The organism is Streptomyces sp. NPDC058335, from assembly GCF_042723915.1.
In the GTDB taxonomy this organism is placed as follows: domain Bacteria; phylum Actinomycetota; class Actinomycetes; order Streptomycetales; family Streptomycetaceae; genus Streptomyces.
Window position 1 is genome coordinate 1 of record NZ_JBHXHX010000001.1, and the last position, 40,848, is coordinate 40,848.

37 protein-coding genes and 1 pseudogene are annotated in these 40,848 nt (G+C 72.7%); 14 read left to right on the plus strand and 24 right to left on the minus strand.

From position 1 onward, the window contains the following. Window positions 1-260: 260 nt before the first annotated feature. Together ACFWJX_RS00005 and ACFWJX_RS00010 are read right to left on the minus strand one after the other, a co-directional pair. Window positions 261-923, minus strand: coding sequence for a response regulator transcription factor (locus tag ACFWJX_RS00005; RefSeq protein WP_073493321.1), 663 nt, complete (start codon window positions 921-923; stop codon window positions 261-263). 437 nt (window positions 924-1,360) lie between these two features. Then, window positions 1,361-2,029, minus strand: a complete 669-nt coding sequence (locus tag ACFWJX_RS00010) for a DUF3000 domain-containing protein (protein WP_383234362.1) — start codon at window positions 2,027-2,029, stop codon at window positions 1,361-1,363. Between the two features lie 163 nt (window positions 2,030-2,192). Here ACFWJX_RS00010 and hemE point away from each other — a divergent pair, with 163 nt between their 5' ends. Next, window positions 2,193-3,260, plus strand: a complete 1,068-nt coding sequence (gene hemE / locus ACFWJX_RS00015) for a uroporphyrinogen decarboxylase (protein WP_383234365.1) — start codon at window positions 2,193-2,195, stop codon at window positions 3,258-3,260. On the opposite strand, the gene ACFWJX_RS00020 is transcribed toward hemE, so the two are convergent. After that, window positions 3,190-3,609 carry a hypothetical protein gene (locus tag ACFWJX_RS00020; RefSeq protein WP_383234368.1) on the minus strand — a complete coding sequence of 140 codons (420 nt, stop codon included), beginning with the start codon at window positions 3,607-3,609 and terminating at the stop codon, window positions 3,190-3,192. The two genes, hemE and ACFWJX_RS00020, sit on opposite strands and share 71 nt — an antisense overlap. 805 nt (window positions 3,610-4,414) lie before the next feature. Beyond that, window positions 4,415-6,499: an ATP-binding protein gene (locus tag ACFWJX_RS00025; protein ID WP_383234370.1), complete on the minus strand. Its 2,085-nt coding sequence runs from the start codon at window positions 6,497-6,499 to the stop codon at window positions 4,415-4,417. Window positions 6,500-6,988: 489 nt separating this feature from the next. Here ACFWJX_RS00025 and ACFWJX_RS00030 point away from each other — a divergent pair, with 489 nt between their 5' ends. Beyond that, window positions 6,989-7,162 (plus strand): hypothetical protein, encoded by a 174-nt coding sequence (locus ACFWJX_RS00030; RefSeq protein WP_383235855.1) that lies wholly within the window; start codon window positions 6,989-6,991, stop codon window positions 7,160-7,162. Further along, entirely contained in the window at window positions 7,093-7,446 is a 354-nt protein-coding gene (locus ACFWJX_RS00035; RefSeq protein WP_383235947.1) for a hypothetical protein, read from the plus strand. Before ACFWJX_RS00030 ends, ACFWJX_RS00035 begins: the two co-directional genes overlap by 70 nt. A 7-nt stretch (window positions 7,447-7,453) precedes the next feature. On the opposite strand, the gene ACFWJX_RS00040 is transcribed toward ACFWJX_RS00035, so the two are convergent. Further along, on the minus strand, window positions 7,454-8,260 hold the full coding sequence (locus ACFWJX_RS00040) for a rhomboid family intramembrane serine protease (protein ID WP_383234373.1): 807 nt from the start codon (window positions 8,258-8,260) through the stop codon (window positions 7,454-7,456). Window positions 8,261-8,394: 134 nt separating this feature from the next. On the opposite strand from ACFWJX_RS00040, the gene ACFWJX_RS00045 reads away from it, so the two are divergent. Continuing rightward, window positions 8,395-8,661 carry a hypothetical protein gene (locus ACFWJX_RS00045; RefSeq protein ID WP_383234376.1) on the plus strand — a complete coding sequence of 89 codons (267 nt, stop codon included), beginning with the start codon at window positions 8,395-8,397 and terminating at the stop codon, window positions 8,659-8,661. A 96-nt stretch (window positions 8,662-8,757) separates the two neighbouring features. Here ACFWJX_RS00045 and ACFWJX_RS00050 read toward each other — a convergent pair whose 3' ends face one another. Both ACFWJX_RS00050 and ACFWJX_RS00055 read right to left on the minus strand, forming a co-directional pair. Further along, complete coding sequence (locus tag ACFWJX_RS00050; protein ID WP_383235857.1) at window positions 8,758-10,164, minus strand: FAD-dependent oxidoreductase; 1,407 nt, start codon at window positions 10,162-10,164, stop codon at window positions 8,758-8,760. A gap of 101 nt (window positions 10,165-10,265) precedes the next feature. Further along, entirely contained in the window at window positions 10,266-11,270 is a 1,005-nt protein-coding gene (locus ACFWJX_RS00055; RefSeq protein WP_383234379.1) for a DUF4349 domain-containing protein, read from the minus strand. Between the two features lie 262 nt (window positions 11,271-11,532). Here ACFWJX_RS00055 and hemG point away from each other — a divergent pair, with 262 nt between their 5' ends. Further along, window positions 11,533-12,987 carry a protoporphyrinogen oxidase gene (hemG, locus tag ACFWJX_RS00060; RefSeq protein ID WP_383234382.1) on the plus strand — a complete coding sequence of 485 codons (1,455 nt, stop codon included), beginning with the start codon at window positions 11,533-11,535 and terminating at the stop codon, window positions 12,985-12,987. A gap of 5 nt (window positions 12,988-12,992) precedes the next feature. Next, a complete protein-coding gene (gene hemQ / locus ACFWJX_RS00065) occupies window positions 12,993-13,724 on the plus strand; it encodes a hydrogen peroxide-dependent heme synthase (RefSeq protein WP_383234385.1) in 732 nt (243 codons plus the stop codon). Here hemQ and ACFWJX_RS00070 read toward each other — a convergent pair whose 3' ends face one another. From ACFWJX_RS00070 to ACFWJX_RS00090, 5 genes are all read right to left on the minus strand, one after another. Beyond that, a complete protein-coding gene (locus ACFWJX_RS00070) occupies window positions 13,725-15,323 on the minus strand; it encodes an alpha/beta hydrolase (RefSeq protein ID WP_383234388.1) in 1,599 nt (532 codons plus the stop codon). Window positions 15,324-16,111: 788 nt separating this feature from the next. After that, window positions 16,112-16,879, minus strand: a complete 768-nt coding sequence (locus ACFWJX_RS00075) for a TIGR04222 domain-containing membrane protein (protein WP_383234391.1) — start codon at window positions 16,877-16,879, stop codon at window positions 16,112-16,114. 104 nt (window positions 16,880-16,983) lie between these two features. After that, entirely contained in the window at window positions 16,984-17,766 is a 783-nt protein-coding gene (locus ACFWJX_RS00080) for a DUF4142 domain-containing protein (protein ID WP_383234394.1), read from the minus strand. A 269-nt stretch (window positions 17,767-18,035) separates the two neighbouring features. After that, entirely contained in the window at window positions 18,036-19,379 is a 1,344-nt protein-coding gene (locus tag ACFWJX_RS00085) for a DUF692 domain-containing protein (protein WP_383234398.1), read from the minus strand. Between the two features lie 267 nt (window positions 19,380-19,646). Continuing rightward, the gene (locus tag ACFWJX_RS00090; protein WP_383235860.1) at window positions 19,647-20,687 is read right to left on the minus strand and encodes a fatty acid desaturase family protein; all 1,041 of its coding nucleotides are present in this window, start codon (window positions 20,685-20,687) and stop codon (window positions 19,647-19,649) included. Between the two features lie 883 nt (window positions 20,688-21,570). Between ACFWJX_RS00090 and ACFWJX_RS00095 the strand changes: the two genes are divergently transcribed. Beyond that, complete coding sequence (locus ACFWJX_RS00095) at window positions 21,571-21,858, plus strand: hypothetical protein (RefSeq protein ID WP_383234401.1); 288 nt, start codon at window positions 21,571-21,573, stop codon at window positions 21,856-21,858. A 56-nt stretch (window positions 21,859-21,914) separates the two neighbouring features. Continuing rightward, complete coding sequence (locus ACFWJX_RS00100) at window positions 21,915-23,108, plus strand: N(5)-(carboxyethyl)ornithine synthase (protein ID WP_383234404.1); 1,194 nt, start codon at window positions 21,915-21,917, stop codon at window positions 23,106-23,108. 48 nt (window positions 23,109-23,156) lie between these two features. On the opposite strand, the gene ACFWJX_RS00105 is transcribed toward ACFWJX_RS00100, so the two are convergent. The 9 genes from ACFWJX_RS00105 to zapE all read right to left on the minus strand — a co-directional run bounded on the left by ACFWJX_RS00105 (window position 23,157) and on the right by zapE (window position 31,712). Then, window positions 23,157-23,858 carry a peptidyl-tRNA hydrolase gene (locus tag ACFWJX_RS00105; protein ID WP_383234406.1) on the minus strand — a complete coding sequence of 234 codons (702 nt, stop codon included), beginning with the start codon at window positions 23,856-23,858 and terminating at the stop codon, window positions 23,157-23,159. Between the two features lie 96 nt (window positions 23,859-23,954). Then, a complete protein-coding gene (locus ACFWJX_RS00110) occupies window positions 23,955-24,143 on the minus strand; it encodes a hypothetical protein (RefSeq protein WP_383234409.1) in 189 nt (62 codons plus the stop codon). Between the two features lie 28 nt (window positions 24,144-24,171). Further along, window positions 24,172-25,044 carry a polysaccharide deacetylase family protein gene (locus tag ACFWJX_RS00115; protein ID WP_383234411.1) on the minus strand — a complete coding sequence of 291 codons (873 nt, stop codon included), beginning with the start codon at window positions 25,042-25,044 and terminating at the stop codon, window positions 24,172-24,174. A 96-nt stretch (window positions 25,045-25,140) separates the two neighbouring features. Next, window positions 25,141-26,511: a PhoX family protein gene (locus ACFWJX_RS00120; protein WP_383234414.1), complete on the minus strand. Its 1,371-nt coding sequence runs from the start codon at window positions 26,509-26,511 to the stop codon at window positions 25,141-25,143. 90 nt (window positions 26,512-26,601) lie between these two features. After that, window positions 26,602-27,513, minus strand: a complete 912-nt coding sequence (locus tag ACFWJX_RS00125) for a slipin family protein (protein ID WP_383234417.1) — start codon at window positions 27,511-27,513, stop codon at window positions 26,602-26,604. Window positions 27,514-27,890: 377 nt separating this feature from the next. Then, window positions 27,891-29,348, minus strand: a complete 1,458-nt coding sequence (locus tag ACFWJX_RS00130) for a SulP family inorganic anion transporter (RefSeq protein WP_383234420.1) — start codon at window positions 29,346-29,348, stop codon at window positions 27,891-27,893. Between the two features lie 8 nt (window positions 29,349-29,356). After that, complete coding sequence (locus ACFWJX_RS00135; RefSeq protein ID WP_383234423.1) at window positions 29,357-29,938, minus strand: carbonic anhydrase; 582 nt, start codon at window positions 29,936-29,938, stop codon at window positions 29,357-29,359. Between the two features lie 80 nt (window positions 29,939-30,018). Next, window positions 30,019-30,426, minus strand: a complete 408-nt coding sequence (locus ACFWJX_RS00140; protein ID WP_383234426.1) for a hypothetical protein — start codon at window positions 30,424-30,426, stop codon at window positions 30,019-30,021. Window positions 30,427-30,605: 179 nt separating this feature from the next. Further along, a complete protein-coding gene (gene zapE / locus ACFWJX_RS00145) occupies window positions 30,606-31,712 on the minus strand; it encodes a cell division protein ZapE (protein ID WP_383234429.1) in 1,107 nt (368 codons plus the stop codon). Window positions 31,713-31,749: 37 nt separating this feature from the next. Here zapE and ACFWJX_RS00150 point away from each other — a divergent pair, with 37 nt between their 5' ends. From ACFWJX_RS00150 to msrB, 4 genes are all read left to right on the plus strand, one after another. After that, window positions 31,750-32,604, plus strand: a complete 855-nt coding sequence (locus tag ACFWJX_RS00150; RefSeq protein WP_383234432.1) for a pyrimidine reductase family protein — start codon at window positions 31,750-31,752, stop codon at window positions 32,602-32,604. 222 nt (window positions 32,605-32,826) lie between these two features. Then, window positions 32,827-33,300: an indole-3-glycerol phosphate synthase gene (locus tag ACFWJX_RS00155; protein ID WP_383234436.1), complete on the plus strand. Its 474-nt coding sequence runs from the start codon at window positions 32,827-32,829 to the stop codon at window positions 33,298-33,300. Window positions 33,301-33,561: 261 nt separating this feature from the next. Then, window positions 33,562-34,950 carry a UDP-N-acetylmuramate--L-alanine ligase gene (gene murC, locus ACFWJX_RS00160; RefSeq protein WP_383234439.1) on the plus strand — a complete coding sequence of 463 codons (1,389 nt, stop codon included), beginning with the start codon at window positions 33,562-33,564 and terminating at the stop codon, window positions 34,948-34,950. Between the two features lie 14 nt (window positions 34,951-34,964). Beyond that, window positions 34,965-35,372 carry a peptide-methionine (R)-S-oxide reductase MsrB gene (msrB, locus tag ACFWJX_RS00165; protein WP_383234442.1) on the plus strand — a complete coding sequence of 136 codons (408 nt, stop codon included), beginning with the start codon at window positions 34,965-34,967 and terminating at the stop codon, window positions 35,370-35,372. Between the two features lie 110 nt (window positions 35,373-35,482). Here the strand turns inward: msrB and ACFWJX_RS00170 are convergent, their stop codons facing one another. The 3 genes from ACFWJX_RS00170 to ACFWJX_RS00180 form a co-directional block, all read right to left on the minus strand. Then, entirely contained in the window at window positions 35,483-36,508 is a 1,026-nt protein-coding gene (locus ACFWJX_RS00170) for a YbhN family protein (RefSeq protein ID WP_383234445.1), read from the minus strand. A 461-nt stretch (window positions 36,509-36,969) separates the two neighbouring features. Then, on the minus strand, window positions 36,970-38,406 hold the full coding sequence (locus ACFWJX_RS00175) for a sensor histidine kinase (RefSeq protein WP_383234448.1): 1,437 nt from the start codon (window positions 38,404-38,406) through the stop codon (window positions 36,970-36,972). Further along, a complete protein-coding gene (locus ACFWJX_RS00180) occupies window positions 38,403-39,092 on the minus strand; it encodes a response regulator transcription factor (protein WP_383234451.1) in 690 nt (229 codons plus the stop codon). Before ACFWJX_RS00180 ends, ACFWJX_RS00175 begins: the two co-directional genes overlap by 4 nt. 152 nt (window positions 39,093-39,244) lie before the next feature. On the opposite strand from ACFWJX_RS00180, the gene ACFWJX_RS00185 reads away from it, so the two are divergent. Beyond that, window positions 39,245-40,582 carry a ferric reductase-like transmembrane domain-containing protein gene (locus ACFWJX_RS00185; RefSeq protein ID WP_383234454.1) on the plus strand — a complete coding sequence of 446 codons (1,338 nt, stop codon included), beginning with the start codon at window positions 39,245-39,247 and terminating at the stop codon, window positions 40,580-40,582. 10 nt (window positions 40,583-40,592) lie between these two features. Beyond that, window positions 40,593-40,848: pseudogene (locus tag ACFWJX_RS00190) on the plus strand (FMN-binding protein); the annotation flags it as partial.

Sequence of the window (40,848 nt, forward strand, 5' to 3'; positions counted from 1 at the left end):
GCGCGCCACCCCTCTCATCACCCCCCCCCCTCCCCGCGGCCGCGTCTGGTGTTTATCCCCCACGGCCTGCCCGTACGGTCCCGGCGCCGGGCGCCGCAGGTCCCAAACCAGTCAGGTCGATGAAGGATCGGGGTGGATCGGGGTGGACCGGGGTGGAGCAAGGCGGGTCGGGGGGAGAGGGAACGAGGCGAGTCGGTGGAACTAGGCCAGTCGGAGGGGATCGAGGTGGACGGTGGGGGCGGGCCCTCGGCCCGGAGCCCTCAGTGGATGATGCCGGTGCGCAGCGCCACCGCGACCATCCCGGCGCGGTCGCCCGTGCCGAGCTTGCGGGCGATGCGGGCGAGGTGGCTCTTGACGGTCAGCGCGGACAGACCCATCGAGACGCCGATCGCCTTGTTGGACTGGCCTTCGGCGACGAGCCGCAGCACCTCCACCTCGCGGCCGGACAGCTCGCGGTAGCCGCCCGGGTGGCTCGGGGCACCCGGGGGGCGGCGGTGGAGGCGGGCGGCGGCGGAGCCGATGGGGGCGGCACCGGGCCGGGTGGGGAGCCCGACGTTGGTGCGGGTGCCGGTGACGACGTAGCCCTTGACGCCACCGGCGAGGGCGTTGCGTACGGCGCCGATGTCGTCGGCCGCGGAGAGGGCGAGCCCGTTGGGCCAGCCCGCGGCGCGGGTCTCCGACAGGAGGGTCAGGCCGGAGCCGTCGGGAAGGTGGACGTCGGCGACGCAGATGTCGCGGGGGTTGCCGATGCGGGGACGAGCCTCCGCGACGGACGAGGCCTCGATGACGTCGCGCACACCGAGCGCCCACAGATGGCGGGTGACGGTGGAGCGGACGCGCGGGTCGGCCACGACCACCATGGCGGTGGGCTTGTTCGGGCGGTAGGCGACCAGGCTTGCGGGCTGCTCGAGGAGAACGGACACCAGGCCTCCTGGGTGGGGGACGACGGGGCCGGCTCGTGGGGATGAAGCCGGGACGAACCGTGCTTTCAAGGTCACAGTCGTCTTCGGCACCGAAGCCTTGGTCCTTTAGAAAATGATCACGATCTAGTGAGTAACAATCCGTGCAATTCGGACGCGTGATCGATCATCCGAAGATCGAGTCGGTTTGAGCGGGTGCCGTATGAGATCGAAAGTGGCCGTATCGACAAAGAGATGGTCAATCGAGGCGGCCGTTCGAGGGAGTCGACGGTTGTCGGAGCCGAACACGGCGTGTGAGCGCGGCCGGGCGGCCGCGCTCACAGGTGCAGAGCGATCACAGAGACGGGAGAGGCCGAAGAGTTCGGCGAGATCGGCAGGTCGAAAAAAGGCCGGCGGGGCCCCGGAGACAGGGACCCCGCGGAATTGGTCGGTGCGCGCGGTCAGCGCGACTGCGGCCCCCGCCGTTGCGGCAGCGTCACGACGGACGCGTCCCCCGGGCCGGCCGGCGGCAGCCCCGCGACCTGGGCCAGCAGGTCGCACCAGGACGCCAGATGCGCCGCCGTGTCCGGCACCCCGCCCAGCCCCTCGCGGGGCGTCCAGGACGCCCGGATCTCGATCTGCGAGGACGCCGGTCGCTCCGACAGTCCGCCGAAGTAGTGGGAGCCGGCGCGGGTGACCGTGCCGCTCGGCTCGCCGTACATCAGGCCGCGTGTCTGGAGCGCCCCGGTGAGCCAGGACCAGCACACGTCCGGCAGCAGCGGGTCGACGGCCATCTCCTGCTCCAGCTCCGCCCGCACGAGGGTGACCAGCCGGAAGGTGCCGCGCCAGGCGTCGTGCCCGGCCGGGTCGTGCAACAGCACGAGGCGGCCGTCGGCCAGGTCCTGGTCGCCGTCCACGACGGTCGCCTCCAGGGCGTACGCGTACGGCGCGAGGCGCCGCGGGGCCGGTGTCGGCTCGATCTCGATCTGGGGCCGCAGCCGCGCGGCCCTCAGTGCGTCGACGGCGGCCCGGAAGGGCGGCGGAGCCGCCCTTCCCCCATCCAGGTCCTCCTCGTTCGCGTCATCCATCCCGCCCGTGCCGTCCGACAGTCGTCCCTGAGCCGCAGCCATGCGGGGAAGATTAAGGGGAACGGGAGCTTCGCGCAGGGCAAGACACCCGTGGGCGGACCTCGGACGGCTGCGCGCTGGGCGAACACGCGCACGGTCAGGGGCCGTCGGCGGGCGTCCCCCGCCGGTTTCCGCATGGTTTCCGCGTCATGGGAGACTTGCCGTCGTGAGCGCGAACGAGAGCCCAGAGGGCCGGCAGCCGGCAGCGACGTACGACAGCCCCTTCATGAAGGCGTGCCGGCGGGAGCCGGTGCCGCACACGCCCGTGTGGTTCATGCGCCAGGCCGGGCGCTCGCTGCCGGAGTACCGCAAGGTGCGCGAGGGCATCCCGATGCTCGAGTCCTGCATGCGGCCCGAGCTGGTCACCGAGATCACCCTCCAGCCGGTGCGCCGGCACGGCGTGGACGCGGCGATCTACTTCAGCGACATCGTCGTACCGCTCAAGGCGATCGGCCTCGACCTCGACATCAAGCCCGGCGTCGGCCCGGTCGTCGCGGAGCCGATCCGCACCCGCGCCGACCTCGCCCGGCTGCGCGACCTCACCCCCGAGGACGTCTCCTACGTCACCGAGGCGATCGGCCTGCTGACCCGCGAGCTGGGCACGACCCCCCTCATCGGTTTCGCGGGCGCGCCTTTCACCCTTGCGAGCTACCTCGTCGAGGGCGGTCCGTCGCGCACGTACGAGAACGCCAAGGCGATGATGTACGGCGACCCCGAGCTGTGGGCCGACCTGCTGGACCGCCTCGCGGACATCACGGCCGCCTTCCTGAAGGTGCAGATCGAGGCGGGCGCCTCGGCGGTGCAGCTGTTCGACTCGTGGGTGGGCGCCCTCGCCCCGGCCGACTACCGCCGCTCGGTGATGCCCGCCTCGGTGAAGGTCTTCGAGGCCGTCGCCGGGTACGGCGTCCCCCGCATCCACTTCGGCGTCGGTACCGGTGAGCTGCTCAAGCTGATGGGCGAGGCCGGCGCGGACGTCGTCGGCGTCGACTGGCGCGTGCCCCTCGACGAGGCCGCCCGCCGGGTCGGCCCCGGCAAGGCGCTCCAGGGCAACCTCGATCCGACCGTGCTGTTCGCCTCCACCGAGGCCGTCGAGACCAAGACCCGCGAGGTCCTCGACGCGGCGGCGGGCCTGGAGGGCCACGTCTTCAACCTCGGCCACGGCGTCATGCCGTCCACGGACCCGGACGCGCTGACCCGCCTCGTCGACTACGTCCACACCCGTACGGCCCGCTGAGCCGCCCCGAGGGCGCCGACACATCGGCGCCCTCGGCGTCGTACGGCCCGGTAAACGTTTGTGATGCGGGCCGGGCGTGGTCGTCGGGGTCCTGGAGGGTGTCGGTGGCCGTCAGGTCGGAGCCGTGCCGGTCCAGGAACTGGGGCCAGACCGTGGTGTCCTGGGCCGGGCGGCGCCGCGCGGCCGGCGGCGGCGGGTGCCGGACGTCGGGGGCCAGGGTCGAGAACGCGAGCAGGCCGCCCGGCCGCTGCCCGCGGCCGACGGCGGGCAGCAGGAGGTGCGGGTCGGCGAAGTCCAGCGCGCCGAAAACGCTGTGGACGACGTCGAACCCGCCCGGGTGCCCGCTCATGTGGACGGTCGCGTCCGCACGGACCGGGTTGCGGCGGCGGCAGGTGACCGTAGTCAGCGCGGGCCTGTGCGGTGCGGTGGACGTCGTGGTCGACCGCGACGATCCGCGCCGGATGCCCGGTCCGCGCGAGGTGGGCCGTCCGATGACCGGGACCCGAACCCGGCTCGGCGACGACCAGGTCGGTGAGGTCGCCGAGAAGCTCCGCGCCGGGCGGCGTACCGCGGTGCCGGTCCCGGGGGAAGCGGCCGCCACCGGGCCGACGGTCCGCGACGGAGGAGTGCCACGAGGGGGGTGTCACTGCCCCATCGGGCACAGCCTGGTGCGGAGGAGCGGGGATCGCCAGCGGTTCACCCGGACGGGCAGGCGCACGGCGGCGCACGGCATGATCCGGGCGGGAGGCCGCAGGGGTGCGTACGCCTGCGGCCTCTCGCCGTCTACGTGTACCGATCTTGGGCGGGTACGGATGCCGGGAGACGGCTGCACCGGGGATCCTCGGAGAGCCGTCGCCCGAGCGGGACGGCGCGGGAGGTGAACGGCTGCCCTGGCCGGCGGGGCGGGCGCGCACCGGTCCGGTAGCGATGCGGTACGTCGTGAGCAGGACCTGTCGGTGCGACCGTCCCCCCCACCGACGGGTGCGAACGGGCGGTAGAGGGGGGCGGGGTGTCCGAGGGACGCCCCGCCCCCTCCGTGCTGCCCGCCTGGTGGATGTGCGTGCCGGCCGGCGGAGGCGGGTGCGGTTCCGGGCCCCGGGCGGGGTGTCCGGGAAGACGCCCATCCGTCGCGCCGTCGGGCCGTGCCTTCGCCGCTAGCGCGTGACCGGTCGGCGGGCTCCCGTGGGTGCCGGGCGGCGCGGGCCGGTGTACAGGAGTGTCTGCGGCAGGTGCGGGCGGGCCTTGGTGCCGGACTCGATGTCGGCGGCCAGGGCGCGCAGTGCCACGCCCACGTGGGAGGCGGGCAGGGTGCCGTCCAGCGTGGCGAGGGCGCGGCGGGCGCGGTTGCGGGCGCCGGCGCTGCGGCCCTGGTGGTGGTCGACGAAGGCCTTGGCGTAGCGGGCGACCAGAGCGGCCCAGGCGTCGTCGCGGACCCCGCTCCGGGTCAGCGCGCGGCGCGCGGTGCGCCGCGCGGCCGCGGGGGCGAAGGCGGCCTGGGCCACCGCGCGGGCGGCCAGGCTGACGGCCGGTGGGGGACCGCCGAAGGCATGGTCCGGGGTCGTGCGGGCGGCCTCCTCGAAGTGGTCGGCGGCGGCCCGGTGATCCCCTTCGTGCAGGGCGATCAGCCCCTGGACGTGGGCGATGTGGCCGACGGTGGCGTCGTCGCCCGCCATCACGGCCGCCGGCCAGGCCCGGCCCAGCAGCGCACGTGCGCCCTGCGGATCGCACCCGGCGCCGAGCCAGGCCGCCAGCAGGCGGCCGCGCATCCCCGTGTCGCTGCCCGCGGGGCACAGCGGAAGCAGCTGGAGCAGGTAGCCGCGCCCCTCCTCGCCGTGGTCGAAGACGGCCCACCAGAACCACAGGCTCACGACCGTCTCCAGTGCCGTCTCGGCCTGGTCGGGACGGCACAGCGCCTGGCGCAGCATCGACGTCAGTTCGGCCTGTTCCTCCTGGACGAGCCGCGCGGCCTGGTCCTGGCAGCCCGAGGCCCACAGGTTCTCCGCGACGGCGGCGATCTGCCGGCAGTGCGCGGCCCGGCGCTCCAGGGCCACCTCGCACTCGCCGGCCTCCCGCAGCCGTTCCGCGCCGAACTCCCGTGCGGCCCGGGTCATCCGGTAGCGGGGCTGGCCCAGGCCGCCCGGGTCGCGCACCGGCTCGAGTACGTTGACGGCTGTCAACTGCACGAGCAGCGAAGGCACCTGGTGCGGCTCCACGCCTCCACCGGCGCACAGGAACACGGCCGTCGACTCGTTGAAGGGCCCGGTGAATGCGCTGGCCCTGCCCCACACGATCCTGGCCTCGCGCTCACACAGCGCGTAGGTCGCCCCGACGGTGTCGCGCAGCGAGCGGTGCCGCAGCAGCGGGGGGCGGTCGCTGGACAGCCAGCACTGGTGATTCTCCAGCAGATCCGCCAGCTCCTCCACCGGCTGCCGCGCCACCTGCTCGGCGGCCAGCTCGATGGCGTGCGGGACGCCCTCCAGGGTGTGGCAGATCGCCTCCACGGCGCGCAGATCGGCGAGGTGCGGCCGGGACTCGGAGGGGCGCGCGTGCGGGGCGGCTGTGTCCGTCGGCGGCTCCGCTGCCTCCGGAGGCGCCTTCGCCGCGGCCGTCCGCGGATCACCCGCTGTCGTGGCCGTCGGCAGGGTGTCCAGTACCGTCCGGGCCCGGCGGAGGAACAGTTCGACGGCGGGGGACCGGTCCGGTGCCGCGTCCTGGGCGCTGGTGGCCAGCGGCGGCAGGGGCAGGACCTGTTCCTCACCGAGGCCCAGCACCCGGCGCGAGGTCACCAGGACCCGTAGCCCCGGTACGGCCACCAGCAGGCGCTGCACCAGTCCCATGCACTCCCGGTGGACCGGGTCGACGTCGTCGAGAAACAACAGGACACCGGTTGCCGGAAGTTGCCGCACCAGGGCCGCGATGTCCGTTTCCCGGCGGTGCGGCCGCCTGCCGGTCAGGGCCTGGCTCACAGCCGCGGTCAGCGCGCCCGGCCCGCCGGGGCCCGTGCCCTGCCAGCGGACATGGACCACCCGGCGCCACGGTCCGCCCGTCCTCGCCGCCGCCTCAGCGGCCAGTCGGCTCTTGCCCACGCCCGGCCGACCGGTCACCGTCACCAGGTGGTGCTCCGACAGAAGTACCCCGAGAGCGGCGGATTCCCGCTCCCGGCCGATCAGGGCGTCGGCCGGCCCGTCGTCGTCCACAGGTGGCACCGCAGGGCTGCCGACACACGTCCACACGTTCATGACCTTCCGCACTCTTCGGATGCTGCGAGGGGTGACACCGCGGCCAGGGGGTCGGCAGCCCCGGGCGCAGAACCGTCACTTCACCGGTGCCACGGCAGACCCAACGCGGCACGTCGGGCCAGGTGGCGACACCGCGGCCGGGATCACACGTGACGACGACACGTCGAACGGCCGTGCCTGTTCCAGTGCCGCGCTGGGGCCGAGGTGTACGACGCGGTCGCTGCGGGGCGCCCGCCGTGGCCGAGAGGCCGGCCGGCTCACCCTGGGCGCCGTGTCGTCCACCGGCTGCGGCATCTGGACCAGGCACTTCGTCGGCGTGATCGGCTTCAGCGTCCAGGGCGCGCCGGTCACTCACGACCGGCCAGGACCCTGCTCAGCCTGGCGGTGACCATCGTTGTCGTCGCCGTCGGTGTCTTCCTCGTCGGCTACCGGGTGCCGCACCCCTGAACCGGGCGTGGCGGGCGCGATCACCGGGCTGGCGTGGCGGCCATGCACCACCTCGGCAGTGCGGCCACGCACACGCACGGCACCCCGCACCACTCCGAGCCGGCGGTGGCGCTGTCGGTGCCGATCGTCGTCGCCACCGCTGCCCTGTGGCGGCGGTCTCCGTGCACGGACTGTGGTCGAGCCTGGGGGCGGGCCTCGTCATGGGCGTGGCCGTGACCGGCATGCACTGCACCGGCACGGCCGCCGTGTCCGTGAACCTCGACGGCGCCGCAGCGACCGGCCAGTCGGCCGTCGGGCCGCTGTCGCTCCTCCTGTTCATGCTGGCCGGCCCGCTCACGGTCCTGCTGATCGCCGCCGTGATCGTCATGTTCGACCCCGACGTGATGCTCGCGACGACGAGCGGAGCGGCCGGTGCACAGGTCGAGCGGAGCCCACCGGGCCATGACCGAACCGGTCGAACGGGCGGGCGGAAGCCGGAGTCGTTCCCCCGGTCCAGGTGACGGCACATCACCAGCCGGGCCGGGCTCTCCTGCCGAACAGCAGGCCGCGCGGCTCGGGTGGCGGCGGCGTGCCCCGTTTCAGAGGCCAGGCGAGCAGCATGCCCGCGAGGAAGCCGACGACATGCGCGGCGTACGCCACCGTGCCCGCGTCGGAGACGCCCTCGCCGGAGGAGTACACCGCCTGGAGCCCGAACCAGAAGCCCAGCACCATCCAGGCCGGCAGCCGCAGCGGCAGGAAGATCAGGAACGGGACGAGCACCCACACCCTGGCCTTCGGATACAGCACGAGATAGGCGCCCAGGACCCCCGCGATGGCTCCCGACGCGCCGATCAGCGGCTCGGTCGAGTCGGCGTTGACGAGCGCGAAGCCGTACGACGCCGCATAGCCGCAGGCGACGTAGAACAGCGCGAAGCGGACGTGGCCCATGCGGTCCTCGATGTTGTTGCCGAAGATCAGCAGGAACAGCATGTTGCCCAGCAGATGCAGCCAGCCGCCGTGCAGGAACATCGCGGTCAGGACGCTCAGCGCCGGGGACTTGTCGTAGTCCGGCGGGCCCAGCAGACAGCCGCCGCCGCGGACGTCCCCGGTGGGCACGAGCTGCGGCAGCTGATGGTGGATCAGCTCGCGCGGGACGGCGGCGTACTGCTCCAGGAACGCGTGCAGATGGCAGGTCTGCGCCAGCGTGCTGTCACCGGCCACCGAGCCGGACAGGCCCGGCATGAACAGGAACACGAAGACGTTCACGCCGATCAGCGCATACGTCACCACGGGGGTGCTGCGCGTGGGGTTCACGTCATGGACGGGGATGACCACAAGGAAGTACTGCCCCCGATCCGTTCGGTGAATCGGTGCACGCGCTGAACGCGGTTACCCGCGGCTGCGTATGAACCGGCAACCGCCCGCGGCACTGGGAAGGCGGGTCGCGGGAACGACGTGAGGAACAGGCGATGAACGACCGGGTTACTCCTCCGATGCATGCCACGCCCGACGGCGAGGCGGAGATCGCGCTCGTGATCCGACTCCCCTGGGAGGACGTGGCACGGCTCGGCCAGGAGGCGGGGCGGCTGGCCGCGCAGATGCAGCGGGCGGTGACGCTCGACGAGGCCGTCAGCCACCGGCTGCGGTCGCGGCCGGCGCCGGCGGCGCACGCGAAGCCGGCGGAGCAGCAGCCCGCGGCGGTTTCCGCGTTGCCGAGGTTGTCCGGGACCGCGTAGGCAGGTCGCGGGGAGCGGGAGCGTGGAGCCGGGAGCCGGGAGCGGGTTGCGGGCTGTGGGTTCGTGGTGGCCGGTCGTGCGGTTCCGCGCTGTTTCCTATGTGTTCCGCACCTTTGCCGCTGCTTTCCGTGCCGCCACCAGTACCGGGTCCCACACCGGGCTGAACGGTGGTGCGTAGCCCAGGTCCAGGGTGGTCATCTGTTCGGCCGTCATGCCTGCCGTGAGGGCCACCGCCGCGATGTCGACCCGCTTGCCCGCGCCCTCCCCGCCGACGATCTGTACGCCGAGAAGGCGGCCCGTGCGGCGTTCGGCGAGCATCTTGACCGTCATGGGGGAGGCGCCGGGGTAGTAGCCGGCCCGGCTGGTCGACTCGACGGTGACCGTCTCGAACTGGAGGCCCGCTCTGCGCGCGTCCTTCTCGCGCAGGCCGGTGCGGGCGATCTCCAGGTCGCAGACCTTGCTGACGGCGGTGCCGACGACACCGGGAAAGGTGGCGTAACCGCCGCCGGCGTTGGTGCCGATGATCTGCCCGTGCTTGTTGGCGTGGGTGCCGAGCGGAACGTGGCGTTCCTGGCCGGAGACCAGGTCGAGGACCTCGACGCAGTCGCCGCCGGCCCAGACGTTCTCGTGGCCGCGTACCCGCATGGCCAGGTCGGTGAGGAGACCGCCGTGGGCGCCCAGGGGCAGCCCGGCGGCCTTGGCGAGGGTCGTCTCCGGGCGGACGCCGATGCCGAGGACCACCACGTCAGCCGGGTACTCGGCGTCCCCTGTGACGACCGCCCGCACCTGGCCGTCGTCGTGCGTGAGCAGCTCGGTGACCTCGGCGTCGTTCACCATGGTGATGCCGAGGCCCTCCATCGCCCGGTGCACCAGGCGGCCCATGTCCGCGTCGAGCGTCGACATCGGCTCGCTGCCCCGGTTGACGACCGTCACCAGATAGCCGCGGTTGATGAGCGCCTCGGCCATCTCCACGCCGATGTAGCCCGCCCCGACGACCACGGCGTGCCGTCCCCGCGCGCGGGTACGCGTCAGCGTGTCGAGCAGCTCCTGCCCGTCGTCGAGCGTCTGCACCCCGTGCACGCCCTCGGCGTCGGCCCCGGGCATGTCCGGCCGGATCGGCCGGGCCCCGGTGGCGATGACGAGTTTGTCGTACGACGTCCAGGACTCGGCCCCGGAATCGACGTCACGCGCGTGGACGCCCTGCCGGTCCAGGTCGATCGCCGTGACCTCGGTGCGCAGGCGCAGATCGATACCGCGCGCGCGGTGCTCCTCCGGTGTGCGGGCGATCAGGTCGTCCCGCTCGGTGACGTCACCGCCGACCCAGTACGGGATGCCGCAGGCCGAGTAGGACGTGAAGTGGCCGCGTTCGAAGGCCACGATGCTCAGTTCCCCGGGCCCTTTCAGCCGGCGGGCCTGGGACGCCGCGGACATGCCCGCGGCGTCCGCGCCGATCACGACCAGCCGCTCCCGCCCGGACGCCCCGTGGCGCGCGCTCTCGCTCATGCTCATGCGAACACGCTACGGGGCGACGGCAATTCGCTCCTGCCCGGCCCGCTCCCGCCCGGCCCGGCTCGGTGGTTCGGGCCGGTTCTCCCCCGGCCCGCTCAGTCCCGCTCGGCTTCTGCCCGCTCGGTTCCTTCCCGCTCGGACTCGCCCGGCACGACCGGCCGGACCGGCCGACCCGCCCGGCGGGGCCGCAGCAGCCGCAGCCACACGAGAAGGATCAGCGCGAGCACCGCGGCGAACGGCAGCACCGCGCCGAAGGCGACCGCGATCCAGCGCAGCATCGTCACGAACGCGTCCCAGCCGCCGGCCAGCGCGTCCACGAACCCGGGGTCGTCGTCCTCCTTCTCGGCCACCACCGGCTTCTCGGACAGGGTCAGCGTGATCGTGGCCATGCTGGTGCGGTCCTTCAGGGACGCCTGCTGGGCGAGCAGGGCCTCCAGGTCGGACTCGCGGCGGCTCAGCTCGCCCTCCAGGGTGACCACGTCGCTCAGCTTGGTGGCCCGGTCCATCAGCTCACGGACGCGGACCACGCTGGCGCGCTGCGAGGTGATGCGGCTCTCCACGTCGACGACCTGGTCGGTGACGTCCTGGGCCTTCGCGGTGCGCTCCAGGAGCTTGCCCGCGCCCTGGAGGCCGGCGAGGACGTCGTCGTACCTGTCCACCGGCACTCGCAGGACGACGCGGGTCTGTTCGGCACTGTCCTCGTCGCGGACGGTCGTCTCGTCGCTGAGGTAACCGCCCGCGTTCTCGGTGGCCGCGCGAGCCTGTTCGAGGGCCTTCGGCACGTTCTTGACCTGCACGGTCAGGGTGGCGGTGCGGATGATGCGGTTCACGGACGGCTTCGGCGCCGTGGTCGCCTTCGAGCCGCTCGCGCCCGCGCCGGCCTTGCCGTCCTCGGCCGGCTGTGCGACGCCGGCCTTGGCGTCCTCGGCCGGCTGTGCGACGCCGGCCTCCGGGCCGGCCGCCTTGTCGGCGCTGCTGCTGTCTCCCGTGTCGTTCGCGCCGCATCCGGTGAGGGCGACGGCGGCGGCGAGCAGGACGCCCGCCAGGGCGTGGAGCGGTCGTACGGAACGTCGTGCCGGGCGTCGTGCCGGGCGTCGCACCGGACGTCGTGTCGGACGTGTCGGGCGTCGTAGGGCATGTCGTGTGCGCATCTGGGCGTACCCCCGAGGGTTCGGCGACGGCTGATGGTCCTTCGACGCCGGGGCGGGGCGGGACGTTGGCCTCCGACGGTTCCGAACAGGTCACGGTCGGGACGCGGGCAGGACACCGGAGTCGGATACCGGAGGGAGATCACCGGAGGCAGGACGCCGGGGAGAGCGGGGGCGAGTTCGGTGTGTCAGTGGGGTTTGAGAGAGTTGGGGCATGAGCGCAACGGGTACGGGCACGAGGCATGTCGTCGTGGTGGGAGCCGGTGTCGCGGGCCTGGCGGCCGCCCACCGGCTGCTGGACCGCGGCGCGCGCGTGACCGTGCTCGAGGCCTCCGACCGGGTGGGCGGCAAGCTGCTGCCCGGCGAGATCGCGGGCGTCCGGGTCGACCTGGGCGCCGAGTCGATGCTGGCCCGCCGTCCCGAGGCGGTCGCCCTCGCGCGCGAGGTGGGCCTCGCCGGCCGGCTCCGGCCGCCGGCCACCGCCACCGCCTCGATCTGGACCCGCGGCGCCCTGCGCCCCATGCCCAAGGGCCATGTCATGGGCGTCCCCGGCACCGCCTCCGCGCTGGCCGGCGTCCTCTCCGACGAGGGCCTCGCCCGGATCGCCCGCGACGCCGACCTGCCCCGCACGGAGGTCGGCGAGGACGTGGCGGTCGGCGAGTTCGTCGCCGCCCGCCTGGGCCGCGAGGTCGTCGACCGCCTGGTGGAGCCCCTGCTCGGCGGGGTCTACGCCGGTGACGCCTACCGCATCTCGATGCGTTCGGCCGTCCCGCAGCTGTTCCAGGCCGCGCGCACGCACCGCTCCCTCACGGAGGCCGTCCGCGACATCCAGGCGAAGGCCGCCGCGAACCAGCAGTCCGGGCCGGTCTTCATGGGCATCGAAGGCGGCGTCGGCTCGCTGCCGCTCGCGGTGGCCGCGTCCGTCGAGGCGCGCGGCGGCGAGATCCGCACGCGCGCGTCCGTGAGCGGACTGCGCCGCGAGCCGGCCGGCGGCTGGCGCGTCACCGTCGGCGACCGGGTGCTGCACGCCGACGGAGTCGTCGTCGCCGTCCCCGCGCCCGTCGCCGCCGCCCTGCTCGCCGCCGAGTCCCCCGAGGCCGCCGCCGAGCTGCGCACCGTCGAGTACGCCTCCATGGCCCTGGTCACCCTCGCCTACCGCCGCTCCCGGACCGCCCTGCCCGACGGCAGCGGCTTCCTCGTCCCGCCCGTCGACGGCCGCACCATCAAGGCCTCCACCTTCGCCTCGCAGAAGTGGGGCTGGATCGCCGACGAGGACCCGGACGTGGCCGTGCTGCGCACCTCCGTCGGGCGGCACGGCGAGACGGCGATCCTGGAGCGCTCCGACGCCGAACTCGTCGACGTCTCCCGGCACGACCTGAAGGCCGCCACCGGCCTGGACGCCACGCCCCTCGAAACCCGCGTCACCCGGTGGACGGACGGCCTGCCCCAGTACCCGGTCGGCCACCACGCGCGCGTGGCCCGCATCCGCGAGCACGTCGGGAAGCTCCCCGGCCTCGCGGTGTGCGGCGCGCCCTACGACGGCGTCGGCATCCCCGCCTGCATCGCCGGCGCGTACGCGGCGGTCGACCAGATCGGCGGCGACACGAGCGCCGCGCGCGAGCTGACGGCCAACCCCGTGCAAAGTCTGCACGGCGGAGCGGGAGAATGAGAACCATGAGTGACGACGCCCCCACCACCGAGTCCGGCAGGATCCCGAACAAGGGCAAGCTGGCCAAGGACCTCAACGAGGTCATCCGCTACACGCTGTGGTCCGTCTTCAAGCTGAAGGACAACCTCCCCGAGGACCGCGCCGGTTACGCCGACGAGGTCCAGGAGCTGTTCGACCAGCTCGCCGCCAAGGACGTGACGGTCCGCGGCACCTACGACGTGTCCGGTCTGCGCGCCGACGCCGACCTCATGATCTGGTGGCACGCCGAGACCAGCGACCAGCTCCAGGAGGCGTACAACCTCTTCCGCCGCACCGAGCTGGGCCGGGCACTGGAGCCGGTCTGGTCGAACATGGCGCTGCACCGCCCCGCCGAGTTCAACCGCTCGCACGTCCCGGCGTTCCTCGCCGACGAGACGCCGCGCGACTACATCAGCGTCTACCCCTTCGTGCGCAGCTACGACTGGTACCTGCTGCCCGACGAGGACCGCCGCCGCATGCTCGCCGACCACGGCAAGATGGCCCGCGGCTACCCGGACGTCCGCGCCAACACGGTCGCCTCGTTCTCCCTCGGCGACTACGAGTGGATCCTCGCCTTCGAGGCCGACGAGCTGTACCGCATCGTCGACCTCATGCGCCACCTGCGTGCCTCCGAGGCCCGTATGCACGTCCGCGAGGAGGTCCCGTTCTACACGGGCCGTCGCAAGGACATCGCCGAACTGGTCGCGGGCCTCGCCTGATCAGCGCGCCTGCCGGGCGACCGCCGTCTTCTCGGCGCGGTCGGCCGGCCGGGGTTCCGGGTGCGGCGCGCAGGCCGCGCGCCGCACCGGCAGCCGGCCCTCCAGCAGGTACGCCTCCAGGTGGCCGTTGACGCACGGGTTGGGCCCGCCCGCGATGCCGTGGGTGCCGGCGTCCCGCTCCGTCACCAGCACCGAGCCCGTCAGCCGCCGGTGCATCTCCAGGGCGCCGTCGTAGGGTGCGGCGGCGTCCCGTTCGGCCGCCAGGATCAGCGTCGGCGGCAGCTCACCCGGCCCGGTCCGCACGTCCAGGGGCTGCTGCCGGGGTGCCTGCCAGTAGGCGCACGGCAGGTTCGCCCACACGTTGTCCCAGGTCTCGAACGGTGCCACGCGCGCGAGCCGCGTGTTGTCCCGGTCCCACACCCGGAAGTCCGTCGGCCACGGCCCGTCGTTGCACTCCACGGCCGTGTAGACGGCGTTCGCGTTCTCCGCCTCCGCCGCGGCCTCCCGGGGCGGCGCGGCCAGCGCGATCAGCGGCTTCGGATCGCCCCTCAGATACGCCGACAGCGCCTCGGCGCGGGACGGCCAGTAGTCGTCGTAGTACCCGGCCTGGAGGAAGGTGCCCTGCAACTGCGCGGGCCCCACCTTCCCGCCGGCCGGCTCCGCGGCCAGCTTCGCCTGCGCCCGCTCGTAGCTGCGCAGTACCGCCTGCGAGGTCCTGCCCAGCCGGTACACCCGGTCGTGCTTGGCGACCCACTCCCGGAAGTCCTCCCAGCGGCTCTCGAACGCCGCCGACTGGTCGAGGTTGTTGCGGTACCAGATCTGCGCCGGGTCCGGGTTCACCGCCGCGTCGAACACCATCCGCCGTACGTGCGAGGGGAACAGCGTGGCGTACAGCGCCCCGAAGTAGGTGCCGTACGACGCCCCCATGAACGTCAGCCCGTCCTCGCCGAGCGCGGCCCGCAGGACGTCCAGGTCGCGGGCGTTGTTCAGCGAGTTGTAGTGCCGCAGCGCGTCGCCCGCCCGCTGCGCGCAGCCACGCGCGTACGCCTTCGCCCGCGCGACGCGCTCCCGCTTGTACGTCTCCGAGGGGTGCGTCGGGGCCGGGGCGGGCCCCTTGAAGAAGGTCCTCGGGTCCTCGCAGGACAGCGGGGCCGAGCGGCCGACCCCGCGCGGGTCGTAGCCCACCAGGTCGTAGGCGGCGCCGATGCGCTTCCACTCGGGGACCATGCCGATCAGCGGGAAGTACAGGCCCGAGGCGCCCGGCCCGCCCGGGTTGAAGACCAGCGAGCCCTGCCGGGGCACCCGGCGCTTGCTGTTGTGCGGGTCGCGGTGGGTGGCCCGGACCCGGCTGACGGCCAGCTCGATCTGCTTGCCGTTCGGCCGCGCGTAGTCCAGTGGCACGCCGACCTTGCCGCACTCCATGCTGCCCGGCAGATCCGGTACGTCGGTGCAGGTCCCGAAGTCGATCCCCTCCGCCGCGGCCCGCTCGGCGGCGATCACGACACCGGGCACGCCGTTCGGGGTCCCGCCCGCGGGGACGGCGGAGAGGGTGGTCAGGAGCAGGGCTCCCGTGGCCGAGTAGAGGACGGCAGCTCTCATCGCGTGTCCCTTCGAAGCGCGGCAGCGACAGAAGGGATGGTTCGTCCGCCTGTTGACGAAGGCAAGCACCACCGAGGGGTGTCGGCGCCAATGCCCCTTGTGCGCCCCCGGGAAACCCGGACGCGCCGGGGGCGGGCGGGGTGCGGCGTGGGCGGGGCGTGGGTCTTGGTGCGTCTCGGGGACAGCCGGAGTCGGCTGCGCGTCGATCGTGGGCTTACGGCGTCTCGACGGTGCGTCGGCTCGGCGCGATGCCGTGGGTTGACCGGGCGTGGGCCGGTGCCACGCCGGTCGGGGTCGGTCCTGGGCCGCTCGCTCGCCCGCCGGGGCCGGAGATCCGGCACGCCGGCCCGAGTCGGCCGGGGGCGGTCTAGCGGCGGCCGGGAGCAGCCATGGGTGGGCCGTGGCCGCCGTGCGGTGGTCGGTGTCGGCTGCGGGCGCGCGGTGTGTTCGAAGGTGCGTCAGTCGTCTGTTGGCTGAGGGGACCTGTTGTGTGCCGACGGTGCGTCGGTCTGTGTCGGTGGAGTGCTCGTCCGTGCTGTTCCGGCCTCGGTCGTGGGTGGGCCGTGCGGTGGTCGGTGTCGGCCGAGGCACGCCGTGCGTTCGAAGGTGCGTCAGCTGCCCGTTGGCTGAGGGCCCGCCGTCCGCCGACGCTGCGTCAGGCTGCGTCGGACGAGCCTTGTCCCGCGTCGCTGCGGGCGCTTCGGGCGGGGCCCTCCGGTCCGTCCGTGTCGGAGCCGGCTCAGCCGGGCCCGTCGAAAGCCCGCCGCGCCGCCCGCCTCAGTCGCCCCCTACGCCCTGTCCCGATGGGCGAAGGCCGCGCGGAGTTCCGGTTCGGCTGCCGCGTGGATGCCGCGGACGGCTATGGAGGTCAGGTAGGTGCGGTCGTCGGCCGTGGCCGAGGTGTGCCGGGCCAGGGCTGCCAGCAGGCGTTGTCCCGCAGGGGAGGCCCACCGTGAGTACGGGTGCGCCTCGATGCGGGCGAGGGCCAGGCAGCTCAGGGTGAGGGCGAGCGGAAGCCCGAACCAGGCGGCCATGAGGACGCGCGGCATGTCCGAGGGGGTCGGCATCAGCAGCGCCGCCGCACCCAGTACGAGGACGGCCAGCGCGGCTCCGCGCACCTGCCGGACGCCCGCCGCCACCGTCGTACGGGCGCCGTCGGGCACCGCGAGGCCGGCGCCGACCAGGCGGTCGGCGAGTCCGCGGACCGCGTCGGCGGCAGCCGCGGCGGTCCGCACCGGAGCGATCCTGTTCTGTCCCTCCGGGCCGATGGCTCCTATGACGGACCGTTCCATCTCGTCACGCCCGCGCGGGTCCACGACCGTCGCCCAGCCGGTGTGGGCGAGCAGCAGCCGCCGCTGCCGGGCCATGGAGACCAGGGTCAGTTCGGCGACCCGGCCGGGGCCGCCGGACAGGAACGCCGCCTCGTACAGCGTCAGGTCGTGACCCTGACCCGCCTCCGTGTCGACGGATGCCGAACGGACGGCGGCCAGGCACAGGCGGGTGCACGCGACACCGGCGACGGCCCAGGCCAGCAGCAGGAGAAGGACCCAGAACATGCCGTGTTTCTATGTCAGAAACGCAGGAAAACGCCATGCCTTGTTCACTATCCGGACCCGGTGTTGTGGGTATGTGACGTTCCGCTTGCCTTCGTCCGGCCGGGTCAGGAACCACCGGCCGGGGGCGGACCGGTCGCGGCCGGCGGGAGCGTGTAACTCGGGTCCGGCGACGGCGTGAGCGGCACGACCGCGCCGGGGTCGGCGACAGGACCCGGCGGGGCGGGGGAGCGGGTGACCGGCGCGGTGCCGCCGGCCGCCAGGTCCCGGGCCAGGCCGGCGAAGTCGACGTAACCGGTTGCCTCCAGGACCTTGATGTGGTCCAGGACGGTGGTGTTGGCGTCGTCGGCGAGGTCACGGACCAGCGCGTTCTGGGTGCCGGCCCGCACCTGGGCGACGAGGGAGAACACCCGGCCGTGCGCCAGTCGCAGGATGTTGGCGAACTCGCGGTCGAAGTCCTCGCCCTGCACCGAGTCCAGTGTCTTCAGCCAGTCCCGCTGCTGGTCGGTGGGCTCGTTCGGCAGCGCGAGCCCTAGCTGCGCCGCGACCGTGCGCACCCGCTCGTCCAGGAAGGCGTGCCCCTCGACGAGGTGCTGCCCCGCCGTCCGTACGGCCTCGGTGGTGCCCTTGGCCTGCGCCTGCCGGCCGGCCGGAAGTTCCCACAGCCCGGCCAGCCGCACCTTCGTGACGAAGTCGCGGTCGGGCCCGGACAGCGGCCCGTACTGCGTCGCCACGGTCTCCGCGTTCAGTACGTCGACGCCGGTTCCCGACCGGTCCTCGTACGACCAGACCGGGAAGATCAGCGCGACGAGCGTCGCCGCCAGGCCGACGACGATGAGCCCGGTGCCATTGAAGATGCCTCTGCCCTGGATCGGGGGTCGGGGTCGCATGGTGCCTCCTGCTCACGGCACCGCACGCTCGTGCTTCGGGTGCGGAGTTGGCATATTACTGCGACGGCGGAGCCAACTTCCGTACGGGTGCGAAACGTTGCATCTCGGGTATCTCTGGGTGAATGGGTGAGCCGGGGTGGGCGGCAAAGGGGTGGAAACCGTCGGGAAATCGGTTGCCGGGGAGGGGCTGCCGACCCCGGTGTTAACCCCGGCACACTCGAGCGCCGGGGCGAAGACTCGACGGCTTCGCCGTACGGATCACCGCCCGGTCACCGCCCGATCAGCGACCGACCCACCTGTCCCACCCGTCCCAGCCGGGACAGCGGCCTCGGCGCCGGGCCCGAGCGGTCCAGCCACCAGCGCCGCAGCTCGCGCCGGGCCCGCCCCTCCGCCAACTGCCCGCCGAGCAGCAGTCGCTCGGCGAAGTCCAGGGCGTCCTGCCGGTAACCGCCGCGCATCGGGTGACCCTGGGCGTACGCGACGAACGAGGCCCGGTAGCCGGTGCCGAGGATCAGCGGCAGCTCCGGGGCCAGCTTCGCCACCACGTCCGCCCGCTTCGCGGCCAGCGCGCGGGCCTGCACGCCGAGCCGCACCCGGTCGAAGCCCTCCGGGACGGGCGTCCCGGCGACCAGCGAGGACAGCAGGGCGGCCTGGGCGAGCCCGAGCCGCTGCCGCGTGGCGTCGGCGACGGCCGACGGCTCGCTCTCCCCGGCGGCATCCGCGCCCGCCGCCTCCTGGGCGGCCGCACCCTGCTGTTCGGTCCCTCGCTGCTCCGTCCCCAGCTGCCGCGCCCCCAGCTGCACCGCCTCCCGGATCGCGTCCAACTCCCGCTCCAGCTCGGCCGGTTCGGGGAAGTTCTCGTCGCGCTCCAGCAGCACGCCGGGCGGGGCGACACGGGAGGTGAGGTCGGTCAGGATGTCGAGGACGGGGCGCGGCACCGGATGCGCGTGGCTGTCGTGCCAGACGCCGTCCCGTGCGCAGCCGCCCGCGACATGGACGTACGCGATGGCCTCCAGGGGCAGCTCCGCGAGCGCCTTGGCGGGATCCTCGCCGCGGTTGACGTGGTTGGTGTGCAGGTTGGCCACGTCGATGAGCAGCCGGACGCCCGTGCGGTCGGCCAGCTCGTACAGGAACTGCCCCTCCGTCATCTCCTCGCCGGGCCAGGCGATGAGCGCCGCGATGTTCTCCACGGCGAGCGGCACGGGCAGCGACTCCTGCGCGATGCGCACGTTCTCGCACAGCACGTCCAGCGCGTCCCGGGTGCGCGGCACGGGCAGCAGGTGACCGGCCTCCAGCCGTGGGGTGGCGGTCAGCGGGCCGCCCGCCCGGACGAACGCGATGTGCTCGGTGACCAGCGGCGAGCCCAGCGCCTCGGCCCGCTCGGCGAGCGCGGTCAGCCGCTCCTCGTCGGGCCGGTCGGCGCCGCCGAGGCCCAGCGAGACGCCGTGCGGGACGACGGTGACCCCGCGTTCGCGCAGCCGCAGCAGGGACTCGGGGAGGTGACCGGGACAGACGTTCTCCGCCACGGCCTCGACCCAGTCGATGCCCGGCATGCGTTCCACGGCGTCCGCGATCTCCGGCCGCCAGCCGATTCCCGTACCCAGCCGCGTCATGGTCCCCTCCTTCATCGCCGACCCCCCTGCGTGGTGACGGGGATATGACCCCGCCGACCGGGCCTGAACCGCCGACGGCTCTCCTTCAGAGCAACATTTGAGGTTCCGGCCGCGCACACGGCACGGCCCGCCCTGCCCCTGGAGGTACGCGCGGCGGGCCCGCCCGGTTCAAAGAAACGGCACAGAAAAGGAAGGAAACAGAGGGATCACAGGAAACGGCGAATCAAGGGAAACACAGGGAACAGGGGCCCGGGGTCGGACCGGCGATCAGTACTCCAGCTCGGGGCGCAGCGGGCCGCCGACCGCGTGGAGGTGCCGCAGGACCTGGGCGTAGGAGTCGACGAGCCCGGTCTCGTGGTAGGCGACGCCGTGCCGGGCGCAGAACGTGCGCACGAGTTCCTGGGCATGGCGCAGGCTGGGCCGCGGCATCGAGGGGAACAGGTGGTGTTCGATCTGGTAGTTCAGCCCGCCGAGCGCGAAGTCGGTGACCCGGCCGCCACGGATGTTGCGTGAGGTCAGTACCTGCCGGCGCAGGAAGTCGATCTTGGCGTCCTTGCCGAAGATGGGCATGCCCTTGTGGTTGGGGGCGAAGGAGCATCCCATGTACAGCCCGAACAGTCCCTGGTGCACCAGGAGGAAGCACACGGCCTGGACGGGGGACAGGACGAGGAACAGGGCGGCGAGATAGCCGCCGATATGCGCCGTCAGCAGTGTTGCCCCGACCAGCCTGGTCCTCCCCGAGGTCGCGGTGCCGCCGCGCTCGAACAGGGCCCGTACGCCGGCCACGTGCAGGGCGAGTCCTTCCAGGAGCAGCATCGGGAAGAACAGCCATGCCTGCTGACGGGCCAGCCAGGCGTACGCTCCGCGGCGGACGCGGGCCTGGTCCTGGGTGAAGGCGATCGCGCCGTCGGCGATGTCGGGGTCGCGGTCGACGTGGTTGGGGTGGGAGTGGTGCCGGTTGTGCTTGGCGATCCACCAGCCGTAGCTGAGGCCGATCAAGAGGTCGGCGTGCAGGTGGCCGAGCAGGCTGTTGACGCGCTTGGAGGCGGCGATCTGGTGGTGTCCGGCGTCGTGCCCGATGAACCCGGTCTGGGTGAACATCACCGCGAGGAAGGCGGCGGTCACCAGTTGCCACCAGGACTGCCCGATCAGGGCGAACGCGGTCCAGCCGACGGCCAGCAGGAGCAGGTTCGCCCCCACCTTGACGGAGTAGTAGCCGGGCCGCCGCTTCAGGAGCCCGCTCTGTTTCACCTCGCGGGACAGCGAGGCGTAGTCGCTGCCCCGGCCGGCGGGCGGGGGTTTGGTCATCTCGGCGTGACCCGCCGGACCGCCCGGATGACTGATGCCGGTGTTCACAGCGGTCACAGAGGTCACAGACGTCGAAGCAGTCACGGCGGTCACGGCGGTCACGGCGGTCACGGCGGTCACGGCTGTCGTGGAGTTCGCGGAGTTCACGGTGTTTCCTTTCGCGTGTACGAGCGCTGCCTCCGGGGTGCGGGTGGGGCGCCGGGAACGGCGCCGTCCGCAGGCAGCGAGAGGCGGGCCCGCGGCGCGGGCCGGTCTCGAGAACGGGGAGTCCTCAGAGGGCGCTGACCTGGTCGGCCCGCGGCCGCTCGGGGCCTTGGCCGGAGGTGGCGAGGAAGCCCGAACCCCTGTCGGGGATGAACCACCGCACGGTTCGTCGAGCCATGTGAGGTCTCCTTCGATGGCGAGTTGCTGGGAGAACACGCACTCGCGCGATCCCGGGCTGCTGGTCGCCAGCCGTCGAAGAAAACCCTCGAAACGGCGAAGCGCCCGCTGTCAGAACTCCGCGGGCGCTGCCACGTCGCACACTTCAACTACAACCACTTCCTCCAACGGCCGGTGGGCGGGGAACGTTCCCGGCCGTCGGGCAAGGGCGGTCGCACGGGTCGGCCCGAGGCCCGGAGGGGAGTACGGTTGCGGCACCGAGCGCACTTCGCGTGCCGTCATCCATGGCGGCGTCGCCCTCGGGGAACGGCAAGGCCGGAGCACTTCGCGTCCGGCCGGAAAGAGCCGCACGATGCCCCCTGGCCTGTTCTGACGCGCTGTCTTCCGAATGCCCTTTCCGCGCCCCGCGGTAACGGATTTCCTTAGTTTCCGGGGCGTCCGAGAGGCATTCCGGCGCCGCGCCTCCTGCACGTCCCGAACCGATCAAGAGGATGTAGGGAGCATGTATTCACAGGAATCGATCTCCGGTCGCCGGCGCGGCCGTCCCGAACCGACCGCCGAGACGCTCTCCGGCCTGGCCTGCCTCATCTGCGCCACCGACTACCGCAGCGCGTCGGCCCCGGAGGCGGTGGTGGTGTCACACCGCGACGACCGGCAGCTGCTCGCCTGCCGGGGGACGTGCGCACGCATGGCGGGTGGATCCGTCGACGGTCTCGACGAGACGCCCCTCCCGCTGGACGAGCGCGTACGCAGGCACCAGGGCGCCCCTCACCAGCATGACCCTTCCTGACCCGGAAACCCGGCAGCCGTGACCCGCACGACAAGAACCACATGATGAGGAAGCGCATGAGCCTGTTGAGCCTCGGAGTACTCGGCTCCTCCCGCAAGGAGAACGAGTTCCGGCTGCCCTTGCACCCCGCTCACCTCGACCGGATCGCGCCCGACGTACGCGAGAGACTTTTCCTCGAACGGGGGTACGGCGAACGGTTCGGCGTCGCCGACGACGCCCTGCTGCCGCTCGTGGCCGGACTGCGCTCCCGCGAGCAACTCGTCGCCGAGTGCGACGTACTGCTGCTGCCCAAGCCCATGCACGAGGACGTCGCGGAGCTGCGCGAGGGCCAGGTGCTGTGGGGATGGCCGCACTGCGTGCAGGACGAGAAGATGACCCAGCTCGCCATCGACCGACGGCTGACGCTGATCGCCTGGGAGGCCATGAACCACTGGACCTCCACGGGCGCCTTCAGCGTCCATGTGTTCCACAAGAACAACGAGCTGGCCGGTTACTGCTCGGTGCTGCACGCCCTGCAGCTCGGCGGGGTGACCGGCAGCTATGGGCGCCGCCTGCGGGCCGTGGTCATCAGCTTCGGCGCCACGGCGCGCGGAGCGGTCACGGGCCTGGGTGCCATGGGCGTCTCGGACGTCACGGTCCTCACCCAGCGCGCCGCGGCGGCGGTGGCGTCGCCGATGCCGTCGGTCGTGATGGGCCACTTCGCGGAGGATGAAGGCGATCCGTCGCGGCTGCGGGCGTTCACCGCGGCCGGTTCCGTGCCGCTGGCGGAGTACCTGGCCGGGTTCGACATCATCGTCAACTGTGTCCTCCAGGACACCGACGCGCCGCTGACGTTCGTCACCGAGGAGGAACTGGCCCTGTTCCGGCCGGGCACCTTCTTCGTCGACGTCGCCTGCGACGAGGGCATGGGCTTCGAGTGGGCCCGGCCGACGACCTTCGGCGACCCGATGCCCACGGTCGGGCAGGACTGCCACTACTACGCGGTGGACCACAGCCCGTCCCACCTGTGGAACTCGGCCACGTGGGAGATCAGCGAGGCGCTCCTGCCCTACCTCCGCAAGGTCATGAGCGGCCCCGCGGCGTGGGAGGCCGACGCCACGGTCAGCAAGGCCATCGAGATCCGCGACGGCGTCGTCATGAACCCGAAGATCCTGTCCTTCCAGAACCGGACGGCCGCCTACCCGCACGCCGCCGAGCCCCCGGCCCCGCTCGCCACCCCGGCGGAGAATGCCTCCGTCCAGCCGGACTGACGGTCCTCCGGAGGTGACCGGACGCCCCGGGCACCTCCCCGAGGGTCCTCACCGAGAGCGCAGCGCCGGGTGCTCCGCGACCACCGTGCAGCTGCCCGGCGCGATCTCGGTGAACCCCGCGTCCCGCACCAGCGGCAGCCCGCTCGCGGTCAGCTCACGCCAGCGCTCGGGCTCCGCGGTGCGCACGGCCAGCGGGAAGCCCGCCCCGCGCCACGCCGACCGCTCCCCGTCGGACAGTTCCCACCAGGCGAGCTGCGCGCCGTGCCCGGCCTGCGCCATCGCCTTGCCCGCCGACATCTCCACCTCGGGGCTCATCCACAGCACCGGTACGCCCGGATCGGCCGCCGGCGGCTCCTGCGGGTCGTCGAGATCGGTCCCCGACACCTGGAGCTTCGCCAGCTCCTTCGGCCACCCGTCCAACGGCACCGGCGGAAACACCCGCACCTCCGCCGCCTTTCCGGTCACGGTGATCCCGGGCAGCTCCCCGGCCCGCCGCCACTCGGCCCCGCGGGCCCGCCGTACGACCTTGCGGATCCGGGCGTCCTGCCAGTCCCGCACGGTCCGCGCCCACTCGCCGTCCCCGAGGGCCCGCTCGTCGCTCAGCAGCACGAGCACGGCCCGAGCGGCGGTCTCGAGCGCGTCGGTACGGCCGGGAGGGTCGGCCTTCTCCAACCGGACGACGAGGGGAAGGACGAACTGCGGCGCCTCATCACGCGGATTCGGCTCGGTCTGAAACGGGCTCTCACTCACTCGGCGCAGGGTACTGGACCGCCGACCGGACCGGCCGATCCGACCGAGGCCCCACGGTCCCCGGCGGCCACCGAGTACGCGCCGACCTTCCGCGGATCAACCTGAGCAGGCCGTCCGCTGGGCCTCCTGCCACTCGCACACGGGGCACATCGTGATCCCCTTGTACGACTCCGGGTACTCCGTCGGCTTCCGGCACAGCACGCACTCCGCGTACGGCGGCCCCTCGGCCCTGGGCGGCCTGGTCGCGTCGATCAGACAGTAGGCGTCGTCGCTGTCGTCGCTCATGACTCCAGCGTACGAGAGCGCGCGGGTCTCAGCGGCGGCCGCCCGTGGCGCCGATCAGCTCGGACACCTTGACGAACCGGTAACCCCGGCGGCGCAGCTCGGGCACGATCGCGCGTACCGCCCGCTCGGTGACCGGGGCGGCGCTGAGCGTGCAGTGCATGACCACCACCGACCCCGGCTTCACACCCTCCAGCACCTGCCGGGCCACCGCGTCCGCGTCGGTGGCGAAGGCGTCGCCGCTCACCACGTCCCACTGCACGGCCGTGACACCGGTACCGCGCACCGCGCGCAGCGCCTGTCCGTCGTAACAGCCCCCGGGGAAACGGAAGTACGGCATCGCATCCGGCACACCGGCCTTGCGGAAGGCCGCGTACGCCCGCTCCACGTCCGACCGCATCGACGTCCGCTCCACGGTCGGCAGGCCGTAGCAGTCGTCGGTGAAGGCGTAGTGGCTGTAGGAGTGGTTGGCGACCTCGAAGAGCGGGTCCCGGCCGATGGTGCGGGCCTGGACCGGGTACTCCTCGGCCCACCGACCCGTCATGAACACCGTCGCCGGCACCTTCAACGCACGCAGCGCGGCGATCAGTTCCGGATTGTCGAAGCGCTCACCCGCCGCCGCCCGTCCTCCCTGGCCGGCGGTCATGTCGGCGTCGAAGGTGAGGGCGACGGCCTTGTCGCGGGTGCGGGGGGCGTGCGCGAAGACGGGGGCCTGGCCGGCCGGGCCCGGCGCGAGCGTGGGCGGCCCGGACACGGCGGGCGAGTCCTGGGCGGGCGAGGGCCGGGAGGGTGAGGGCTGGGCGGAGGCCGGGCGGGCGGCACGGGGCGCCCCGGCCGTGCCGCAGGCGGCGAGCACGGCACCGAGGACACAGACGGCGGCGAGACGGCGTACGGGAGGGATCACCGTATGAAGCTATGAGCGGCGAACGCCTCTAATGTGTAGATATGTGCGCGCCTCGCGCCGTGTCACCCGCCCGGATCACCCGACCCGGTCACCTGCCTACCGGCGCCAGGGGCCCGTCACCGCGAACGTCGTTCCCGGTGTGTAGCAGTTGACGTACATCGTCCGGCCGTCGGGGGAGAAGGCGACGCCGGCGAACTCGCCCCACTCCGGCTCCTCGGGCGTACCGATGTTCTGCCGCCCGCGCGCCATCGCGTACACCTCGCCGCCCCGCGTCACGCCGTAGACGTGCTGGGCGCCGTTGCCGTCCTCGCAGACCATCAGGCCGCCGCTGGGCGCGAGGCAGATGTTGTCCGGGGACTCGCCCGGCAACTGTACGTCCGTGTCCGGGCCGAAGACGATCACCAGGGTCAACCGGCGGCGGGCCGGGTCGTAGCGCCAGATCTGGCCGAAGTGGTCGGCCGCCGAGCCTTCCGCGCCGCGCGCGAACGACGACACGAAGTACACGCACCGCCCGCCCCAGTAACAGCCCTCCAGCTTCTGGGCGTGCGTGACGCCCTTCGGACCGAAGTCCTGGAGCCTGATCGGCGTTCCGGCGGCCAGCGGGTCCGGTACGTCGACCCACTCGACGCCGTCGAAGCTCGCGCCCGTCTCCTGGACCGACGACAGGTCCGGTACGCCCGGCACGCGCATCGCCTGGAGCCGGCCGCCCGCGCGCAGCGAACCCACGCCGCCCAGCGGCTTCTCCGGGAGGAAGCGGTAGAACAGGCCGAAGGGCTTGAGGAAGGCGTCCTCCGTCTCGTAGACGATCCCCAGGTGCGGGTCGACGGCGATCGCCTCGTGCTGGAAGCGGCCCATCGCGGTCAGCGGGACCGCCCCGGTGCGGCGCGGGTCGGACGGGTCGACCTCGAAGATGAAACCGTGGTCCTTGGTGTAGCCGTTCGTGCCGGCCTTGTCCTCGTTCTCCTCGCAGGTCAGCCAGGTGTGCCACGGGGTGGGCCCGCCCGCGCAGTTGACGGCCGTACCGGCGATCGCGACCCGCTCGGCGAGCACCCGGTTGCCCGAGTCCAGGGTCAGGGCCGTACAGCCGCCCTTGCCGGCCGGGTCGTAGGTCAGGCCCTCGACGGTGGGGACGGGGAGCGCGGCGTTGTGCCGGTTCTCGTGGTTGCGGACCAGGTGGACGCGGCCGCGGCGGCCGGGCAGGGCCGTCATGCCGTCGTGGTTGGAGGGGACGGGGCCCTCTCCGGAGCGCAGCGGGTCGCCCTCGCGGGACAGGACCCGGTAGCGGAAACCTTTCGGCAGGTCGAGCAGGCCGTGCGGGTCGGGGACGAGAGGGCCGTAGCCGCTGTGGCCGAGGTCCTGGGCGGCGGTAGCCGTGCCAGGGAAGAGTTCGGACAGGGCCCCGGAGAAGGCGATGCCCGCTCCCAGGGCACCGGTGCGGGCGAGGATCTGACGACGGGTCGCGGACATGGGGTGACCTTCCTGCTGGCGGACAGGGACGGTGACCCCGCCGTGTCTATCACCCGGCGCCCGCCTCGGGAACCACGCGCGTAGCTCGTGTCACTGCTTCGTCGGTGGGGGAGGCGGGGGCGGAGGGGATGGTGGAGGCGGTGCGGAGGACTGCTGTTGTGGTGGCGGTTGCTGTGGCGGTTGCTGTGGTGATTGCGCTTGCGGTTGTTGCTGAAACAGCGGTTGTTGCTGGAGCAGTGGTTGTTGTTGGGCTCGTTCCAGGAAGCGCAGCAGTTCCACCGGGAAGGGCAGCACCAGGGTGGAGTTCTTCTCGGCGGCCACCGCCACCACCGTCTGCAGCAGCCGCAGTTGGAGCGCGGAGGGTGTGTCCTCCATCTGCTGGGCCGCCTCGGCGAGCTTCTTCGACGCCTGGAGCTCCGCGTCCGCGTTGATGATCCGCGCCCGCCGCTCACGGTCGGCCTCCGCCTGACGGGCCATCGAACGCTTCATCGTGTCGGGCAGCGACACGTCCTTGATCTCCACCCGGTCGATCTGCACGCCCCAGCCCACCGCGGGGCTGTCGATCATCAGCTCCAGACCCTGGTTGAGCTTCTCCCGGTCGGACAGCAGGTCGTCCAGCTCGCTCTTGCCGATGATCGACCGCAGCGAGGTCTGCGCCATCTGCGAGACGGCGAAACGGTAGTCCTCGACGTTGACGATCGCCGCCGCCGGGTCCACGACCCGGAAGTAGACCACCGCGTCGACCCGCACGGTCACGTTGTCACGGGTGATGCCCTCCTGCGCGGGCACGGGCATCGTCACGATCTGGAGATTGACCTTGCGCATCCGGTCGATGCCGGGGACCACCATGGTGAAGCCGGGCCTGCGCACCTCGCCGACGACCCGGCCGAGCCGGAACACGACCCCGCGCTCGTACTGCTTGACCACCCGCGCGCCCGCCGCCACATACGCGCATCCTGCGGCGCCGACCGCCGCGGCCGCCGACAGCAGCTCCTCGACCATGACGACCTCCTCCACGAGAGGTCCGAAACGCCTTTTCTGCAAAGATATGCCCGCCGTCGGGTCCGGGCCACGTGTTGTACGCGGCTGTGTGCGGCTCTGTGCCGGACTCGACGACGGGCAGGGGACCATTCGAAAGCGCTTCGGCGGCCTTTTCCGGCGGCCTCAGGGTCGGCCTTTCCGGAAGCGTTTCCCGAGGCGGTTCCCGAGGTGTTGCTGGAACCGTTTGCCGAGGTGTTTCACGAGGTGTTGCTGGAAGCGGTTTCCCGCGACCTTCCGCAAGCCTTGCTGGAAGCGGTTTCCGGAGGCCGGGCCTCGCCGGAGGGGGGCCTTGCCGGAAAGCCATGCCGGAAGCGTTTCCGGCAAGGCCCTCCTCCGTCCTACGCGGCCATGGTGAGCCGTACCGGTTCCGTGCCGGCGTCGCTGTGCCGTTCGGCCCAGCTCTCCAGCGCGGTCCGGCAGGCGTGGTCGAGGTGGTGCAGGCCGGAGAGGTCAAGTTCGACCGGGCGGTCCTGCGGCAGGGACTCGAGGCTGTCCAGGATCTTCGGCAGCCGCAGGAAGGTCGCGTTGCCCGACAGGTAGGCCTGGACGGGTCCGGCGCCCTTGTCGACGATCTCCATCTTGATGTGCGAGGCCTCCCAGGCCGTCTTGACGATCGCCAGCGCGAGGCCGATCAGGACGCCCTCGAACATGCTGACCGCGACGATCGACACGGCCGTGACGACCAGGATCAGCGCCTCGCCGCGGTGCTCGCGCCACAGCGACACGATCGAGCGGACGGGGACGAGCTTGGCTCCCGCGTGCACGAGGATGCCCGCGAGGGCCGGGATGGGTATGTAGGCGAGCACGTTCGGCAGCAGCGCCGCGAAGAGCAGCAGCCAGACGCCGTGCAGCACCCGGGACGCCTTGGTGCGGGCGCCCGCCTGGACGTTGGCCGCGCTGCGCACGATCACCGCGGTCATCGGCAGTGCGCCGAGCACACCGCAGACGGTGTTGCCCGCACCCTGCGCCAGCAGTTCCTTGTCGTACTCGGTGCGTGGTCCGTCGTGCAGCCGGTCCACCGCCGCCGCGCTGAACAGCGACTCGGCGGACGCGATCAGCGTGAAGGCGACGATGGTGCCGAGCAGGCCGACGCTCGCCAGTTCGCCGAAGGCGTCCAGGGACGGTGGCTGGATGGAGCCGAGCAGACCGTGCACCTCGACGGTGGCCACGGGCAGGTCCAGCACCAGCGCGGCGAGCGTGGCGAGACCGACCGCGGCGAGCGGGCCGGGCACCGTGCGCACCTTCGCCGGCAACCGCTTCCACAGCACCAGGACGGCGATGGTGCCGATGCCGACGGCGAGCGAGGCGAGCGCGCCGGTGCTGTCGAAGGCGTCCACGAGAGCCTCCGGCAGCCCGGCGATCTTCTCCAGGCCGGATTCGGGCGCCTTGGTGCCGATCAACGAGTAGAGCTGTCCGGCGATCAGCACCAGGCCGATCCCGGCCAGCATGCCCTCGACGACGGAGACGGAGATGGCCCGGAAGTAGCGCCCCAGTTTCAGGGCGCCCATCGCGATCTGGAGCACGCCGGTGGCGAGCACGATCACGCCGAGCGCGGGCAGCCCGAACTCCCGCACCGCTTCGAAGACCAGCACGGTCATACCGGCCGCCGGGCCGGACACCTGGAGGCTGCTGCCCCGCATCAGGCCGGTGACGATGCCGCCGACTATGCCGGTCACCAGTCCCAGCTCGGCCGGCACACCGGAGGCCACGGCCACGCCGACGCACAGCGGCAGCGCGACCAGGAAGACGACGAGGGAAGCGGCGAAGTCCTGCTTGAGATGAGGGAACTTGGTCATCGGGTTCCTCACAGGGCCTCGAAGGAGTCGGTGTCGACGCGGTGTTCGCGCACGGCACCGGTGTGGACCTCGTAGTACCAGCCGCGCACCCGCAGCCGGCCGTCCGCCAGCCGCTTCTCCACGCAGGGGTAGGAGCGCAGCCGCAGCAGCTGGGCGAGGACGTGGTGCTGCACGGCCTGCGCGACGGTCGGGTCGCCGGTGTCGGTGGCGGTGGGTTCGTCGGCGGCGTGCGCGAGCCAGGCGCGCACGGCGGGGACGGAGTCGAGGTCGTCGCCGCGCACGAGCGCGCCGACGGCACCGCAGTGCGAGTGGCCGCAGACGACGATGTCCTGGACGCCGAGGACTTCCACCGCGTACTCGATGGTGGCGGCCTCGCCGGTCGGGGATGGGGAGACGTACGGGGGAACGATGTTGCCCGCGGTGCGCAGCTCGAACAGCTGGCCGGGGCGGGCGCCTGTGATCAGGGCGGGGACCACCCGCGAGTCGGAGCAGGTGATGAACAGGACCTCGGGGGACTGGCCGTCTGCGAGCTTGGCGAACTCCTCAGGGCGCTGTCCGAACGTACGGGCGTTGTCGATGAGGGGCTGCATACGTGGTGATTCCTCCTGGCGCGCCGTGGGGGCGCGTCGGACGGGCAGGACAGGTGGGGGACTGTTGTTCTGCGCCGCTCTCAGCAGCGGAAGACCTGAAGTGCCGCCGGAGAGTGGGCCGTCGAGGATCTCGACCAGTGCCGGTGGTGGTCGCCCCGGTGGGCGGGGTGGTGCCCGGCCGCCTGGCTCTGGACGGACCGGTCGCGCTCGGGCTGCTGGGGCGCCGTGTCGGCCGTGACGGTGGTGCGGTGCCGGTCGCGGGTGCCCAGGGGGCCGAAGGGCTCCTCGGACCGGCCGCAGGGGCGGGCGGTGAGGATCTCGTCGCGCGCGGGTTTGGCGGAGGGCTTGATCCCGGGCTGGGCCTTGGCCTCGACATGACGGGCCGTGTGCGCTTGTGCGAAGGAAGACGTGAGTGCGAAGAACGGGAGCGCGAGCAGGGCGGCGGCGAGGACCGACACCACGGTCCGGGTCGTAGTACCTCGGAACATGCGCCCCCTCCCGGCATCTCGCACCTCTAGTCCAGACCAACGGTTGGTCAACCACTGGTCAAGAAACACGTTAACCCTGCGAAGTTGTTTGCAGGGTTAACGCGGCGTTTCGAAAGAAAGTGCGCCTCAAAAGCGAGGGTCGAGTGGCGTGAACCGACCCCCCACCAGGGGGATGACGCTCAGACGGGCTCGACGAGCCCCTTGGCGTCGCGGGCCAGCGCCGTGAGGCGGGAGATTGCCCGGAAGTACTTCTTGCGGTAACCGCCGTTCAGCATCTCGTCGCTGAACAGGCGGTCGAACGGCAGCCCGGAGGCCAGCACCGGGACCTCACGGTCGTAGAGCCGGTCGGCGAGGACGACCAGACGCAGGGCCGTCGACTGATCCGGAATCGGCCGTACGTCGGTGAGGCAGACCGCTTTCAGACCATCGGTCAGCGCGCCGTAGCGGCTGGGGTGGACCCGGGCGAGGTGGTCGAGGAGGCGCGGGAAGTCGTCGAGCGAGGATCCAGCGGTGGCGTACGCCGCCTTCGTGACCTGTTCCTCGGAGTACGGCGCCGGCGCCTCGGGCAGGCCGCGGTGGCGGTAGTCCTCGCCGTCGATGCGCAGGGCGCGGAAGTGCGCGGACAGGCCCTGGATCTCGCGCAGGAAGTCGGCCGACGCGAACCGGCCCTCGCCGAGCTTGCCCGGCAGGGTGTTGGAGGTGGCCGCGAGCGCGACGCCCGCCTCGACCAGCTTGCCCAGCAGCGTCGAGACCAGGACGGTGTCGCCGGGGTCGTCCAGCTCGAACTCGTCGATGCACAGCAGCCGGTGCCCGGAAAGGGTCCGCACCGTCTGCTGGAAGCCGAGGGCGCCCACCAGGTTCGTCAGCTCGACGAAGGTGCCGAACGCCTTGAGCGCGGGCTCCGCCGGGGTGGCGTGCCACAGGGAGGCCAGCAGGTGGGTCTTGCCGACGCCGTACCCGCCGTCCAGGTAGACGCCGCGCGGGCCGGCCGGGATCTTCGGCGCCTTCGCCCGGCCGAGGCCGAGGAACCCCCGTTTGGCGGTACCGACGGCATGCGCCCCGCCGAGCCCCGCGGCGAAGTCCTCCAGGACCCCCACCGCCTGGACCTGGCTGGGCTGGTTCGGATCCGGGAGGTACGTGCTGAAGCGCACCGAGTCGAACCGGGGCGGCGGCACCATCTCCGCGACCAGCCGGTCCGCGGGGACACGCGGCTCACGGGCGCAGAGGGACACGGGGGCCGCGTCGGCTATCGGTTCGAGGCCGGGGGCGCGATGGGAGGACGACACGGTTCCCCATGGTAAGCGCCGTGCCAGACTGCCAGGCATGCGACGGCTGTTCCCTGTGACCGACCAGACAGCGACCGACCAGACAGCGACCGACCAGACGGTGGCCGGCACTCCGGGGGAGGGGGGTGCGGTGACCGGGGCCCATGAGCGGAGCCCCGACGGGCATGAGTGGAGCCTCGACGAGATCGCCGACGCCTACGCCTATCCGGAGGCCGGACCGGGCGAGCACGTGCCCTGGCTGCGCGCCAACATGGTCTCCACCCTCGACGGGGCCGCCCAGCACGACGGACGCTCCCAGCCCATCTCCAACGCGACCGACATGCGGGTCTTCGGCACGCTGCGGGCGCTCGCCGATGTGGTGATCGTCGGTGCCGAAACGGTACGCCAGGAGCAGTACCGTCCGGCACGCGCGCGTGCGGAGTTCGCGGAGCGGCGGGAGGCGGCCGGGCAGGGCGTCGCCCCGGCGATCGCGATCGTCAGCGCCGGCCTGGACCTGGACTTCTCGCTCCCCCTCTTCACCTCCCCGCTCGTCCCCACGCTGATCCTGACCGGCGCGGCGGCCGCCCCGGACCGGGTCGCGGCGGCCGAGAAGTCGGGCGCCCGCGTGGTGACCGCCGGTGACGGCATGGGCGTCGAGCCCGCACGGGCCGTCCGCGCCCTCGCCGACCTCGGGCACACCCGGCTGCTCACCGAGGGCGGACCCCGGCTGCTCGGGCAGCTGGTGGCCGCCGGGGTGCTCGACGAGCTGTGTCTGACCGTCTCCCCGATGCTCACGGCGGGCGGCGCGCAGCGCATCGCGGGGGGACCGGCGGTCGCGGTTCCGCAAAGGTTCGCACTGGTGTCTCTTCTGGAGGAGGACGGGTTCCTCTACAGCCGGTACCGGCGGGCCTGATGTGCCAGGTGGAAAGGGGTGTGACCGGGCGCGGCCGGGGAAGGCGGGGGCGACACCCCAAGAAGCCGAATTCGGTGGAATCTGCCGTTCCGGTTAGCTTCGGGTGGGCAGACTAGGACACGCAGACCCCGTGCGAGCACGGGGAAGGATGGTTTCCGCAGGCCTTGACGGCCCACGGAGGACTGAGGGCCACGGGGGTCCTCGAAGGAGAATGAGGCGCTGGTGTTCACAAGCGTTTTGATGATCGAGAAGGCCTTGACGTCCGCCGACGTGGAGTTCGTCACCACTTTGCACGGGGACGAGCCGGTCTCCTTCCACGTACTGCTCCAGCCTCGCGGCGATCAGGCGGACCGCTTGCTGCGGGCCATCGACGACGTCGCGCTCGGCGAGCTGGACGAGGCGGCGAAGGAGCGCGAGACGCCCGAGGGCGCCGAGGCCAAGGGGTTCGGGGTCCGGGCCCTGGACGTGTCCCTTCAGGCGCTGCACGCCGCCGGAAGCGAGGCGGTGGGACGGCTGGTGGAGGACCATCCGCTGGACGCGCTCAAGGCACTCGTCGAGGAGACCGGCGCGGACGAGGTGATCGTCCTGACCGATCCGCACTACGTGGAGGAGTTCTTCCACCGCGACTGGGCGTCGCGGGCCCGGCACAAGGTGGGAGTGCCGGTGCTGAAGCTGTTCTCGCACAGCAAGGTGTAACTGCCGTCGGCTGTGCGGGGGGTGATGCGTCGTGGGGGTGCGGGTGGCTGGGCGGCCGGCGGCGGTTCGTGGCTGGTCGCGCAGTTCCCCGCGCCCCTGGGTGGGCTGTGGTGGCCCTTGCGGGAGGGCTGCTGTCGGCTGGGTTCGTGGCCGGTCGTGCGGGTTCGCCGTGGGCCTGGGGTGTGCCCCTCGGTCGGTCCGGGGTGCTGTGCGGATTAGGGTGGGGGCGTCACCGTCGTACCGCATCTGGGAGAGACACGCATGGCACCCGGCCTTCCTTCCGCCATGGACCGACCGCACTTCATCGGCATCGGCGGGGCCGGGATGTCCGGGATCGCCAAGATCCTGGCCCAGCGCGGGGCCAAGGTGGCCGGCAGCGACGCCAAGGAGTCGGCGACCGCCGAGGCGCTGCGGGCGCTGGGGGCGACCGTGCACATCGGGCACGCCGGTGAGCACCTGGCCGACGACGCGAGCTGTGTGGTCGTGTCGTCGGCGATCCGCGCGGACAACCCGGAGCTGGCCCGCGCCGCGGAGCTGGGCATTCCGGTGGTGCACCGCTCGGACGCCCTCGCCCGGCTGATGGACGGCCTGCGGCCGATCGCCGTCGCCGGCACGCACGGCAAGACCACCACCACCTCCATGCTGGCGGTCTCCCTGTCCGAGCTGGGCCTGAACCCCTCGTACGCCATCGGCGGCGACCTGGACGAGCCCGGTTCCAACGCGCTGCACGGCGACGGCGAGATCTTCGTCGCCGAGGCCGACGAGTCGGACCGCAGCTTCCACAAGTACGCCCCCGAGGTCGCGATCGTCCTCAACGTGGAGCTGGACCACCACGCCAACTACGCGTCGATGGACGAGATCTACGAGTCCTTCGAGACGTTCGCCGAGAAGATCGTCCCCGGCGGCACGCTGGTGATCTCCGCCGACCAGAAGGGCGCGCGGGAGCTGACCCGGCGGGTCGAGGGCGTGCGGGTGGTGACGTACGGCGAGGCCGAGGACGCCGACGTACGTGTGCTGTCGGTCGTGGCGCAGGGGCTGAAGAGCGAGGTCAGCGTCCTGCTGGACGGGCAGCAGCTGACCTTCGCGGTCTCCGTGCCCGGACGCCACTACGCGCACAACGCCGTCGCCGCGCTGGTGGCCGGCGTCTCCCTCGGGGTGCCCGCCGCCGAGCTGGCGCCCGCGCTCGCCGCCTACACCGGCGTCAAGCGCCGCCTCCAGCTCAAGGGCGAGGCGGCCGGCGTGCAGGTCATCGACTCCTACGCGCACCACCCGACGGAGATGACGGCCGACCTGGAGGCGATGCGCGCCGCCGCGGGCGACGCCCGCATCCTCGTCGTCTTCCAGCCGCACCTGTTCTCCCGGACCCAGGAACTGGGCAAGGAGATGGGGCGGTCGCTGGCCCTCGCGGACGGCTCCGTCGTCCTCGACATCTACCCGGCCCGCGAGGACCCGATCCCGGGCGTGACCAGCGAGCTGATCATCGACGCCGGGCGGGCCGCGGGCGCCGCGGTGACCCCGGTGCACGACAAGGACGAGGTGCCGTCGGTGATCGCGGGAATGGCCGGCCCCGGTGATCTGGTTCTCACCATGGGCGCGGGTGACGTGACGGACCTGGGCCCGCGCATCCTGGACCGTCTCGCACAGAAGTAGAGGGGTTGGCCACCATGTCGTACGACGTCGAGAAGCCCGACGAGCAGTGGCGGGCGGAGCTGACCGCGGCCGAGTACGCCGTACTGCGCCAGGCCGGGACCGAGCCCGCGTTCGTCGGGGAGTACACCGACACCAAGACGACCGGCGTCTACTCCTGCCGGGCCTGCGGCGCCGAACTCTTCACCTCCGACACCAAGTTCGAGTCCCACTGCGGGTGGCCGTCCTTCTTCGACCCGAAGGACACCGACGCGGTGGAGCTGATCGACGACCGCTCGCACGGCATGGTGCGGACCGAGGTGCGCTGCGCGCGCTGCGGCTCGCACCTCGGCCATGTCTTCGAGGGGGAGGGCTATGCCACCCCCACCGACCAGCGGTACTGCATCAACAGCATCTCGCTGCGGCTGACGCCGACGGAAGGCTGACACCGGCCGAAGGCCGACGCCGACGGAAGGCTGACACCGGCCGAAGGCCGACACCGGCCGAAGGCCGACACCGGCCGAAGGCCGACGCTCCCTCATAGAGCCCCCGCTCCTCACAGCACCTTCCGCTGCACCAGCGCCGACAGCACCAGCATCCCCGGCAGCAGGGGGAGCCAGACCGTCAGGACGCGGTAGCCGATGACGGTGGCCGTGGCGAGGGCGAGAGGGGTGCCGTAGCCGGCCAGGGTGAGGACCAGCGCCGCGTCGATCGGGCCGATGCCGCCGGGGGCCGGGACCGCGCCCGCGGCGGTGCTGGCGGCCAGGAACGCGAAGACCAGCTGCGGCCAGGACAGCGGGACGCCCAGCGCGGTCCCCACCGAGGCGACCACGCAGGCCTGGAGCAGCGGTGCCGCCATCGCCCCTCCCCACAGCGGGAGGAAGCGGCCGGGCCGGGTGTGCAGATGCCGGGCGTCGGTGAGGGCCGTACGGACGAAGTCCAGCGCCGGGCGGCGCAGGGGCCGTACCAGCGTCAGGACGACCGCGGCCGCCGCGGGCACGAGGAGGATGCCCCCGACGGCCAGCATCAGGGTCCGCCCGTCGGGGAGGACCGTGACGGGCGGTACGGCCGTGGGGGCGGCCAGCACGAAGACCAGCAGCAGCGGGGTCTTCGCCAGGGCTCTGACCAGGGAGTACAGGGCGATCGAGGTGGTCGCGCGGGGAAGCGGGACGCCCTGGCGCAGCAGGAAGCGGACGGTGACCGCGTGTGCGCCGATGCTCGCCGGCAGCAGGTGGTTCGCGGCGCCGGCGGCGATCTGGGAGGCGAGCAGCAGGCCCTTGGGCAGCCGGTCGGGAACCGCGCCCTGGCGGACACAGGCGGCGGCGACCCAGCCCAGGCAGGTGAAGACGAGCCCGGCCAGCAGCCACCAGGGGTCGGCGGCGGTGAGGCGGGCGGCACCGTCGCGGACGGCGTTCCAGTCGATCGCCGCCCAGATCCCGAGCAGCAGGAGCGGCAGCAGGCTCAGGGCGCGGCGGGCGGTGGCCGAGCCGAGGGCGCGGCGGGCGGGCGAGGCGGGCGGCGGGGGGCGGTCGTCCGCGCGGGGGAGCGGGGAGGCGGGACCGTCGAGCGGCATCAGGGACACGGCGCACGGCGTCCTTCCGCGTCACGTCCGCGCGCGGCGGCGTGACGGATCGGGGCGGGCCCGCCCGGCGGGTCCCCGCCGCCCGCCCGGGGGCGGGCCGCACGGCACCGCACCACGGCGGGCACGGCCGGGCCGGGCGGCGGCGCACGGCCGGCGGGAACTCGTCGGGCGGACCCTGGACGGGGGAGGCGAGGGGACGGGAGGGACGGGGGGAAACCTTCCCCTCCGGTGTGACCGTGCGGTGTCCGGTGACCGACGGGGTGCGGGCGGAGGGGCGACCGCGGTGCTGTGAGATGTCTGCCCTGCGCTCGGGCCGCTCATCCGTGAGTGCGCGGAGGTGGAGCGTCGAGGCGCGGAGACGGAGTGTCGTGGGGCCGATGCGACCGTCGCGGGTCGGAACGCGGCCCGGGTCCGTCCCGCGGGCCTCGTGCCGTCCGCGCCCCCGGCGCGTCCCCGGCGTGTCACCGGGCCGGCCGCAGGGGCAGCGTGACGGTGAAGACCGTGTGGGCCGGGTCGTCGCCCAGGTCGAGGCTCCCGCCGTGGGCCTCGACCAGGGAGCGGGCCACCGCCAGGCCGAGTCCGCTGCCGCCGCGGTCGCGGCTGCGGGCCTTGTCGACGCGGTAGAAGCGGTCGAAGACGCGGTCGCGGTCGCCGGGCGGGATGCCGGGGCCCTTGTCGGCGACGTGCACCTGTGCCGTGTGCGGGCTCACCGCCACCCGGACGGACACCGGGGTGCCGGCCGGGGTGTGCACGGCCGCGTTGGTGAGGAGGTTGTCCAGGACCTGCCGGACGCGCTGCGGGTCGAGCCGCAGCCGGACCGCAGCCGGGCCCGGCGCCACCGTCAGCGGATGACCGGGGTGGCTCGCGCGGAACGCGTCGGCCGCCTCCTCGACCAGGTCCACCAGGTCGGCGTCCTCCGTCCGCAGCGGGGTCTCCACCTCGGCCGCGTCCAGCCGTGCCAGCAGCAGGAGGTCGTCGAGGAGCACGCCCATGCGGGCGGCCTCGGCGCGCAGCCGGGCCAGGTGCCTGTCGCGTTCCGCGGGCGCGTTGGCGGGCGCGTACTGGAAGAGGTCGGCGTAACCGCGTACGGACATCAGCGGGGTGCGCAGCTCGTGCGAGGCGTCCGCGACGAAACGGCGCAGGCGCTGCTCGGCCTCGGCACGCACCGCGAGGGAGTCGTCGATGTGCTCCAGCATGGTGTTGAACGCCGTGCGCAGCTCCTCCACCTCCGGCCCGCCGCCGAGGGCGTCCGCGCGTACGTGCAGCCGGGACGCCGACTCGGTCAGGTTGTGCGAGGCGATGCCGTGCGCGGTGTGCGCCATGTCGCTCAACGGCTTCAGCCCGCGTCGCAGCAGCGCCCGCCCGGCCACCACCAGCCCCAGCAGCGCCAGGCCGAAGGCGATGACCTGCACGGTGACCAACTGCTCGATCGTGTCGTCGATGTCCTTCATGGGCGCCGCGCTGACCAGCACCACGCCGGGCTCGACCTCGCAGGCACGCAGCCGGTAGACGCCCTCACCGTCGAGTTTCACGGTGCGCAGCAGCTCGGTGTCCGAGTGCGCCATGTCCTCGGCCAACCGGGTGAGGGGCCGGGTGTCGTGCGGGATGTCGGCGGGCTGCCGCAGCACGGCCGAGCCGCCCGACACGTCGTACACCGCGGAGAACCAGCCCCAGTACGGCTTCTGCGTCACCGTGCCGTGCGCCGCGGCGTCCTTGGACTGCACGGTCTGGACGACCTTCATCTGGTAGCCCAGCTGGTGCTGCAGATAGTCACGCATGTACGCCGTCAGCGCGGTGCCCACCACCGCGAACACCACCAGCGACAGCGCGCCCAGCCCCAGTGCGAGCCGGGTGCCGAGCCGCAGCCTGCGGTACGACCGCCAGGCGCGGCGGATCACTCGGCGGCCTGCCGGACGACGTACCCGAACCCGCGCACCGTCTGGATCAGCGGGTCGCCCGTCGCGTCGAGCTTGCGGCGCAGCCGGCTGACGACCAGTTCCACCACGTTGGAGCGGCCGCCGAAGCCGTACTCCCACACGTGGTCGAGGATCTGCGCCTTGGTGAGGACCGTCGGCGACTTGCGCATCAGATAGCGCAGCACCTCGTACTCGGTCGGGGTGAGCGTCAGCATGCTGTCGCCGCGCCGGACCTCACGGGTGTCCTCGTCCATCGACAGGTCCCCGACCCGCAGCACCGACCGCTGGAACGCCGGGCCCGCGCTGCGCCGCAGCACGGTTCGCAGCCGCGCCATCAGCTCCTCCACCGCGAACGGCTTGACCAGGTAGTCGTCACCCCCGCGGGTCAGCCCCGCGACCCGGTCGGCGACCCCGTCCCGGGCGGTGAGGAACACCACCGGCACCATCGTCCCGGAGCGGCGCAGCCGGTCCAGGACGCCGAACCCGTCGAGATCGGGCAGCATGAGATCGAGCACCACGATGTCCGGGCGGAACTCGGCGGCGCGCCGCAGCGCCTCCTCGCCCGTGTTCGCGGTGACCGCGTCCCAGCCCTCGTAGCGGGCGACCGTCGCGACGAGATCGGCGATCGGCGGGTCGTCGTCCACCACCAGGAGTCGTACTTTTTCCACTCGCTCATAGTGCGCCACGCGGCGCCCGGCGCCAGACCCCGGTGGCCCGCGGACCCGGATCGATATCCTCTTGAAAGTTGTACGACAGGGTATCGACAGCAAAGGGCGGCGAAGCTCTATGTCCTGAGGACCCGATCAAGGAGTTTCCGTCCGTGACGACCGTCCAGTCGCCCCCCGTACCCCCCACGGCGATACGTCCCAAGGTCGTGGCCCGCACCGGCCTGTACGCCGTGCTGGCCGCGAACGCGGCCGTCGTGACCCTCTTCGCCGTCCAGGCCGGCTTCGCCTCCAACGCCCTGGTCGTGCTCGGCCGCTTCGCCGGCCTCTACGCCGCTCTGCTGATGGCGTTCCAGCTGCTGCTGGTCGCCCGGCTGCCCTGGCTGGACCGTCGCATCGGCATGGACCGGCTCACCAACTGGCACCGCTGGACCGGCTTCGGCCTGCTGTGGACGCTGCTCGGACACGTCGTGTTCATCACCTTCGGCTACGCGCAGTCCTCGTCCATGGACCCGGTCAGCCAGCTCGTCGACCTCGCCGAGACCGTCGAGGGCGTGTTCCGCGCGGTCGTCGCGCTCGGGCTGATCCTCGTCATCGGCGGCGTCTCGGCCCGCTGGGCCCGCCGCCGGCTGGCGTACGAGACCTGGCACTTCGTCCACCTCTACGCGTACGTCGCCGTGGTGCTCGCCTTCACCCACCAGGTCGCCGCCGGTACGACCTTCACCGCGACGTCCGCCGCCACGACGTACTGGTACACCCTGTGGACCGTCGCCCTCGGCTCGGTCTGCGTGGGCCGGCTCGTGCTGCCGCTGTGGCGGAACCGGCGCCACCAGCTGCGCGTCGAGGCCGTCGTCGCCGAGTCCGACAACGTGGTCTCCGTGTACATCACCGGCCGGGACCTGGACCGGCTGCCGGCCCGCGCCGGCCAGTTCTTCCTGTGGCGGTTCCTCACCAAGGACCGCTGGTGGCAGGCCAACCCGTTCTCCCTGTCCGCCGCGCCCGACGGCCGCACCCTGCGCCTGACCGCCAAGGCCGCCGGCGACGGCTCCGCCGGACTGCGCCACCTCAAGCCCGGCACGCGCGTCTTCGCCGAGGGCCCCTACGGCGCGTTCACCGCGATGCACCGCACCCGGCCGGAGGCCGTCCTGGTCGCCGGCGGCGTCGGCGTCACCCCCATCCGCGCCCTGCTGGAGGAGCTGCACGGCCACGCCGTCGTCATCTACCGCGTGGGCTCCGACCGGGACGCCGTCCTCTACGACGAGCTGCGCGACCTCGCCCATCTCAAGGGCGCCGAGCTGTACCTGGTCACCGGGCCGCCCGTGCCCGACCGGCTGGCCCCCGGCGAGCTGCTCCGCCTCGTGCCGGACATCGCCGACCGGGACGTCTTCCTGTGCGGCCCGCCCCCGATGATGAACGCGGTCCTGGGCAGCCTGCGCGCGCTGGACGTGCCCCGGACGCAGATCCACTTCGAACGCTTCAGCCTGGCGGGATGAGAGAGACATCGTGAAGCGAGCCATACCTGTCCTGGTCCTGTCCGTGGCCGGACTCATCCCCGTCTGGCGCTACGAGGTGTCGACGGGCACCGCGTCCACCGAGGTCGCCGCGCCCGCCTCGACGCCCTCCACCTCGTCCGCCGGGACCGCCGGGCCGGCCGTCGTCGTCAAGGGCACGACGGTGGGCACCGAGAAGGGTGACGTGCAGGTCGAGGTCACCTTCGAGGGTGGTGAGATCACCGCGGTGCGGATGCTGAGGCAGCCGA

Coding starts and splice junctions, on each gene's coding strand:
- ACFWJX_RS00010 (WP_383234362.1), bottom strand. CDS start 2,029: ATGGCTGCGGCTCAGGGACGACTGTCGGACGGCACGGGCGGGATGGAT.
- ACFWJX_RS00020 (WP_383234368.1), bottom strand. CDS start 3,609: ATGAGCGGGCACCCGGGCGGGTTCGACGTCGTCCACAGCGTTTTCGGC.
- ACFWJX_RS00025 (WP_383234370.1), bottom strand. CDS start 6,499: ATGAACGTGTGGACGTGTGTCGGCAGCCCTGCGGTGCCACCTGTGGAC.
- ACFWJX_RS00030 (WP_383235855.1), top strand. CDS start 6,989: ATGCACCACCTCGGCAGTGCGGCCACGCACACGCACGGCACCCCGCAC.
- ACFWJX_RS00045 (WP_383234376.1), top strand. CDS start 8,395: ATGAACGACCGGGTTACTCCTCCGATGCATGCCACGCCCGACGGCGAG.
- ACFWJX_RS00050 (WP_383235857.1), bottom strand. CDS start 10,164: ATGAGCGAGAGCGCGCGCCACGGGGCGTCCGGGCGGGAGCGGCTGGTC.
- hemG (WP_383234382.1), top strand. CDS start 11,533: ATGAGCGCAACGGGTACGGGCACGAGGCATGTCGTCGTGGTGGGAGCC.
- hemQ (WP_383234385.1), top strand. CDS start 12,993: ATGAGTGACGACGCCCCCACCACCGAGTCCGGCAGGATCCCGAACAAG.
- ACFWJX_RS00070 (WP_383234388.1), bottom strand. CDS start 15,323: ATGAGAGCTGCCGTCCTCTACTCGGCCACGGGAGCCCTGCTCCTGACC.
- ACFWJX_RS00075 (WP_383234391.1), bottom strand. CDS start 16,879: ATGTTCTGGGTCCTTCTCCTGCTGCTGGCCTGGGCCGTCGCCGGTGTC.
- ACFWJX_RS00080 (WP_383234394.1), bottom strand. CDS start 17,766: ATGCGACCCCGACCCCCGATCCAGGGCAGAGGCATCTTCAATGGCACC.
- ACFWJX_RS00085 (WP_383234398.1), bottom strand. CDS start 19,379: ATGACGCGGCTGGGTACGGGAATCGGCTGGCGGCCGGAGATCGCGGAC.
- ACFWJX_RS00090 (WP_383235860.1), bottom strand. CDS start 20,687: ATGACCAAACCCCCGCCCGCCGGCCGGGGCAGCGACTACGCCTCGCTG.
- ACFWJX_RS00095 (WP_383234401.1), top strand. CDS start 21,571: ATGTATTCACAGGAATCGATCTCCGGTCGCCGGCGCGGCCGTCCCGAA.
- ACFWJX_RS00100 (WP_383234404.1), top strand. CDS start 21,915: ATGAGCCTGTTGAGCCTCGGAGTACTCGGCTCCTCCCGCAAGGAGAAC.
- ACFWJX_RS00110 (WP_383234409.1), bottom strand. CDS start 24,143: ATGAGCGACGACAGCGACGACGCCTACTGTCTGATCGACGCGACCAGG.
- ACFWJX_RS00120 (WP_383234414.1), bottom strand. CDS start 26,511: ATGTCCGCGACCCGTCGTCAGATCCTCGCCCGCACCGGTGCCCTGGGA.
- ACFWJX_RS00125 (WP_383234417.1), bottom strand. CDS start 27,513: ATGGTCGAGGAGCTGCTGTCGGCGGCCGCGGCGGTCGGCGCCGCAGGA.
- ACFWJX_RS00130 (WP_383234420.1), bottom strand. CDS start 29,348: ATGACCAAGTTCCCTCATCTCAAGCAGGACTTCGCCGCTTCCCTCGTC.
- ACFWJX_RS00135 (WP_383234423.1), bottom strand. CDS start 29,938: ATGCAGCCCCTCATCGACAACGCCCGTACGTTCGGACAGCGCCCTGAG.
- ACFWJX_RS00140 (WP_383234426.1), bottom strand. CDS start 30,426: ATGTTCCGAGGTACTACGACCCGGACCGTGGTGTCGGTCCTCGCCGCC.
- ACFWJX_RS00150 (WP_383234432.1), top strand. CDS start 31,750: ATGCGACGGCTGTTCCCTGTGACCGACCAGACAGCGACCGACCAGACA.
- murC (WP_383234439.1), top strand. CDS start 33,562: ATGGCACCCGGCCTTCCTTCCGCCATGGACCGACCGCACTTCATCGGC.
- msrB (WP_383234442.1), top strand. CDS start 34,965: ATGTCGTACGACGTCGAGAAGCCCGACGAGCAGTGGCGGGCGGAGCTG.